At 47.8% G+C, this 57,671-nt stretch carries 51 protein-coding genes (2 of these 51 cut by a window edge); 28 read left to right on the top strand and 23 right to left on the bottom strand.

What is annotated here, in order from left to right; all coding sequences use genetic code 11:
• From KVT36_RS16845 to KVT36_RS16870, 6 genes are all read left to right on the top strand, one after another.
• Window positions 1-126 carry the 3' end of an amidohydrolase gene (locus KVT36_RS16845; protein WP_217604643.1) on the top strand. The gene continues 705 nt to the left of window position 1, outside the view, so the window shows 126 of its 831 coding nt (coding positions 706-831); its start codon lies beyond the left edge, outside the window; its stop codon occupies window positions 124-126.
• 51 nt (window positions 127-177) lie between these two features.
• The gene (locus KVT36_RS16850) at window positions 178-963 is read left to right on the top strand and encodes an SDR family oxidoreductase (RefSeq protein ID WP_217604644.1); all 786 of its coding nucleotides are present in this window, start codon (window positions 178-180) and stop codon (window positions 961-963) included.
• Between the two features lie 91 nt (window positions 964-1,054).
• On the top strand, window positions 1,055-2,296 hold the full coding sequence (gene fucP, locus KVT36_RS16855; RefSeq protein WP_217604645.1) for an L-fucose:H+ symporter permease: 1,242 nt from the start codon (window positions 1,055-1,057) through the stop codon (window positions 2,294-2,296).
• A gap of 57 nt (window positions 2,297-2,353) precedes the next feature.
• Window positions 2,354-3,100, top strand: coding sequence for an MbnP family protein (locus KVT36_RS16860; RefSeq protein WP_217604646.1), 747 nt, complete (start codon window positions 2,354-2,356; stop codon window positions 3,098-3,100).
• Window positions 3,100-4,158: a cytochrome c peroxidase gene (locus KVT36_RS16865; protein WP_217604647.1), complete on the top strand. Its 1,059-nt coding sequence runs from the start codon at window positions 3,100-3,102 to the stop codon at window positions 4,156-4,158. The genes KVT36_RS16860 and KVT36_RS16865 overlap by 1 nt, the downstream gene beginning before the upstream one ends.
• 91 nt (window positions 4,159-4,249) lie before the next feature.
• Window positions 4,250-4,645: a septal ring lytic transglycosylase RlpA family protein gene (locus KVT36_RS16870; protein WP_254640056.1), complete on the top strand. Its 396-nt coding sequence runs from the start codon at window positions 4,250-4,252 to the stop codon at window positions 4,643-4,645.
• A 51-nt stretch (window positions 4,646-4,696) separates the two neighbouring features.
• On the opposite strand, the gene KVT36_RS16875 is transcribed toward KVT36_RS16870, so the two are convergent.
• Entirely contained in the window at window positions 4,697-5,266 is a 570-nt protein-coding gene (locus tag KVT36_RS16875; protein WP_217604648.1) for a DNA-3-methyladenine glycosylase I, read from the bottom strand.
• A gap of 207 nt (window positions 5,267-5,473) precedes the next feature.
• Here KVT36_RS16875 and KVT36_RS16880 point away from each other — a divergent pair, with 207 nt between their 5' ends.
• Complete coding sequence (locus tag KVT36_RS16880) at window positions 5,474-6,979, top strand: serine hydrolase domain-containing protein (protein ID WP_217604649.1); 1,506 nt, start codon at window positions 5,474-5,476, stop codon at window positions 6,977-6,979.
• Between the two features lie 103 nt (window positions 6,980-7,082).
• Here the strand turns inward: KVT36_RS16880 and KVT36_RS16885 are convergent, their stop codons facing one another.
• The 3 genes from KVT36_RS16885 to KVT36_RS16895 all read right to left on the bottom strand — a co-directional run bounded on the left by KVT36_RS16885 (window position 7,083) and on the right by KVT36_RS16895 (window position 13,808).
• Window positions 7,083-9,284, bottom strand: a complete 2,202-nt coding sequence (locus KVT36_RS16885) for a DUF4954 family protein (protein WP_217604650.1) — start codon at window positions 9,282-9,284, stop codon at window positions 7,083-7,085.
• A gap of 40 nt (window positions 9,285-9,324) precedes the next feature.
• Window positions 9,325-11,163 carry a glutamine--fructose-6-phosphate transaminase (isomerizing) gene (gene glmS, locus KVT36_RS16890; RefSeq protein ID WP_217604651.1) on the bottom strand — a complete coding sequence of 613 codons (1,839 nt, stop codon included), beginning with the start codon at window positions 11,161-11,163 and terminating at the stop codon, window positions 9,325-9,327.
• Between the two features lie 272 nt (window positions 11,164-11,435).
• A complete protein-coding gene (locus KVT36_RS16895) occupies window positions 11,436-13,808 on the bottom strand; it encodes a prolyl oligopeptidase family serine peptidase (protein ID WP_217604652.1) in 2,373 nt (790 codons plus the stop codon).
• Window positions 13,809-13,914: 106 nt separating this feature from the next.
• Between KVT36_RS16895 and KVT36_RS16900 the strand changes: the two genes are divergently transcribed.
• Window positions 13,915-14,442, top strand: coding sequence for a histidine phosphatase family protein (locus KVT36_RS16900; RefSeq protein ID WP_217604653.1), 528 nt, complete (start codon window positions 13,915-13,917; stop codon window positions 14,440-14,442).
• A gap of 70 nt (window positions 14,443-14,512) precedes the next feature.
• Here the strand turns inward: KVT36_RS16900 and mgtE are convergent, their stop codons facing one another.
• Window positions 14,513-15,889 carry a magnesium transporter gene (gene mgtE / locus KVT36_RS16905; protein WP_217604654.1) on the bottom strand — a complete coding sequence of 459 codons (1,377 nt, stop codon included), beginning with the start codon at window positions 15,887-15,889 and terminating at the stop codon, window positions 14,513-14,515.
• 60 nt (window positions 15,890-15,949) lie between these two features.
• Window positions 15,950-16,819 (bottom strand): bestrophin family protein, encoded by an 870-nt coding sequence (locus tag KVT36_RS16910; RefSeq protein ID WP_217604655.1) that lies wholly within the window; start codon window positions 16,817-16,819, stop codon window positions 15,950-15,952.
• 134 nt (window positions 16,820-16,953) lie between these two features.
• Here KVT36_RS16910 and KVT36_RS16915 point away from each other — a divergent pair, with 134 nt between their 5' ends.
• The 7 genes from KVT36_RS16915 (at window position 16,954) to KVT36_RS16945 (ending at window position 26,082) form a co-directional block, all read left to right on the top strand.
• Window positions 16,954-17,343, top strand: a complete 390-nt coding sequence (locus tag KVT36_RS16915; protein WP_217604656.1) for an SET domain-containing protein — start codon at window positions 16,954-16,956, stop codon at window positions 17,341-17,343.
• Window positions 17,344-17,560: 217 nt separating this feature from the next.
• Window positions 17,561-18,064: a MarR family winged helix-turn-helix transcriptional regulator gene (locus KVT36_RS16920; protein WP_217604657.1), complete on the top strand. Its 504-nt coding sequence runs from the start codon at window positions 17,561-17,563 to the stop codon at window positions 18,062-18,064.
• A gap of 13 nt (window positions 18,065-18,077) precedes the next feature.
• Window positions 18,078-19,646 (top strand): histidine ammonia-lyase, encoded by a 1,569-nt coding sequence (gene hutH, locus KVT36_RS16925; RefSeq protein WP_217604658.1) that lies wholly within the window; start codon window positions 18,078-18,080, stop codon window positions 19,644-19,646.
• A complete protein-coding gene (hutU, locus tag KVT36_RS16930; RefSeq protein ID WP_217604659.1) occupies window positions 19,624-21,297 on the top strand; it encodes a urocanate hydratase in 1,674 nt (557 codons plus the stop codon). Before hutH ends, hutU begins: the two co-directional genes overlap by 23 nt.
• 29 nt (window positions 21,298-21,326) lie before the next feature.
• Complete coding sequence (gene hutI / locus KVT36_RS16935; RefSeq protein ID WP_217604660.1) at window positions 21,327-22,553, top strand: imidazolonepropionase; 1,227 nt, start codon at window positions 21,327-21,329, stop codon at window positions 22,551-22,553.
• An 11-nt stretch (window positions 22,554-22,564) separates the two neighbouring features.
• Complete coding sequence (gene hutG / locus KVT36_RS16940; RefSeq protein WP_217604661.1) at window positions 22,565-23,542, top strand: formimidoylglutamase; 978 nt, start codon at window positions 22,565-22,567, stop codon at window positions 23,540-23,542.
• Window positions 23,543-23,658: 116 nt separating this feature from the next.
• Window positions 23,659-26,082, top strand: a complete 2,424-nt coding sequence (locus tag KVT36_RS16945) for an ABC transporter permease (protein WP_217604662.1) — start codon at window positions 23,659-23,661, stop codon at window positions 26,080-26,082.
• Between the two features lie 4 nt (window positions 26,083-26,086).
• Here KVT36_RS16945 and KVT36_RS16950 read toward each other — a convergent pair whose 3' ends face one another.
• On the bottom strand, window positions 26,087-26,908 hold the full coding sequence (locus KVT36_RS16950) for a CHAD domain-containing protein (RefSeq protein WP_217604663.1): 822 nt from the start codon (window positions 26,906-26,908) through the stop codon (window positions 26,087-26,089).
• Window positions 26,909-26,964: 56 nt separating this feature from the next.
• Between KVT36_RS16950 and KVT36_RS16955 the strand changes: the two genes are divergently transcribed.
• Window positions 26,965-27,567 (top strand): hypothetical protein, encoded by a 603-nt coding sequence (locus KVT36_RS16955; protein WP_217604664.1) that lies wholly within the window; start codon window positions 26,965-26,967, stop codon window positions 27,565-27,567.
• 84 nt (window positions 27,568-27,651) lie between these two features.
• Here the strand turns inward: KVT36_RS16955 and purU are convergent, their stop codons facing one another.
• Window positions 27,652-28,521 (bottom strand): formyltetrahydrofolate deformylase, encoded by an 870-nt coding sequence (purU, locus tag KVT36_RS16960; protein WP_217604665.1) that lies wholly within the window; start codon window positions 28,519-28,521, stop codon window positions 27,652-27,654.
• Window positions 28,522-28,669: 148 nt separating this feature from the next.
• Between purU and KVT36_RS16965 the strand changes: the two genes are divergently transcribed.
• On the top strand, window positions 28,670-29,158 hold the full coding sequence (locus tag KVT36_RS16965; protein WP_089913497.1) for a metallophosphoesterase: 489 nt from the start codon (window positions 28,670-28,672) through the stop codon (window positions 29,156-29,158).
• Window positions 29,159-29,334: 176 nt separating this feature from the next.
• Here KVT36_RS16965 and KVT36_RS16970 read toward each other — a convergent pair whose 3' ends face one another.
• Window positions 29,335-31,605, bottom strand: a complete 2,271-nt coding sequence (locus KVT36_RS16970; protein ID WP_217604666.1) for an aconitate hydratase — start codon at window positions 31,603-31,605, stop codon at window positions 29,335-29,337.
• 340 nt (window positions 31,606-31,945) lie between these two features.
• On the opposite strand from KVT36_RS16970, the gene KVT36_RS16975 reads away from it, so the two are divergent.
• The 3 genes from KVT36_RS16975 to KVT36_RS16985 all read left to right on the top strand — a co-directional run bounded on the left by KVT36_RS16975 (window position 31,946) and on the right by KVT36_RS16985 (window position 33,782).
• Window positions 31,946-32,167, top strand: a complete 222-nt coding sequence (locus tag KVT36_RS16975) for a PspC domain-containing protein (RefSeq protein ID WP_089914236.1) — start codon at window positions 31,946-31,948, stop codon at window positions 32,165-32,167.
• Between the two features lie 53 nt (window positions 32,168-32,220).
• Entirely contained in the window at window positions 32,221-32,790 is a 570-nt protein-coding gene (locus KVT36_RS16980) for a thioredoxin family protein (RefSeq protein WP_217604667.1), read from the top strand.
• A gap of 236 nt (window positions 32,791-33,026) precedes the next feature.
• Complete coding sequence (locus KVT36_RS16985; RefSeq protein ID WP_254640057.1) at window positions 33,027-33,782, top strand: DUF4382 domain-containing protein; 756 nt, start codon at window positions 33,027-33,029, stop codon at window positions 33,780-33,782.
• An 89-nt stretch (window positions 33,783-33,871) separates the two neighbouring features.
• Here the strand turns inward: KVT36_RS16985 and KVT36_RS16990 are convergent, their stop codons facing one another.
• Both KVT36_RS16990 and kdsA read right to left on the bottom strand, forming a co-directional pair.
• Entirely contained in the window at window positions 33,872-34,279 is a 408-nt protein-coding gene (locus tag KVT36_RS16990) for a hypothetical protein (protein WP_217604669.1), read from the bottom strand.
• Window positions 34,280-34,327: 48 nt separating this feature from the next.
• Window positions 34,328-35,167 (bottom strand): 3-deoxy-8-phosphooctulonate synthase, encoded by an 840-nt coding sequence (gene kdsA / locus KVT36_RS16995; protein ID WP_217604670.1) that lies wholly within the window; start codon window positions 35,165-35,167, stop codon window positions 34,328-34,330.
• Between the two features lie 213 nt (window positions 35,168-35,380).
• Here kdsA and KVT36_RS17000 point away from each other — a divergent pair, with 213 nt between their 5' ends.
• The gene (locus KVT36_RS17000; RefSeq protein ID WP_217604671.1) at window positions 35,381-36,319 is read left to right on the top strand and encodes an NAD-dependent epimerase/dehydratase family protein; all 939 of its coding nucleotides are present in this window, start codon (window positions 35,381-35,383) and stop codon (window positions 36,317-36,319) included.
• Between the two features lie 6 nt (window positions 36,320-36,325).
• On the opposite strand, the gene KVT36_RS17005 is transcribed toward KVT36_RS17000, so the two are convergent.
• Complete coding sequence (locus KVT36_RS17005; RefSeq protein ID WP_217604672.1) at window positions 36,326-36,934, bottom strand: serine hydrolase; 609 nt, start codon at window positions 36,932-36,934, stop codon at window positions 36,326-36,328.
• Window positions 36,935-37,159: 225 nt separating this feature from the next.
• Here KVT36_RS17005 and KVT36_RS17010 point away from each other — a divergent pair, with 225 nt between their 5' ends.
• Window positions 37,160-37,975 carry a glycerophosphodiester phosphodiesterase family protein gene (locus tag KVT36_RS17010; RefSeq protein ID WP_217604673.1) on the top strand — a complete coding sequence of 272 codons (816 nt, stop codon included), beginning with the start codon at window positions 37,160-37,162 and terminating at the stop codon, window positions 37,973-37,975.
• A gap of 148 nt (window positions 37,976-38,123) precedes the next feature.
• Here the strand turns inward: KVT36_RS17010 and KVT36_RS17015 are convergent, their stop codons facing one another.
• The 9 genes from KVT36_RS17015 to KVT36_RS17055 form a co-directional block, all read right to left on the bottom strand.
• Window positions 38,124-39,371: a sulfate adenylyltransferase subunit 1 gene (locus tag KVT36_RS17015; RefSeq protein WP_217604674.1), complete on the bottom strand. Its 1,248-nt coding sequence runs from the start codon at window positions 39,369-39,371 to the stop codon at window positions 38,124-38,126.
• Between the two features lie 107 nt (window positions 39,372-39,478).
• On the bottom strand, window positions 39,479-40,387 hold the full coding sequence (cysD, locus tag KVT36_RS17020) for a sulfate adenylyltransferase subunit CysD (RefSeq protein WP_089913463.1): 909 nt from the start codon (window positions 40,385-40,387) through the stop codon (window positions 39,479-39,481).
• Window positions 40,388-40,642: 255 nt separating this feature from the next.
• Window positions 40,643-41,326 (bottom strand): phosphoadenylyl-sulfate reductase, encoded by a 684-nt coding sequence (locus KVT36_RS17025; RefSeq protein WP_217604675.1) that lies wholly within the window; start codon window positions 41,324-41,326, stop codon window positions 40,643-40,645.
• A gap of 244 nt (window positions 41,327-41,570) precedes the next feature.
• Entirely contained in the window at window positions 41,571-41,987 is a 417-nt protein-coding gene (locus tag KVT36_RS17030) for an Rrf2 family transcriptional regulator (RefSeq protein ID WP_217604676.1), read from the bottom strand.
• Window positions 41,988-42,056: 69 nt separating this feature from the next.
• Window positions 42,057-42,773: a 4-hydroxy-tetrahydrodipicolinate reductase gene (dapB, locus tag KVT36_RS17035; protein ID WP_217604677.1), complete on the bottom strand. Its 717-nt coding sequence runs from the start codon at window positions 42,771-42,773 to the stop codon at window positions 42,057-42,059.
• 20 nt (window positions 42,774-42,793) lie between these two features.
• Window positions 42,794-43,480: a DUF5683 domain-containing protein gene (locus KVT36_RS32755; RefSeq protein WP_217604703.1), complete on the bottom strand. Its 687-nt coding sequence runs from the start codon at window positions 43,478-43,480 to the stop codon at window positions 42,794-42,796.
• Complete coding sequence (locus KVT36_RS17045) at window positions 43,467-44,387, bottom strand: ParB/RepB/Spo0J family partition protein (protein ID WP_217604678.1); 921 nt, start codon at window positions 44,385-44,387, stop codon at window positions 43,467-43,469. The genes KVT36_RS32755 and KVT36_RS17045 overlap by 14 nt, the downstream gene beginning before the upstream one ends.
• Window positions 44,371-45,192, bottom strand: coding sequence for a ParA family protein (locus KVT36_RS17050; protein ID WP_217604679.1), 822 nt, complete (start codon window positions 45,190-45,192; stop codon window positions 44,371-44,373). The genes KVT36_RS17045 and KVT36_RS17050 overlap by 17 nt, the downstream gene beginning before the upstream one ends.
• 123 nt (window positions 45,193-45,315) lie before the next feature.
• Complete coding sequence (locus KVT36_RS17055) at window positions 45,316-45,996, bottom strand: metal-dependent hydrolase (RefSeq protein WP_217604680.1); 681 nt, start codon at window positions 45,994-45,996, stop codon at window positions 45,316-45,318.
• A gap of 270 nt (window positions 45,997-46,266) precedes the next feature.
• Here KVT36_RS17055 and KVT36_RS17060 point away from each other — a divergent pair, with 270 nt between their 5' ends.
• From KVT36_RS17060 to porQ, 5 genes are all read left to right on the top strand, one after another.
• Window positions 46,267-47,532: a metallophosphoesterase gene (locus tag KVT36_RS17060; RefSeq protein WP_217604681.1), complete on the top strand. Its 1,266-nt coding sequence runs from the start codon at window positions 46,267-46,269 to the stop codon at window positions 47,530-47,532.
• A 78-nt stretch (window positions 47,533-47,610) separates the two neighbouring features.
• A complete protein-coding gene (locus KVT36_RS17065) occupies window positions 47,611-48,534 on the top strand; it encodes a hypothetical protein (RefSeq protein ID WP_217604682.1) in 924 nt (307 codons plus the stop codon).
• Between the two features lie 176 nt (window positions 48,535-48,710).
• Window positions 48,711-49,334, top strand: coding sequence for a porin family protein (locus KVT36_RS17070; RefSeq protein ID WP_217604683.1), 624 nt, complete (start codon window positions 48,711-48,713; stop codon window positions 49,332-49,334).
• A 290-nt stretch (window positions 49,335-49,624) separates the two neighbouring features.
• A complete protein-coding gene (gene lon / locus KVT36_RS17075; protein ID WP_217604684.1) occupies window positions 49,625-52,027 on the top strand; it encodes an endopeptidase La in 2,403 nt (800 codons plus the stop codon).
• A 198-nt stretch (window positions 52,028-52,225) separates the two neighbouring features.
• On the top strand, window positions 52,226-53,278 hold the full coding sequence (gene porQ / locus KVT36_RS17080; RefSeq protein ID WP_217604685.1) for a type IX secretion system protein PorQ: 1,053 nt from the start codon (window positions 52,226-52,228) through the stop codon (window positions 53,276-53,278).
• Between the two features lie 102 nt (window positions 53,279-53,380).
• On the opposite strand, the gene KVT36_RS17085 is transcribed toward porQ, so the two are convergent.
• Entirely contained in the window at window positions 53,381-54,112 is a 732-nt protein-coding gene (locus KVT36_RS17085) for a pyridoxine 5'-phosphate synthase (RefSeq protein WP_217604686.1), read from the bottom strand.
• Between the two features lie 125 nt (window positions 54,113-54,237).
• Window positions 54,238-55,566, bottom strand: coding sequence for an adenosylhomocysteinase (ahcY, locus tag KVT36_RS17090; protein WP_217604687.1), 1,329 nt, complete (start codon window positions 55,564-55,566; stop codon window positions 54,238-54,240).
• Window positions 55,567-56,072: 506 nt separating this feature from the next.
• Between ahcY and KVT36_RS17095 the strand changes: the two genes are divergently transcribed.
• On the top strand, window positions 56,073-57,671 hold the 5' portion of the coding sequence (locus tag KVT36_RS17095; RefSeq protein ID WP_217604688.1) for a Calx-beta domain-containing protein. It continues 4,464 nt past the right edge of the window; only the first 1,599 of its 6,063 coding nucleotides appear in the window; the start codon lies at window positions 56,073-56,075; the stop codon falls past the right edge of the window.

Consider the following 57,671-nt stretch of genomic DNA (forward strand, 5'->3'; position numbering starts at 1 on the left):
TGTTTGGTAGCAGGGCAGTATGCTGAAGTAAAAGGTATGGTAACAGACTACATCAGCGGGTTAAGCGGAACAGAGCAGGCCGCCATTATGGGAGGCAATGCCGCTGCGTTCTACAACCTTGTTTAATAGCACATTTATTTATTGATTATTATTGAAAACGTTTTCAAATAACAACTTATGGATCTGGGATTAAAAGATAAAGTGATCATTGTAACAGGCGGCGCCAAAGGTATTGGAGAAGCTATTTCCAAGCTGGTAGCAGCAGAAGGCGCTATTGCCGTAATTGCAGGCCGTAGCGCGGTAGATAATGAAAAAACAATAGCTGCCATCAAAGCGGCCGGTGGTAAGGCTTTTGGTATTGAAGCAGAGCTGGGCGACCCCGCTGCCTGCAAAAAAGTGATTGATATCACTGTTAAAGAATTTGGTACTCTGCACGCCCTGGTGAACAATGCCGGTGTGAATGATGGCGTAGGTCTGGAAAGCGGTAACCCGGAAAAGTTCATGGCATCATTGCAAAAAAATGTGTCGCACTATTATAACCTGGCGCATTATGCATTGCCTTACCTGAAACAGAACAAGGGCAGCATAGTGAACATTGGCTCTAAAGTAGCTACCACCGGGCAGGGTAATACTTCCGGTTATGCTGCTTCCAAAGGCGCTATTAACGCCTTAACAAGGGAGTGGGCGGTAGAGCTGCTGCCATTTTCCATTCGGGTGAATACCGTAATACCCGCAGAAGTGTGGACCCCGCTGTATGAAACCTGGATCAGCTCTTTGCCCAATCCTAAGGAAAAGCTGGCCTCCATTGTTTCTAAAATCCCCCTGGAGCAGCGTATGACCACCTCTGAAGAAATTGCCGGTATGACGGTATTCCTGTTGTCCGCACAATCATCGCACACCACAGGGCAGATCATTTATGTGGATGGCGGGTACACACACCTGGACAGATCGATTAGCCAATAAAACAGCTATTAGCTGTTAGCTTTTAGCCAGCTAATAGCTAAAGGCTAATAACTAAAAGCTTATATTTAACTACCACAAAACTTTTTCCCCTATGGCTGGAGCCACTGTTTCCACGAGCTCTGTAACTGCGGTTACAGACAGTAAGAAAAGCTACTTATTCCCGTTCATACTGGTTACCAGCCTGTTCTTCCTGTGGGGACTGGCTTACGGCCTGCTGGATGTGCTGAACAAACATTTCCAGGAGGTGTTGAATATTACTAAAACCCGCTCCACCTTATTACAGCTGGCCTACTTTGGCGCTTACTTCCTGATGGCTTTACCCGCCAGTATTTTCATGAGTAAGTACGGTTATAAAAAAGGCATCATCTTAGGGTTACTGTTATATGCAATAGGTGCATTCCTGTTTTACCCATCAGCCCATTATGCCAACTTTGAAGCCTTTTTGCTATCGTTGTTTGTGCTGGCCAGCGGGCTTACCTGCCTGGAAACAGCTGCCAATCCATACGTAACGGTGCTGGGCAGCGCAGAAACATCAGAGTTCCGCCTGAATCTTTCCCAATGTTTTAATGGTGTGGGTTCTTTCCTGGGGCCGGTAATTGGCGGTGCATTATTCTTTAGCGGTGATAAAGAAGCTGCAGGCAACCTGAGCTCCGTACAGTCAACATATATTGTGATTGGAGCAGTGGTGCTGCTGATCGCATTTTTCTTTTACAGAACATCCTTACCGGAAATAAAAGAAGTAAGCACGGAAGAAGGTGCAGGCAGCATACAAACAGCCAAACCACTGTTTGCGCACAGCCATTTTGTATGGGGTGTAATTGCACAATTCTTTTATGTAGCTGCACAAGTGGGTGTGGGTGCGCTTTTCATTAATTATGTAACGGAATACTGGCAGGGCGCCACCAGTGAAAAAGGCGCTTACCTGTTAGCCGTTAGCCTGGTATTATTTACTGCCGGCCGTTTTGTGGGCACCGCTATTATGAGAACGGTAGCGCCCAATAAGCTGCTGGCTGCTTATGCGCTCATAAACCTGGTGTTGTGTATGGTGGTAATGGCCGGTAAAGGCGCCATTTCCGTATATGCGCTGATGGCCGTTTTCTTTTTCATGTCTATTATGTTCCCAACCATATTTGCATTAGGCGTAAAAGATCTGGGCGTGCACACCAAAAAGGGCGGCGCATTCATTATCATGTCTATTGTGGGTGGTGCTGTTGTACCGTATGTAATGGGTATTATTGCAGATAGCCAGTCTACCGCCGGCGCTTACGCCGTACCGCTGGTATGTTTTGCCATAGTGTTCTATTACGGCTGGAAAGGATACAAGAGAGCTTAACACATCATTTTTCCCGGTTCCGCAAATTCATTGTAATTTACTGTAGTAAAACATACGATGAATTTGCGGAACTTTCATTTATACCTGCCTGCTGCCTGCCTTTGCCTGCTCCTTTTCACCGGGGCCAATACCTTTCATAGCGCTCCCATGCAATTACAGTTCACCCATGTAGTGAATGGGAAACCCATGGCGTTGCAAACGGGCATTTACACCAATGCGGTAGGCGATTCCTTTAACATTACTATGTTCAAATATTACGTGAGCAACTTTTCGCTCACTACCAGCAGCGGGCAGGAAGTAAGCCTGCCGCCGGCCTATTTCCTGGTAAATGAAAGCGATACCGCTTCCAAGACCATTACGCTGCCACCTATACCGGAAGGCATGTACAGCAGCATTTCCTTTTTGATAGGGGTAGATAGCATCCGCAATATGAGCGGTGCGCAAACCGGCGCTTTAGACCCAATGAACGGTATGTTCTGGACCTGGAACAGCGGTTACATTATGGCCAAGCTGGAAGGGCTGTCGCCGGTATCCAAACAACCCAATAAGCTCATAGAATTTCATATTGGCGGTTTCCAGGGCACGCGTAATACGCTGCGCAGGGTAACGCTTACTTTTGCCAAACCATTTTCATTACCGCAGCCGGAACCGGTGGTAATGCCCATAGTGGCCGATGCCTATACCTGGTTCAGCCAGCCGAATACCGTTAGCTTTCAGCACGTATCATCCTGCACTACGCCGGGGGCGCAGGCTATGCGCATCGCAGATAATTACCAGCACATGTTCAGCATAAAGAGGGATTAGTGAAGGCTGTTTATTTCATAACATTTTTTTGCCTGCTGCTTTTGCTGGCCGCTTCCGAAGCTAATAACCGGAAAGCAGCCGTCATTGCGGTTCCTGAACCTTACCACCTGGAGCTGCCGCCAGGTTTACCGGCCCCTGTGTATGATTTTTCGCAGAACCCGCTTACCAAACAAGGTATTGCGCTGGGCAGGCACCTGTTTTACGATCCAAAGCTTTCCCGCGACAGCAGCATCTCCTGCGGGTTTTGCCATCAGCAGTTTGCAGCCTTCGGGCATTTTGATCATGCCCTGGCGCATGGGGTAGAGGGGCGCATTGGCACCCGCTCCGTACCTACCTTGTTCAACCTGATCTGGCAAAAGAATTTTATGTGGGATGGAGGCGTGAACAACCTGGAAATACAGCCGCTTACACCCCTTACTGATGAAAATGAAATGGGTATGGACCTGGCTGTATTGGTAAAACGCCTGCAGGCCGATGCCGGCTACCGTAAAATGTTCAGGGCCGCTTATGGCACAGAGGAGGTGAACAGCCAGCGCTTATTCAGGGCTATTACGCAGTTCCTGGCCACTATGATCTCTTTTCAATCCAAATATGACAGCATAATGCGTAAGGCCCCTGGCGTGGCTTTTACGCCCGAAGAACAGGAGGGTTATGTGATCTTTAAGCAAAAGTGTGCAGCCTGCCATAAAGAGCCTTTTTTTACGGATTACAGCTATCGCAATAATGGCCTGCCTTACCTGCCTAATTTAAATGATGTGGGCCGTATGCGTATTACCAGCAGCACCGGCGATTACCTGAAGTTTAAGGTGCCTACATTGCGCAACATCCTGAAAAGCTCGCCCTACATGCACGATGGTCGCTTTTTTGACATTTACCAGGTATTTAACCAATATGCCCATGGCATAAAGCCCAATGCCAGCCCCACCATAGACCCCCTGGTGAAAAATGGCATCCCCCTGTCCGACAAAGAGCAGCGGGAGCTGTATATGTTCCTGAATACGCTCACTGACCCCGGTTTTATTGCCAATTCGTCATTCAGCGAAATTCTTATACGATAGGCCACATATTTAACTTACTTGAAACCAATAAACTGTAAATGGCGGTAATTTATACCTGTTTTCCAAGCATGGTTTTTGCCTTTGCAGGGGTATGATGAAACACATTAAAACAGGGTTCAAAATTTTAGTGGTAATTGCCATACTGACCCCGCCTTTATGGCTGGGCCGGGAAAAAAAGCGACCTGTGGTAGTGGCGAAAAAGTCAGACATGGGTACGGCCAGTTATTATGCGGATAAGTTCGAAGGCCGCAAAACGGCCAGCGGAGAAGTTTTCGATAATGACAGCATGACCGCCGCCCATAACACCCTGCCATTAGGTACCTTGGTTAAAGTGACCAACCTGAGTAACGGCCGCTCTGTGATCGTTAAGATCACAGACCGCCTGCATGCCACTAATTCCCGCATCATTGACCTTACACAAACTGCCGCACGTGAATTAGGCTTTTTAACAAGAGGTCTTGCACGTGTAAGAGTAGAAAGGGTGTAGGGAATAGTCTTTTTTATGGTTAAATGCGCAGCAGTTTATGCTGCGCATTTTTTATTTTTTGCTGCGTTTAAAGCAGGTAGTTAAATGATCATTTACCATACCGGTTGCCTGCATATAGGCGTAACAGATAGTAGAGCCTACAAATTTAAATCCCCTCTTCAGCAGGTCTTTGCTCATGGCATCTGATATGGGCGATTTGGGCGGTACTTCACTCAATGTTTTAAAGTGATGAATAACCGGTTTGTGATCTACGAATTGCCAGATATATTTATCAAAGCTGCCGAACTCTTTTTGTACAGCTAAAAAAGCTTTGGCATTGCTGATGGTGGCGGCCACCTTTAATTTGTTGCGGATAATGCCGGGGTCCTGTAATAGCTTTTCTACTTTTTTATCAGTATAACGTGCAATCTTTTGCGCATCCCAGTTATCAAATGCTTTACGGTAATTTTCGCGTTTAGTGAGCACCGTATACCAGCTTAGGCCGGCCTGCGCACCTTCCAGGTTCAACATCTCAAACAGGCGGGTATCATCGTGCAGGGGAATGCCCCATTCGTTGTCGTGGTAGTCTTTATAAAGCTGATCTTTCAAGGACCAGCCGCAGCGTGATTTATTATCCTCCATAGAATTAATTTACAAATTACTAATATAATGTTTGCAAGGCTTAACACCATCCTCTGCTTTTAAAATGATCAAAAACGGACAAGCCTGTACCGGAAGCGGACATGATGCAATACTGTAAATGATTAATAATCAATGAATATTGACAGCGGCATGCCGTTGGTAATCCTGTTGGCATCACATTATTCACCATTCAATGTTCAAATAATCATGAAAAGGTTTAAGCATTTATTATTCATGGCCCTTGTGCTTTTCGTGTACACTGCTCATGCACAGGAGCTTGTTAAACATATAGACAGCAGCTTTAGCGTTCAATACAAAGAGCACGAATTTTCCGGCAATGTGCTGGTAGCGGAAAAAGGGAAAGTGGTCTATGAAAAGTCTTTCGGGTATGCAGACCTGGAGCACAAGACACTGAACTGCTCTGTATCTGCTTTTCAGCTGGCCTCTGTATCAAAAATATTTACATCAGTAGCAGTGCTGCAGCTGAAAGAAAAAGGACAGCTACAGCTGGATGATGCCGTGGTAAAGTATTTGCCCGCTTTCCCGTACGGAAATATTACCATCCGGCATTTGCTGTCACATACCTCCGGCCTGCCAGATTACCAGATCTTTGAACAGCCGAACCGGGAAGATACTACCCGCATTTTTAACAATGAAGATATTATTCCTGCGCTCAAAGCAGCTAAGCGGCTATTACATTCCCAACCCGGTGAAAGCTGGAGTTATTCCAATACCGGCTATGGATTGCTGGCATTGATCGTTGAAAAGGTAAGCGGTGAAAAATTCCAGGACTACCTGAAACAGCATGTTTTTAAGCCCGCGCATATGAAGTATACGTACATAGAAACATCGCTCATGTTCCTGAATAATAAGAACCGCACCAGGAACTATGATTTTCAGGAGTACGCCCCCGGCAAGCTGAAGCAGGTATACAGCTTTCAAAGAAATAAAATACCAACGCTTATACTGGGCAACATTGTAGGCCCCGGCCATGTGGTAAGCACCACCGGCGATCTGTTGCAGTTTGATGAAGCCCTATACAACGGAACGCTGCTGCAGCCGGCTACCCTGGAAGAAGCGTTTACCCCGGTAAAATTAGCCAATGGCACACTGGCCACTACCGGCTGGGCCAATGGCCGGTCTTATTACGGTTTGGGCTGGATGATCCTGTGCGATAGTACTATGGGTAAAGTGGTATGGCATTCCGGCGGCGCACCGGGCATAGTAACTGCTTTTATCAGGAATATTACCCGCCACCAAACAGTGATTGCGCTGGATAATATTACCCACCGCGGTGTACATACAGCTGGCATTAATGCGCTGTGCATGCTGAATGATCAACCGGCGTTTGTTGGCAAAAAATCGCTGGCGCATATCTATGCACGCAAGTTGTTTGAACAGGGGCCGGTAGCTGCCTCCGCACTTTTTAATACGCTGCAGGCAGATACCGTGCATTATTTCCTGGATGAGCAGGCCCTGAACACCTGCGGACTGCAGCTGCTTTTTGATGGCTACCTGGAAGAGGGGCTGGATGCATTACAGCTGAACACCGTGTTATTCCCCAACAGCTGGAATGCGTACGATAGTTTTGCAGAAGCCTTGTTGCTGAATGGTAAAGAGCAGTCGGCCATTGCCATGTATAAAAAGTCAATTGCTATGAACCCTGAGAACCAGGGCGGGAGAGAGGCGTTGCGGAAAATAAGTGGGAAATAGAATGTAAAATCATAAATGCCAAATTTAAAATGTAAAAGGGAAATGCAGCGGATATTGACTCGCTGCATTTCCCTTTTACATTTATCATTTAAAATTTTACATTTTACATTCCCGAATTCTTTGCGAGCGCTTTCACTTGTTTCTTGTACTGCTTTAGCTCTGTAATGGTTTGTTGTATAAAGCTATTGTCTTCCAGCTTGCCTACTACGGCTTCCATGTCTGCTTTGTTTTCGTAGGTCATGCTGCGGTAGGGGTTCTGGTAATCTTTTTCACGGGAGCGGTAAATACCCTCTGTGATCCAGCTCATGGTGGTAACAGATTGTTCCAGGTTTTGCTGAAAGCGTTCAGCGGTAAATGTTCTGGTGCTGAGGCCCTGTACGTATAAGAGGCTGGCTACTGCATGTTCCAGTTTTTCCTGTGCATATTGTTGTCCCTGCTGTTCATAGGTTTCATGCAGCTGTGCCCAGCTGCTGATCTTCCCTTTTTTGATCTTTGTTTTCAGATCGTCTACCGTGGAGGCTTTCATCAGCTGCCCGCCAACATTGATCCAGGGGCCGCGTTTGGCAGTTTTGGCAAGTGATTGCAGGGCGGCAAAAGAATCTATGCCCTGCGCTAATATATTCCTGATGCCGTATAACACTACCAGTGCGCGGAACAGGGGATAGGCCTTATGTACTTTCAGCAGCTGTGCTTTGCGCTGGCTGTTCTCCATACCATGTACCAGTATGGTGAGTTTGGCTACTTCTTCCGGTTGTTGTAACAGCAGCTCCTTACCTTTTTGCAGCAGCTCATTTTCGCTGAGCTGGTCTGTGGTTTGTCCCTGTGCGGCATACCAGGCCCGTGCTGTAGCCATTTCCATAATGGGCAGGGAGGCCAGTATTTCCTCTACACTGTCCGGCGCCAGGTAATCATATTCTATGAGCTGGATTTTGTCGGTACGTTTATCGCGGTCCACATATTTCCAGGAGTTACGGGCCAGGGCATACATATTATGCAGGAACCAGTAACCGGGCATTATCTTCAGTGTATTATCATGTTCGCTGTTCAGGATCAGGCTAAAGGGAATAGGGATGTGCAGCTCCTGCATGTAAGTGCCTTTGGCAATTAATGCAAAGCTGGCAAACTTGGAATTATGTTTCAGGCTTACGCACAGGCCCGGCCAGAAACCGCGCCCGGCAATGATCTCACCATCTGCGCCGCGTGAGTTATGGTTAGAGCCAATGGTGGCGCCGGCGGCCATATTACTCTGCCCCATGATAAGGGCCGCACACAAAAAGGAATTGTTATGGTGCTGCTCATGCGCCGGGAAAATAAGTGAGTTCAATACTTCGCAGCAGGAAATAGTAGCATTGTTGCCCAGGTAAGAGTTGATCAAACGGGCGCCATACTTCAGCTGTGAATGGGAAGCCATTACAAAACGTACGGCCTTTACGCCATAGAACACACGGCAGCCGTAACCAATGATACCGTTCACCAGCTCGCAGCCTTCGCCTATTTGCGAAGCTGCACCGGCCCTGCTGTTAATGGTAAGGTTCTTTAATTTGTTAGCGCCTTTGAGGTAAGCATCGGTGCCAATGGTTACATCTTTAATGATCTTACAATTTTTGATCACACTGCGGTCGCCTACCAAACCGTAGTGCCCCCGTTTTTTATCAAACTGTTTTTCAGTGAATGCTTTGAACTTCGCCTGCAGGGCTTCGTCATCGCGGTTGCGGGTCCACAGGTAGGCATCGCCGGGTAGCATGCCATCAAAGGGCATTACACTGCGGCCGCCGTTCTCATTACACAGCTCCAGCCATATGCGTACATTTTCCGGCTCACCTTCTTTTATAATACCGTTCCCGAACTTAGAATGATCGGTAGTGGCCATTTCATTAACATTGGCAATGATCACTTCATTACCGATGATGTAATGTGAGAGGAAATTCACATTATGCACTACCACGTTATCACCAAAATCGCAGGCGCAAATGGTGCTGTTATATAAACCTACCGGCAAACGCAGGTTATGAAATTCCAGGAAATAAGGCTCCAGCTTACCAATACGTACCATGCCAAAAAAGTGGCAATGTTTTACCAGCCGGGCATCAAATTCGTTGGCTACAAAGATCTGGTTCCAGTCATCAGAGGTATTATCGTTCTGTACAAGGGTTTCTATTTCAAGCGCGTTCAGCTTGCGGTATCCGTTACGTTTGCCCCATTGCTCATTACGCAGGTAGTATTCATCTTTTCCTTTGGGTAGGGAGGTTTCATCTACAAATTGGTACCCCAGCTGGCTTAGTGGTTTTTTCTGAATGTGGTTCATGGAATTTTTTTGGGATGAATAAGTAGGAAGTAAGATCCGTTTACTCAACTGTTACAGACTTGGCTAAGTTCCTTGGCTTATCTACATCATATCCTTTCAGTACACCTATATGATAGGCCAGCAATTGTAAGGGGATCGTGGAAATTACCGGCGCCACCAGCTCATCTGCAGCCGGCACTTCTATCACATCATCGGCCAGGTCGGCAATGGTGGTATCGCCTTCTGTAACAATGGCTATCACCTTGCCTTTGCGGGCTTTGATCTCCTGTATGTTGGAAACTATTTTTTCATAATAACTATCGCGGGTGGCTACAAATACCACGGGCAGGTTTTCGTCTACCAGCGCAATAGGACCGTGTTTCATCTCCGCAGCAGGGTAACCTTCTGCATGTATGTAAGAGATCTCTTTCAGCTTCAGCGCACCTTCCAGCGCTACGGGGAAATTGTATCCACGGCCCAGGTACAGGAAATCGCGGGCATCTTTATATTTGGCGGCTACTGCTTTTACTTTTTCATTGAGCTGTAAAGCAGCGGCTACTTTTTCAGGGAGGTCCTGCAGCTCATCCAGCAAATGCTGAAAACGTTGCTGGGTAATGGTACCTCTTTCTTTGGCTACTTTCAAACCTATTAAACATAATACCACCAGCTGTGCGGTAAAGGCTTTGGTGCTGGCTACCCCTATTTCCGGGCCGGCATGCGTATAGGCGCCGGCGTGGGAAAGGCGTGCAATGGAAGATCCTACCACGTTACATACACCCAAAATAATGGCGCCCTGTTGCTTAGCGCTTTCAATGGCTACCAGCGTATCGGCCGTTTCCCCGGACTGTGATACTGCAATGATCACATCCCCTTTACCTACTACCGGGTTGCGGTAGCGGAACTCCGATGCATATTCTACTTCTACCGGGGTGCGGCACAGCTCTTCAATCATATATTCTGCTATGAGGCCGGCATGCCAGGAGGTGCCGCAGGCCACGATAATGATGCGGTTGGCATTCTTCAGCAGATCGGCATATTCATCGCGGATACCGCCTAAGGTCAGCTGTCCGTTCTTAGCATCCAGGCGGCCGCGCAGGCTGTCGAAAATAGTTTGCGGCTGCTCAAAGATCTCTTTGAGCATAAAGTGATCGTAACCGCCTTTTTCAATAGCGGTAAGCTCAATATCCAGCTTTTGTATGTAAGGCGTTTGCCGTTCGTTGGTAATGTTCTTCAGGATCAGCTCATCGGCTTTTACAATGGCAATCTCATAATCATTTACATACACTACTTCTTTGGTGTACTCCACAATAGGGGAAGCGTCGGAGGCTAAAAAGTGTTCGCCCTTGCCTACGCCTATTACCAGGGGGCTGCCTTTGCGGGCGGCTATCAGGGTATCCGGGTTATCTTCATCCACAATTACAATCACGTAGGCGCCTACCACTCTTTTTAATGCAATGCGCAGGGCTTCTTCTACTGAGCACTGGTTGCTGTTGCGGATCTCTTCTATAAAGTGGATGAGCACTTCAGTATCGGTATCGCTCTGGAAAACGTGCCCTTTTTTTATCAGCTCCTGTTTTAGCTGTGCATAGTTTTCGATAATACCGTTGTGGATCATTGCCAGCTTACCATCGCCGGATACATGGGGATGGGAGTTGCGGTCGCAGGGCTCCCCGTGTGTGGCCCAGCGGGTATGGCCAATGGCAATGGTGCTTTGCATGTTCTTACCGGTCAGGAAATCTTCCAGCCCGGCTACTTTGCCCATTTTCTTATAAACGTGTAATCCGTGGTTGATAATGGCTACACCGGCGCTGTCGTACCCGCGGTACTCCAGTCTTTTGAGACCCTTTAATACAACGGGGTAGGCCTCACGGTTGCCTATATAAGCTACAATTCCACACATTTTTGCTAAATTTTAGCACGCAATATCCGTAATAATTGTGAATTAGCGAATAAATGCTTAATGCTGAACGCTTAACGCTGAACGCTTTGTAATTTTTTTAAAAAGTAGTACGCAAAATGCGATAAAGTGCTGAATGCTTAATGCCGAATGCATAACGCTGAGTACTATGTTTAAGAAGTAGTACATAAAATGTGAAGTGCAAATCCTAACCTGCTTAACACGTTTTACAATTAAGGGTGTAATAATAGCGGTAAGCATTCAGCGTTCGGCTTTCAGCGTAACAAAGTTTCATCAAACAACTTCAAGATCCGCTTATACTCATCTGTCCAGCTGCTGGGGGTAGTAAAGCCATGATCTTCTACCGGGAATACGGCCAGCTCCCAGTTATCTTTACCCAGCTCAATAAGGCGTTGCGACAGCCGTACAATATCCTGGAAATGCACATTCTCATCTACCATACCATGGCACATCAGCAGGCGGCCTTTTAATCCGTTTGCAAAATAAATGGGAGAGGAGCGGCGGTAAGCAATACTATCTGTAAAAGGCTCATTCAAAATGTTGCTGGTATAACCGTGGTTATAATGCGCCCAGTCTGTAACAGAGCGCAGGGCAGCGCCGCCGGCAAATACATCCGGCGTGGTGAACAGGGCCATCAGCGTCATAAAACCACCATAGCTGCCACCGTATATGCCTATACGTTTTTTATCAATGCCCTGCTGGGTAACCAGGTATTGAGCGCCATCTACCTGGTCGTCCAGGTCTTTGCCTCCCATATAACGGTAAATGCCCGTGCGCCAGCTGCGCCCGTAACCGGCGCTGCCGCGGTAGTCAATATCCAGCACAGTATAACCTTTATCGGCCAGCAGGTTATGGAACATGTATTCTCTAAAGTACTGGCTCCACCATTTATGTGCATTTTGCAGGTAGCCTGCGCCATGTACAAATATTACAGCAGCGCCATTCTTTTTACCGGCAGCAGGTGTAAAGAGGCGGGCATACACGGTAGCGCCATCGCGGGCAGTGAAGGTTACTACTTCCGCATCGCGCCAGGGGTAAGCACGGAATTCGGCAGATTGCGCCTGGTTGGTTACCTGCACGGGCTGCGCGCCGGTTTTGTTAGCTACTACATATAGTTCCCAGGGTTTGGTAGTATAGGAATAGCGGTAAGCGATCCACTGTTCATCCGGCGACAGGAACATTTCATGCGCCCCTTTATTATGGGTAAGCTGCTCTTTATTGCTGCCATTGATGTTAATGCGGTACAGCTGTTTTTCGCCGGGATGTACTTCATTGGTTACAATGTAAAAGTGCTGCTTATCCTGCGACAGCTGCACATCCTGCACTTCATACTTACCGCTGGTAATGGCTTTGGTTTGCAGGGTGTTTACATTGGTAGTGTATAAATGGGCGTAACCGCTGGCCTCTGACTGGTACCAGCAGGTGTTCTCATCTATCCAGCCCAGGTTGGCGCGGCCTGCCCAGCCTATGCCGGGGCCGGCTATCCAGGCTTCATCGCGCTGGCGGTTCAGCAGTTTTAGCTGCCCGGTAAGGGCATCCAGCAGCATGATCCAGCGGTCTTTATTGTCTTCTGAACGGATGTCAACTATAGCATGTGTACCATTATCAGACCAGTAAGGGCCATGGATCACTACGGGCCTGGGTTTGGGCGTTTTAACGGTATCCTTCTTTTTCGTATAATCTTTCAGGTAATCCGGCTGGTCGGTAATGCCGGGTATATGATTTGTGCGGATGGCAATAATGGTATCCCGCTGCCGGTCGTACACAAAACTTTCAAAGGTACCCTGTGCTGCGCCTACTTTGGTGCGGCCGGAGATATCTTCTGTAAACCCGCTTTCTGTTACATAACTGGGCACAATGGTAGTATGCACACCGGTAGGCCCGCGGTACAGGCGGTAGGTAATAAAACGTCCGTCCGGGCTAATGATGGTGTTTTCATGGTTCTTGTCGGCTGTATAAATGGTGCGCAGCTTTTCCGGCTCCTGTGCCTTACGGAATAGTTTGGCGCTGTCTTTTTTTACTTTGGCATCTTTCAGCACCTGCATCAGCTCCAGCTGCTGGTTATGCAGGTATTCTTCCTGGTCGTTGAGGCTGGAGGGGCTTTCAGAAGGGGCGCTGCCTTTCTGGAAGCTGGTGAGCTGCTCTGTTACGCCGCTGCTGAGATCCCAGGCAAACAGGTTTTGCTCCTGCTGGTACACGATCTTCTTTTCTGCAAAGCTGAACAGGGGGTTGCTTTCATATACATTGGTGCTGGTAATACGGCGTATATTGCCGGTTCTTACTTCCAGCAGGTAAATGTCGCCGTTATAGCTATACACCATTAAAGACTTGTCCCGGTTATAGCTGCCGCCGGATTGTGCCAGCAGCAAAGCCCTGTTGCGGGCAGGGGTTTTAAGCGGGGTAGTATTATCTACCGTAGCCATGTACAGGGAATCTGACAGCGTTTTTTCCGGGTTCCAGGTAAAATAGATGGTTTTATTATCAGTGCCCCAGAACACATTATCAGGGGAGGTACCTATCCATTTCGGGTCGCGCATGATCATATTCACGGTTAGGGCGGGCGCCTGTTGTGCATAGGTATTTTCAAAGCTCAATAAAATAATGGCCGGGATCATCCATTTTCTCATAGCAGAGTTTTATTTTGCTAAAAGTATAAAAAGGGGAAACATAATCCTATGAGACCGGTACCTGACCTGCGGTTATGTGCCGGGTAATTTATAAACCAATAGCCAGATGAAATACCATTTATATTTACTGTTCCTGCTGGCAGTGGCCTGCCAAACCGCTCCTGTAAAGCAGCCTGAGCCTGTTACAGAGGATAACACCTTTTTAACCGGTACTTTTTTCCTGGTACGGCATGCTGAAAAGAATCCGGGGGTAGATTCTACTCTTACGCTGGAAGGGGAGGAGCGGGCCCGGAAACTCCTGGAGCTGTTAAAAGATTCCGGTTTACAGAAGATCTACTTTACGCCCTATAAAAGAACGGTACAAACTGCCGACCCGCTGGTAGCGCAGCTGCACCTGGATACGGTGTTCTACAAAGCGGATAGCTCCGGTGAATCACTCATTTATGAAATTACCCGCCACCAGGACTGGGGTAAACGTGTACTGATCGTAGGCCACAGCAATACCCTCATACCGATGCTGCATGCCCTGAAAGCTAAGCCGCTGCCGGATTCCATTGGAGACAGTCAGTTCGGTAATCTCTTTATTGTTTATAAGCGCCGTGATTCGGTACGTTTGCTGCATCAGCAGTATTAATCGTCATTGCTTCGTTCCTCGCAATGATGTGCGCGCAGCCTCGCAATGACGGTGACGGCAGTTTTATTAATTAAAGCAGAATACCCTGCATCAGCGCGTACGCTACACTGAAATAGATGAGCAGTCCCGTTACATCAACCAGGGTGGCTACAAAGGGTGCGGAAGAAGTAGCCGGGTCAGCGCCCAGCCTTTTCAATAATAAGGGTAACATGGAGCCGGAAAGGGTGCCCCATAATACTACGCCTACCAGGGAAAAACCTACGGTAGTGCCAATGAGAAAAGTATGCTCCCCATAGGTATGGAACAGGGAGTTCCATAACAGGATGCGCATAAAACCGATCAGGCCCAGGATGCCGCCCAGCATCAGGCCGGAGAGGATCTCGCGGCGCATTACACGCCACCAGTCGGCAATAGAGATCTCGCCCAGGGCCATGGCCTGTATAATAAGGGTAGAGGCCTGTGAGCCGCTGTTGCCCCCACTGGAAATAATAAGCGGTACAAACAGGGCCAGCACTACGGCTTTGGCAATTTCATCCTCAAAAAATCCCATAGCTGTAGCCGTAAGCATTTCACCAATGAACAGCACTACCAGCCAGCCTACCCGTTTTTTTACCAGCTTTAGCAGCGGCATATCCAGGTAGGGCTCGTCCAGGGCTTCGGTACCACCTATCTTTTGAATATCTTCAGTATGTTCTTCATTGGCTATCCACAGCATATCGTCAATGGTCACAATGCCTAATAGTATGCCCTGGTCGTCAATAACCGGCAGGGCCACACGGTTTTCCACCCGGAAGGTCTGGATGGCTTCTTCCTGGTCATCATTGGCATGCAGGGCTACAAAGCGGTCATCCATCAGCGTATGCACCTGTGTATCCGGCGATACCAGCAGGAACTCCCGGATCCGGAAGTCGTCCATCAGCTTGCCTTTATCATCCACCACATAGATCACGTCAATGGTTTCGCTATCCTTGCCATGCTCGCGGATGTAGTCCAGCACCTGTTTTACGCTCCACTCTTCCAGCACGGCAATGTAGTCCGGCGTCATGATACGGCCTACACTGGTTTCGGGGTAACCTAACAGGGATAAGGTGATCTTTCGTTCTTCGGGTGTGAGCAGCTTGATCAGCTCTTTCACGGCCTCACTGGGCAGCTCACCTAAGAATGCGGCGCGGTCATCGGCCGGCAGCTCGTTCAGCAGCTCCGCTACTTTAGCGGCGGGCTGGTTGCGGATCACTTCTTCCTGCAGGGGAAAGTCCAGGATCCTGAAAGCTGCGGCAGCACGGGTTAAAGACAGATTATTGAAGATCAGATCAGCCTGTTCAGGAAGCTCATAAATGAGCTCTGCTATATCTGTAATAAGCTGATCATCCAGGTACACACGAAGTTCCGGGTGATTATGCTCATCTGCCAGCATGCTGAATTTTTCCAGTAAGGCTTCATTTTCCATAGACCATCAACTATCTGAACGAAAATAAATAAAAAAAAGTGGTTAGTGGTTAGCGGGCCTTTATATAAGTTCTGCCACGTGCTTACGGATGTTTTCACAGATAGTATCCGTAGGCAGGTCATTGGCATCTTTACCAAACGGATCTTCGATCTCTTCCGCTATCAGCTCCATACTGGCCAGCACATAAAAAATGAACACCACCATGGGTATGATCAGGTACCCTACACTGAACACATAACCAATGGGCAGGGTCATTACATAAAAGAAGATGAACTTTTTCAGGAACACGCTGTAAGAAAACGGGATAGGCGTATTCTTTATACGTTCGCAGGCGCCGCAAATGTCTGTGAAAGATTGCAGCTCCTGGTTAATGGTGATCAGCTGATCGCCACTGATCTGCTGCTGCCGGTATAGCTCATGTATGCGGCTTAAGATATGAGCGGCTGCCTGGTTGGGCACATGCTGCCCGGGCTGCGGCGTAAAGCCTGGCACTGCTTCCAGCTCCTGCGGTTCAAAACTATTCCTTAAATGATTTTTAACGCAAAAGGCATAGTTAGGGATCATGCTGCGGAAATAGGCCCGGGCAGCATCATTGCCCACCGGTAAAATGGCCTGCAGCTTTAAAGCCAGGTTACGGCTGTTATTCACCAAAGCGCCCCATTGCTTACGGCCCTCCCACCAACGGTCATACGCCGTATTGGTGCGGAACACCAGCAACAGGGAGATCACAAAACCCAGCAGGCTGTGTACAATGGAGAGCTGTTGCAGCTCTGTGTACCTGCGCAGGTTAAATACCTCCAGCTCCAGCGCGCCTATTATACCGGCATAAACGCTAAGGCCCAGGAACATAGGCGCCAGCTTACGCACGGTATCGGCCCGGTGTATGCGGAAGATAAAAGTGAACCACTCCTTTGGATTATAATTGATCATTATACTAACTATTTACACGGTAAAATATCCTTTTCCGGCCGCAAACCTAAAATTTTTACGCCTGATTTTGATAACTTGTTCCTTTACCTTTACTTTACGCTTCTTAACATATACAAGAATACAGAGCGAGCGCTATGATCAAGCCGTATTTATACATTGAAAAAACAAAGAAAAAGGGCCGGGGTGTTTTTACGAAAGAAAGGATACCCGCCGGCACCAGGATTGAAACATCGCCCGTGATCGTACTATCTTTTGATGATACGGCAAAGGCAGACAAAACCAAACTACACAACTATCTTTTTTTATGGGGCGTTCGGGAAACCCGCTCCTGTGTGGCTTTAGGCTTTTGCTCTATCTACAATCACTCTTATGATCCCAATTGTGAGTACGAGATGGACTTTGATGCGGAAACCATGAGCATCATTACCCGCCGGGAGATCAAGAAAGGCGAGGAGCTAAGCATTAACTATAATGGAGAAGTAGACAATACTTCACCGGTATGGTTTGATGTGAAGCGCCAGTAATATAAAGGGCTTCGTAAAATTATAAGGGGAGTTATCTGCCTGCCGGAATTAAAATTTGCCGGAAAGATAATTTCCCTAAATTTGTAGCTAAATATATAAGTGCTTATATAATTTGGAGCCGAAAGCGCAAAGCAGAAAGCAAAAAGCTTAATGCAGAATGCTTGACGCCGAACGCTAAAAGCTAACTGCCAACCGCTAACCGCTAAAAGCTAAAAGCATGTCCTTCTATCCATCTCTTGGTTTCCTGGTATTTGGCAGCCGTTTACGGAGGCTTAGCGAGTACTTCCTGATGGAAGTGAACAAGGTATACGAGCAGGCCGGTATACCCTTTGATGCCAGCTGGTTCCCGGTGTTCTATGTACTCTCAAAGCAACAACCCGTTCCCCTGATAGACATCGCAGATACACTGGAAATATCCCACTCCGCCGTAAGCCAGATGGTCACCAGCCTGCGAAAAAAAGGACTGGTAAAAACGGCTCCCTGCCCGGATGACGGGCGGCGGCAGCTGGTAATGCTTACTAAAAAAGGAGAGGACCTGCTGCAACAGGTACAGCCTATATGGACCGCCATTTCCGGCGCCATGACACAGCTAACGGCTTCGCATAAACAAAGCCGGCAGATCCTGGACGCCATTGCGCAGGTGGAACAGGCGGTGCAGCAGGTGCCTTTGTCGGCCCGTATTACAACTGAACTGGTGCAAACCCATCCCATACAACAATAACATACACCAAACTATGAGCGAAGCTTTCAGATACGGTATAGACCAGCTAACGGCAGGCCGTGCGCTGGACATAGCAGCCGGCCGCATACCCGCCATACTTACCCCGCAGGTAATGGCCAAAGTAAAAGCCAGCTATGAACATGTACAAACCATTGTAGCGCAGCATTCCATTGTATACGGCATTAACACCGGCTTTGGCCCTTTGTGCGATACCAAGATCTCCGAAGAGGATACCCGCGCTTTGCAATACAACATCCTGCAAAGCCATAGTGTAGGCGTAGGGGATAGTATCCCGGATGAAATAGCCCGCCTGATGCTGATCACCAAAGTGCACGCGCTGGCACAGGGCTACTCCGGTATTGCACTGGCCACGCTGGAACGTATTATATGGTTTATTGAACAGGGCATTACCCCCCTGGTGCCGGAAAAAGGCTCTGTAGGCGCTTCCGGCGATCTGGCACCGCTTGCACACCTGTTCCTTCCATTAATAGGATTGGGACATGTAAAGTATAAAGGCCAAACTATTACCGGTGCTGAAGCTTTGCAACGGGAAGGGCTGGAACCGGTTATATTAGGCCCTAAAGAAGGCCTGGCCCTGATCAATGGCACGCAGTTTATTTTAGCCTTTGCAGTAAAGGCTTTGGAGCGATTGTATTATGCGCTGGAAGCAGCGGATATTATTGGCGCTATGTCGCTGGAAGGGTTAATGGGCACCGCCAAGCCGTTTGATCCGCGCCTGCACGTTCTCCGTCCTTTCCCCGGTAACCAGCTGGTGGCGCACCGTTTAAAGGTAATGCTGGAAAATTCGGAGATCATGGCATCGCATGTGGATTGCGGCCGTGTGCAGGACCCTTACTCCCTGCGTTGTATGCCGCAGGTGCACGGCGCATCGCGCACTGCCTGGAAGCACCTGCTGGAGCTTACCTCCATTGAGCTGAATGCGGTAACGGACAACCCGATTATTTTTAGTGCAGATGATACCATCAGTGGCGGCAACTTTCACGGGCAGCCCATGGCCTTACCGCTGGATTATGCCACCATAGCGGCTGCGGAGCTGGGCAATATTTCAGACCGGCGCAGCTATATGATGATAGAAGGACGTTATGGCCTGCCTAAGCTGCTGATTGAAAATGCCGGCCTGAACTCCGGTTTTATGATCCCGCAATACACTACAGCTGCATTGGTCACAGAAAATAAAACGCTGTGTTTCCCTGCCAGCGCAGATAGCGTGCCTACCTCCCTGGGGCAGGAAGATCATGTATCCATGGGCTCCATCAGCGGTCGTAAGCTGCACCAGGTAATAGGCAACCTGGAATACATACTGGCTATAGAGCTGCTGTATGCCGCGCAGGCCGTGGATTTCCGCCGCCCCTTACAATCCGGTCCCATACTGGAAGCCTGCCACCGTTTTACGCGGGAGCAGGTAAGCTTTGCCAAAAAGGACCGTGTATTTGCTTATGATATACAAGCCTTACATACCATCGTCACCAATCAATCATTGGTGCGTGTAGCCAATGAAGCGGCTTTACAGCATCAATTAACTTTAAACGGTATTCATCATGACCAGTTCGGACTTTATTAACACCTACGCGGCACACCCGCATTATAAAGCGCCCCGCGGCACACAGCTGCATGCTAAAAGCTGGCAAACAGAAGCGCCTCTGCGCATGCTGCTCAATAACCTGGATCACGAAGTAGCAGAGAACCCCGATGAGCTGGTGGTGTATGGCGGCATAGGCCAGGCGGCCCGTAACCGCGAAGCCCTGCAAAAGATCATACAGCTGCTGCTGGAGCTTGATGAAGAACATTCGCTGCTTATACAATCCGGTAAGCCGGTAGGTATTGTACGTACGCATGCACAGGCGCCGCGGGTATTGCTGGCCAATAGTAACCTGGTGCCTAAATGGGCTACCTGGGAACATTTTAACGAGCTGCGTGCAAAAGGTTTAATGATGTTTGGGCAAATGACAGCCGGCAGCTGGATCTATATAGGTACGCAGGGCATTTTACAGGGCACCTATGAAACCTTTGTGGAATGCGGGCGCCGGCATTTTGATGGCAGCCTGAAAGGTAAGCTGTTAGTAACAGCCGGTTTAGGTGGTATGGGGGGCGCTCAGCCACTGGCCGCTACCATGGCCGGTGCAGTGTTACTGGGTGCAGATGTGGACCCGGCACGTATTCAGAAACGCCTGGATACCCGCTACATTGACCGCATGACGCACTCTTACGAAGAAGCCATACAATGGGCGCAGGAAGCTAAAGCCAAAGGGCAGGCGCTTTCTATAGGGCTGGTAAGCGATGCAGGTGATCTGCTGGAAAAGCTGCTGCGCGATAACATTATCCCTGATATACTTACTGATCAAACTTCTGCACACGACCCGCTGAATGGTTACATACCCAACGGCCTTTCTTTAACGGAAGCTGCTGCGCTGCGTAAAAAAGATGCCGCGGCCTATGAGCAGCGCTCATTAAAAAGCATGGCCCGCCATGTTGGTTATATGCTGGCCTTGCAGGATAAGGGTGCGGTAACATTTGATTACGGCAACAACCTGCGCGAGTTTGCCAAAGCAGGCGGAGAAGCCAGGGCCTTTAATTTCCCGGGGTTCACGCCGGCGTATATACGTCCTTTGTTCTGCGAAGGTAAAGGACCTTTCCGCTGGGTAGCATTAACGGGTGATCCGGAAGATATTTATACTACCGACCGTGCGCTGATGGAAGCCTTCCCGGAGAACACCGCGCTCATTAGCTGGTTACAACAGGCGCAGCAAAAAATTGCCTTCCAGGGCTTACCCTCCCGCATATGCTGGCTGGGTTTGGGTGAGCGTGAAAAAGCAGGGCTGATCTTTAATGAGCTGGTACGTACCGGCAAAGTAAAAGCGCCCATTGTAATAGGACGCGATCATTTGGATTGTGGTTCCGTAGCCTCTCCCAACCGGGAAACAGAAGCTATGAAAGACGGCTCTGATGCGGTATCCGACTGGCCTTTGCTGAACCTGATGTCTAATACAGCAGGTGGCGCTACCTGGGTATCGTTCCACCATGGTGGCGGCGTAGGCATGGGATACTCCCAGCATGCAGGTATGGTGGTATTAGCAGATGGTACAGACCGTGCAGCTGCCTGCCTGCAGCGCGTACTGTTCAATGATCCTGCTATGGGCATTTTCCGCCATGCAGATGCAGGTTATGAAAAAGCGCAGGAGTGGGGAGATAAATTCGGGATCAGTATTTATTAGTACCTGAGTCTTTACCTAAACTTTTTTACATGTTACTGATAGGCCCTTTTTCCCAGATATTGCCCATGAGCGGGCTGCCGTTAAAAGGCCCTTTGCAGGATGAGCGATTGCCGCTGATAGAAAAGGGCGGTATACTCATAACCGGTGATACTATTACTGCCGTTGGCCGCTTTGCCATCTTGCAGCAGCAATATCCGCAATGTGAAGTACATTTTATTGACAAGCCTATGGTGCTGCTGCCGGGTTTTATTGATTGCCATACACATATTTGTTTTGATGGTAACCGCAACCGCGACTATGCTATGCGCATTGCCGGGAAAAGCTACCTGGAAATAGCCCGTGCCGGCGGCGGTATATGGGATTCAGTAATGAAAACCCGTATAGCCGATGATGTTACTTTGGCAGAGAACACCGTAGCCCGCGCCAACCGTCATTTACAGGAGGGGGTTACTACCATTGAAGTGAAAAGCGGTTACGGGCTGGATCTCGTGAATGAGGTCAAAATGCTGCAGGCCATACAAAGCGCTTCCCTGCATACCGCTGCTACGCTGGTACCTACCTGCCTGGCAGCACATATGCTGCCCAAAGATTATAAGGGTGCCCCGGCTGAATATTTAAGCTGGATCCTGGCAGAGCTATTACCCGTAATACAGGCAGAACAGCTGGCTAAGCGGGTGGATATTTTCATTGAAGAAACGGCCTTTACGCCAACGGATGCACGTACTTTTTTACTGGCTGCCAAACAGCTGGGATTTGCCGCTACGGTGCATGCAGACCAGTTCAGCGCCGGTGGCAGCGCTGTAGCTGTGGAAGCCGGCGCCCTGTCTGCCGACCACCTGGAAGCCAGTACTGAAAAAGAAATTGCACTATTGGCTGCTTCCAACACCACTGCCGTAGTATTACCCGGCGCTTCCCTGGGTTTAGGCATGCACTACGCACCGGCGCGCAAGCTGCTGGATGCAGGCGCCAGCCTGGCCATCGCCAGCGACTGGAACCCCGGCTCTGCCCCTATGGGCGACCTGCTGATACAGGCAGCTGTACTAAGCGCCGCCCAGCATTTATCCATGGCAGAAACACTGGCCGCATTAACTGTACGGGCTGCACCCGCTTTACAGCTTACGCAGGTTGGGCAGCTGGAAGCGCAATATGCAGCAGATATACAGGCTTATGCCACTGCCGATTACCGTGATATACTATATTACCAGGGTAAGCTAAAACCGGAGCTGGTATGGAAGGCCGGTATCCTGATCCAATAAACAACACATAAATGACAGCAGGCAACTATTACCAACCCACCGCTGCAAATGTATGGACCGGCCGCATTGACGGCACGGACCCGGATGTATTAAGATGGCATCAGCGTGTACAACCGGTGCATCTTTTACAGCTGCCTTCCTTAAAACCCGGCCAGCAAGGCATAGCGCTGTTAGGGTTTGCCTGTGATGAAGGAGTGCGCCGTAACAAAGGCAGGGTAGGGGCTGCCCAGGGGCCAATGGCCTTGCGTAAGGCCTGCGCTAACCTGCCGGTACATTTTAATGAGCAGCTTGTATTACTGGATGCAGGAGATATTGTTTGCCCTGATCAAAACCTGGAAGCAGCACAGGGCGCACTAAGCGATGCCGTACAACAGCTGCACGCTGCAGGTTATACTCCCATTTTACTGGGCGGCGGGCATGAAATTACGTATGGGCATGCCCGTGGTATCTATCACTCCTTTCCGGGGCAAAAGACCGGGTTAATTAATTTTGACGCCCACTTTGACCTGCGCATTCCCGCTGAGGAAGGCCCCAGCTCCGGCACCGGTTTCTGGCAGCTGGCGCAGGATTGCAGGTTGCAGGAAAAGCCTTTTCATTACCTGGCCTTAGGCATTCAAATGCATAGCAACACGCAGCAGCTATTTCGCACAGCGCGGGAGCTGGGTGTGCAAATTATTCCGGCATCGGTATTTCAGATGCAGGATCTAACCACCCTCCAAACAGCCATCACACAGTTCTTGCAACAGGTAGATAAGATCTACCTCACCATTGACCTGGATGTATTTGCCGCGCCTTTTGCGCCTGGTGTAAGCGCTACCGCTTATAACGGCATTTTACCCGGCGGCGTTTTTATGGAATGTTACCGGCTGTTATTACAAAGCGGTAAGCTGGCCGGCCTGGATATTGCAGAACTAAACCCCGCATTTGATATTGATAACCGCACGGCAAAGCTGGGAGCAGCGCTGGTGTTTGAGGCAATTACGAATTGAATGATCCCTGGTCCACCGTTGTTCGTTTCCGGACATTTTGTATTGAAACCGGACAGTGAGCGCATTATTTAGCAGTTGTACTCCATTGATTTTCATATAAATATCAAAGTGGCACTGTGTTCGTTGCGCAGGCTGTTATGCTCAACAACTATTTCAAAACCGGCTTCCGCAACCTGTTGCGTAACAGGACCCACTTCTTTGTGAATATTACAGGACTGGTGGTAGGGTTTAGCGCCTTTCTGCTGATCTTCCTGGTATTGGCATATGAGAAAAGCTTTGATACTTTTCATGCCAACAAAGAGCATATTTACCGGGTGGTAAGAATGAATAAACAGGGTGGCTATTCCGCTACGGCCTCTTTTCCCTTGGCAGCAGCATTAAGAGCAGAGCTTCCGCAGGTAGAAAGGTCGGCGGCTATTTATGGCGACCGGGATGTGCAGGTAATTGTTACCGGCGCTGCAGGTGAAACCGTGAAAAAGTTTAAAGAGCCTATTGGTGTTTTCTTTGCAGAGCCGCAGTTCTTCAGCATGTTTGATTTCAACATTATTGCAGGTAATCCCGCTAATGTCCTTAGCGAAACAAATACGGCAGTGCTTACAAAAGCAATCGCCACAAAATATTTTGGTAGCTGGCAACAGGCCATGGGCAGGGTTTTTAAAGTGTACAACCTGCCTATAAGGGTTACAGGTATTATTAATGATCCGCCATCCAATACGGATTTTCCTTTAGGTGTAGTTATATCCCATGCCACCATCAAAGCGATAGCAGGAAAAAATATAGAGAGCTGGGTGGAGCTGTGGGATGATCATTATTGTTTTGTGCAGCTGCGTGCCAACATTACTGAAGCGCGTGTGAATGCGCTGCTGCCGGCTTTCTTAAGCAAATACGTACCGGTTGATGCCGGTTATGAGCTAATGCTGCAACCGCTGAAAGAGATCCATTTTGATAAACGTTTTGATAATTTCAATCACCGCGTTTTCAGCACAGCGCTCATCACTGCATTAAGCCTTATTGGTATTTTCCTGCTTATTATTGCCTGTGTTAATTTTATAAATCTTTCAACTGCGAATGCTGTTAACCGTTCCCGGGAAGTAGGGGTGCGCAAGGCATTGGGCAGCAACCGGCAGCAATTGATAGCACAGTTCTTTGGTGAAACGGGTATTACCTGTTTTATTGCTATTGCAGTCGCTGTTATAGTGGCTGTTATTTGCATGCCTTTTATAAACCGGCTGCTGGAAATTAAAATGCCGCTGAATTTATTATTTAGTCCTGCTATTATTGGGTTTATACTATGCACCTGGCTGGTGGTAACCCTGTTGTCCGGCTTTTACCCGGCGCTGGTGCTCTCTGGTTTTAATCCCATTAGTGTGCTTAAGAACAGGGTCAGCGTGGAAAAAACAAAAGGTATCACACTCCGCAGGGGACTGGTGATCCTGCAGTTCGTAATTGCGCAGGTATTGATCATTGCCACGCTGGTAGTGGTTTCCCAGCTGAATTATTTCAGCAATGCAGATATGGGTTTTAATAAAGAAGCGGTTATAAATGCAGGTTTTCCGCAGGACAGTGTAAGCCAGGCTAAATTAACACTGGTGCACAACCTGTTAATGCAGGAGCCGGGCATACAGGCCGTAAGTTTCAGCGCCTTTGCACCGGTGGGTAGTGCCGGCTGGGCTACAGAACTGCGCCTGGGTACCAATAATACCGGTAAGGCAGATCTCATCGTGAATATGAAGCCGGCAGATACCGGCTATTTTAATATTTACAAACTGCAGCTGCTGGCAGGGCGTACTTATTTTGCTTCAGATACTGTACGGGAGTTTATTGTGAATGAAAGCCTGGCGAAAAAACTGGGTTTCAGCAACCCGCAGGATGCCATCGGCAAGCTCATTGCAGCACCGGCAAGCCGCCACCCCTGGCCTATTGTAGGCGTAGTAAAGGACTATCATATCAGCTCTCTTCGCGATCCTGTGAGTGAGGTGGTAATGACCACTTTAAAAGGATCTTACCGCATGACCAACATTAAAATAGCGCCCGGTAAAACCAGGGTGGCCATAGCTGCCATAGAAAAGGTCTGGAACAAAGTGTTCCCGGATTATGCGTTTGACTACAATTTTGTTGATGACACAGTAGCGGATTATTATAAACAGGAAAACCAGCTTTCACAGCTTTTTAAAATATTTGCAGGTCTGGCCATCTTTATATCCTGCCTGGGTTTGTACGGGCTGGTATCTTTTATGGCAGCGCGGCGCAAAAAGGAAATTGGCATCCGCAAGGTGCTGGGCGCATCTGCCGGTAATATTGTGCTGTTGTTATCCCGCGAGTTTACCATACTTATTACCATTGCATTCCTGGTAGCTGCGCCAATAGCCTGGTACTGCATGCAGGAGTGGCTGCAGCAGTATACTTTCCGGATTAACCTTGGGGTAGGATTCTTTATTATTACGCTGCTGTCTTCTGTATTGATTGCATGGCTTACTGTAGGGCATTCTGCATTAAAAGCAGCCGTAGCCAATCCGGTGAAAAGTTTGCGCACGGAATAGCATATTAATTAGACCATTGTACTCCTGGTTTTTGCTTTATCCATTCCCTGCTATGTTGCAGCTGTTGTTGCGTATCTGCGGCCAGCTGTTTCAATAAACCATCTATACCGCGCGGCGGGGCAATTTGCTCGCTGTGCATTAGCTGCATGCTGTTGCGTATGAATTGCTGCAGCGCCAGAAGGTCGTGCCAGCTGCCTAAGCGGCTGCCTGCTTCGTCTGTGAACTGTAACATAACGGGCAACGCTGCAGATCCTTCAAACAAGGGCTGCGATATTTCCAGCTGGTAATGCAGGCGTTTGATCTCTTTACGCAGATCATGCCATTTCTCCGCTGCTATATGGCCCGCAGGTATGGCAATGGCGGCATATTGCTCCTGTAAATGTTTGCTAAGCTGTTTATGGGAAAGGTGTGGTAATTGTGCCGGCTGTTTACGCAGCTTTTTAATAAAAGCCTGGGGGAAGGCCTGTATAGTAGCCTGGGCCTGCTCTTTGGCCTGCCGGGCATGATCTTTTAACAGTGCTTTAAAAAAACGGTACTGTTGCGGGCTCTTTTTAGTGTATTGCCGTAAGCTTTCCTGCTGCAGCTGCAGATCGCGCAGCGCGCCTGCCGCCTGTTGTAATATTTTCAGGAGCTTAGCATAGCGTTTCCCTTTGAACTGCTTACTGCTGAATTGTTTGATCAGTGTAAGGCAGGCCCGTGCCCTTTTTATAGAGGTGCGCAGCTTGTGCACGTGATCCGGGGCGGCCTTTTTGCCGATGGCCGGCAGCAGATCCGCTATGGTAGCACATTGCGTATCCAGGTAATGATATAAAGTTTCCCACATCATGGTCAGCTTTCTAAAGTTAACATATATTTGCTACCTAATTAAAATCCCCAATTGTCATGAAATTAATCCCCGTATTGGCAGCTACATTACTGGTAGCTGCGTTAGCAGCACCCGCAAGTGCCCAGAAATTAAAAGTAACAGAAGGCAGCCTGTCTGCACTCAAGGGACAAACAGAAATTAACACGGAGTTTACGTACGATGGTTTGAAAGTGGGCAAGTTTGATAATGAAGCCGACTACATCCAGAAGAAAACCACGGAGTATAACTCCAAAGAGGCCGGCCGTGGCGATACCTGGGCCAAAGCCTGGAAAGAGGACCGCGAAGCCCGTTACGAGCCCAAGTTTGCAGAGCTGTTTAATGAGTATGGCGGCATAAAGTCTGTGCATAACAAAAGCGCAAAGTACACGCTGATCTTTAAAACCACTTTTATTGAACCGGGTTTTAACGTAGGCGTATGGCGCAAGAATGCTTCTATGGATGCTGAAGTATGGATTGTGGAAACGGCCAGCCCGGATAAGGCAGTTGCTAAAATATCCGTTGAAAAGGCACAGGGCCGTGTGTTTGGTGGATATGACTTTGATACCGGCGTACGTATTGCAGAAGCTTATGCAGATGCCGGTAAAGCGTTAGGCAAGTTTATTAAAAGTAAAGCAGAGTAATAAGTAAAAAGTAAAAAAGCAAAAATTAAGAGGAGCAGCGGATAATCATCCCCGTTTGTTCTTTTTAATTTTTGCTTTTTTATTTTAAAATACGATGGTTTTGTTGCCGTGCACAATTACCCGGTCTTCAATATGTGCTTTTACTGCACGGGTAAGCACCTGCCTTTCAATATCGCGTCCCAGCAGCACCAGGTCATCTACCGCATGTTTATGGCTTACACGGGCCACATCCTGTTCAATAATGGGCCCTTCATCCAGGTCGTTGGTAACATAATGCGCGGTAGCGCCAATTAGTTTTACACCCCGCGTATAGGCATTCAGGTAAGGGCGTGCGCCTGCAAAGGCAGGTAAAAAAGAGTGATGGATATTAATGATGCGGCCGGGAAATTCTTTCACAAAATCAGGCGATAAGATCTGCATGTAACGCGCCAGCACAATGAAATCCACCTGTTGCTGCTGTAACAGCGTAATGGCCTGCTGTTCCTGCTGCGCTTTGTTTTGCGCGGTTACCGGCAGGTAATGAAAGGGAATATCAAAGTCGGCTGCCAGCTTTTGCAGATCATTGTGGTTAGAGATCACTACAGGAATATCTACTTCCAGCTCCCCGCTGCGCCAGCGCCACAGCAGCTCCATAATGCAGTGGTCATATCTGGATACCATGATGGCCATCCGTTTGCGATGGTCTGTATAGTCAATACGCCATTCCATATGCCGGGGTAAAGCCACCTTTTCCCGGAAATCGGCCTCCAGCTGCTCCCGGCTGATGCTGGTATTTTCCAGGTGAAAGACCATGCGCATAAAGAACAGGCCTTCCCGCGGATCGGTGCTGTGCTGGCTGGCATCCAGGATATTGGCGCCATGGGAGTACAGGAACTGGGATACCCCCGCCACAATGCCGGGACGGTCAGGGCAGCAGATCAATAGGCGGCCGGTGATATCGGTATATGGATGCATGTAAATAGTAGCTTTTATGGATATGTAAAATAATAAGAAAAGTCCACAGGCCATAGTCCAGGGTCCAGGGATCGCAGACTGTGGACTATCGATCATTTATATAAAGGGCCATTGACTTTTGTTAGATTTGCTTTCCAGGACAGCAAGCATGAAAAAAATAGGCCTTCTTTCAGATACCCACAGCTACCTGCATCCGCAGGTGTTCAAACATTTTGAGAATGTAGACGAGATCTGGCATGCCGGTGATATCGGCAATACCGGCCTGGCCGATGAGCTGGAAGCCTTTAAACCTTTCAGGGCTGTGTATGGCAATATTGACGGCGCGGATATCCGTATCCGTTACCCTGAAAACCTGCATTTTGAGGTAGAGGGCGTAAAAGTGTTCATGACCCATATAGGCGGTTACCCGGGCAAATATGCGCCCGGCGTAAAAGCGCAGCTGTTGCAGCAGCAGCCCAAACTATTTATTTGCGGGCATTCCCACATTCTGAAAGTAATTCCTGATCCTGCCCTGCAGCTGCTGCACATTAATCCCGGAGCCTGCGGTTTGCAGGGCTGGCATAAAGTAAAAACGCTGGTGCGGTTTGAGCTGCATGCGGGCAACATCCAACAGCTGGAAGTAATAGAAATTAAATAGCCTGATTATTAACTATTAGCTAATAAGCTGTTATTCACTGCTGAAAGCTCTAAATTGTATTGTTGGCTGGCCTGGGCAGTACGATGGTTAAAAATAAACCCTCCCCTAAATGCAAAGAGCACTGATGCTTGTAACACCAGTGCTCTTTATTATTCATTCTTAATCTTAATTCTTAATTATTTCGCTTTTGCGAATTCGGAGCGGATCACATTCAGTGCGCCACCGGCTTTAAACCACTCGATCTGTTGTTCGTTATAAGTGTGGTTTACGGTAATGCTATCGCTGGTGCCGTTTTTGTGATTAACTACTACGGTCAGGGTTTTGCCGGGCGTAAAATCAGTCAGGCCAATAATATCAAACGTATCATCTTCCTGGATCTTTTCGTAATCATCCTTATCCACAAAGGTCAGTGCCAGCATACCCTGTTTTTTCAGGTTGGTTTCGTGTATGCGTGCAAATGATTTTACCAGGATGGCTCTTACACCCAGGTGGCGGGGCTCCATAGCTGCGTGCTCGCGGCTGGAACCTTCCCCATAGTTTTCATCGCCCACCACCACAGAACCAATGCCTGCAGCTTTGTAAGCGCGCTGGGTAGCCGGTACCGGGCCGTATTCGCCTGTCAGCTCATTCTTAACGGTATCGGTTTTATCGTTAAAGGCATTTACTGCGCCTATCAGCATGTTGTTGGAGATATTATCCAGGTGTCCACGGTATTTTAACCAGGGGCCGGCCATGGAAATTTGGTCCGTAGTACATTTACCTTTTGCTTTGATCAGCAGCTTCAAACCTTTCAGGTCAACACCTTCCCAGGCGCTGAACGGAGCCAGTAGCTCCAAACGGTCGCTTGTGGGGGATACAACTACCTGTACACCGCGGCCATCGGCAGCAGGAGCCTGGTAACCCGCATCTTCTACAGCAAAGCCTTTGGAAGGCATTTCGTAACCGGTAGGTTCATCCAGCATTACTTCTTTACCGTCTTTGGTTTTCAGCTTATCTGTCAGCGGGTTAAAGGTCAGGTTGCCGGCAATGGCCAGCGCCGTTACTATTTCCGGAGAAGCCACAAATGCGTGCGTAGAGGCCAGGCCGTCATTACGTTTTGCAAAGTTGCGGTTAAAGGAGGTAATGATAGAGTTCTTACGGTTAGGATCGTCTATATGACGCGCCCATTGCCCGATACAGGGACCGCAGGCATTGGCCAGCACCACACCGCCTATTTTGTCAAAGGTATCCAGCAGGCCATCTCTTTCAATGGTGAAACGTACCAGCTCAGAACCGGGGGTAATGGTAAATTCGGATCTTACATCCAGGTTCTTGTCAATGGCTTGTTTGGCCAGGGAGGCAGAACGGGAAATATCTTCGTAGGAAGAGTTGGTGCAGGAGCCTATCAGGGCTACTTCCAGTTTTTCCGGCCAGTTGTTTTCTTTAACTGCCTGTGCAAATTTAGAGATAGGCCACGCCAGGTCCGGAGTAAAAGGACCATTCACATAAGGTTCCAGCTCATTCAGGTCTATTTCAATCACCTGGTCATAGAACTTATCAGAACCGGTATATACTTCCGGGTCAGGACGCAGGTGCTCTTTTACAGCATCAGCCAGGGCAGCAACATCTGCACGGCCGGTGCCTTTCAGGTAAGCAGCCATTTTATCATCATAGGCGAATACGGAACAGGTAGCACCTATTTCCGCACCCATGTTACAGATGGTAGCTTTACCGGTAGCGCTCAGGCTATCTGCGCCTTCGCCAAAATATTCAACAATAGCACCGGTACCGCCTTTTACGGTCAGGATGCCGGCTACTTTCAGGATCACGTCTTTGGCAGAGGTCCAGCCGCTCATTTTACCGGTCAGCTTTACACCGATCAGCTTAGGCATTTTCAGTTCCCAGGGCAGGCCGGCCATTACGTCTACAGCGTCTGCACCGCCTACGCCAATGGCTAACATACCTAAACCGCCCGCATTGGGCGTGTGGGAATCCGTACCGATCATCATACCACCGGGAAATGCATAGTTCTCCAGCACTACCTGGTGAATGATGCCTGCACCGGGTTTCCAGAAACCGATACCGTATTTATTAGAGATTGAGGAGAGAAATTCGTAAACTTCCTTATTGGTGTCTTTTGCCGTGGCCAGGTCAGCTACCGCGCCTGTTTTGGCTTGAATGAGGTGATCACAGTGTACAGTGGATGGAACCGCTACTTTATCGCGCCCGCAGGTCATGAACTGTAACAAGGCCATCTGGGCGGTGGCATCCTGCATGGCTACACGGTCCGGGGCAAATTCTACGTAGGATTTGCCTCTTGCAAACGGCGAAGTAGCAGGTGCATACAGGTGAGCATATAAGATCTTTTCTGCCAATGTAAGCGGACGGCCTAACATTTTGCGGGTAGCTTCCACTTTACCCGGTAGTGCCGCGTACACTCCTTTAATCATTTCAATATCAAACACCATGAGAAATAAATATTTAAGTGCGGTTAAAAATTGCACCGCGAAATTAACTAAAATCACGAAGTTTTTAAAATACTAAGCGCTCGATCCTGCACAGTTTATAGCTGCATTTAATGCATATGTTTTTCATAAACTATTATAAATCATTCTATAATACATAGTTAGGATGCAGTGTTTGCTGTTCCGGGGCTTTTGCAGGTGAGGAATTTAACATAAAAGGCGATAAAAAGATCAGAAGATCCCGGTTGATAGTCCGTGCATTACGGCTTTCAGGCGGCCAACAGCGGGCTGCACTCACAGCGTTCTCTTGGTTTTCACACCGGATTTTAATAAATTTGAAGTCATGAAGCGCTTTAAGGATTTTGTGGAATGGCAGGCGTTCGGAGTCTGTGCCGCTATTGGAGATAAGCTAGGGGTGGCTACCTCCCGTATCCGCTTGTTTTTTATCTACACATCTTTCCTTACTATGGGATCACCGGTAATTATTTACATGATCCTGGCTTTTTGGGTAAACATGAAAAATTATATTCTCAACGCCCGTCGCAATCCGTTGAGGTATTTGTAGAACAATTGCAAACGCAGGTATTGCATCCCCTTTGAACTACTAAAAATTTAGCCATGGCCCGCACACCCTCCCACATGGTTCCGTTAGGAACGCCTGCCCCCGACTTTAAATTGCTGGATGTTATATCAGGTAAATGGCTGCAGTTAAAAGAATCACCGGCTGCCATTGGTACCGTGGTGATGTTCATTTGTAATCACTGTCCGTTTGTGCGTTACATACAACCTGAGCTGGTGCGGCTTTCCAAGGAATATATTGCCAAAGGCATCCGCTTCCTGGCCATCAGCGCCAATGATGCGCAGCAATACCCTGAAGACGGGCCTGCGCATATGCGGGAAGTAGCCATTGAGCTGGATTATACTTTTCCTTACTTATACGATGAAAGCCAGGAAACAGCGCATGCCTACCAGGCCGCCTGTACCCCCGACTTTTTTATTTATGATCAGTCACTGCAGCTGGTATACCGCGGGCAGCTGGATGATGCCCGTCCCGGAAATGATCAGCCCCTGAATGGCAAGGATGTGCGCGCGGCACTTAATGCCCTGCTGGATGGGCAGCCCGTAAGCCCATTGCAAAAACCCAGTGTGGGGTGTAATATTAAGTGGAAGATGGAAACAGTGAAGTAAGGCAAAACACTATAATTATTAAGAAATATACAAAATGCTGATTGCTAACACAATCGGCATTTTTATTTTATGTAAGGCTGGATATATGTTGTCACGGATGATTTTTTTTAATGCGTATTTAAACTTTCTTTAACAAACCATATCTAAATCCGAGAAAGCCGCAAAAAAGGCGATACTAAAACCAATACACTTTTATGAGCAATTCATTGAGAAACCTACTTACAGGCACACTTGCTTTGGCTGGCCTATGTTACTTTTCGTCCTGTTCCAAAAATGAGAACAATAGCGGGCAGGCACATTTACAGGTAGCGCTTACTGACGGACCGGGTGATTTTAAAGCCGTTTATATTGATGTACAGGATGTGAATATTAATTATACCGACAGTGATGATAATGGCTGGCAGTCATTATCCGGTTTCAGAAAAGGCCGTTACAACCTGCTTACACTGGTGAATGATAAAGACACTGTGCTGGCTGATGCTTACATTAAATCAGGTACTATCAAAGAGATCCGCCTGGTATTGGGCGATGACAACTGGGTAGTAACTCATGACGGCGATTCCGTTCATCTGCAAACACCCAGCGGGCAATCATCCGGTCTTAAACTGAAATTGAATTCAGATGTAACCGGCGATGTGCTTTACAAACTGGTGCTGGATTTCGACGTAGCAAAGTCTATCCATGAAGCAGGTGCTGCCGGCAAATTTATGCTTAAGCCTGTTATCAGGGGTTTTATGCAGGCGCAGGGTGGTGCTATCAGGGGTGTAACAACACCGGATTCCATTGCCACGGCTGTATTAGCGCTCAATGGTAATGATACGGTAGCCAGCACTTATACTGATCATGGTCATTACCTGATCAAAGGTATTAATGCCGGTACTTATACGCTGCACTTTATTCCCTCAGATACATTACTGAATACAATTGTGAAAGATGGGGTAACCGTAACATTAGGTCAGGTTACCACTGTGGATACCGTAAAATTGAAGTAAGCATAAAGGAAAAAGCATAAAGCAAAAAGCTGATTGCCTCGCAGATATTCGCGACAATCAGCTTTTTGCTTTATGCCTTATGCTTTCAGCTAATCTAAGTGGAAATTAGTCATGATATGATAATGATTCTGGAGCTGGTTCACGGTAAGCGCGCCCTTGATTTCCCGGTGCTCATCACGGTAGGCCAGGCGGGTTATATCGTGGCCGCCTTCCTGGGCCAGCTGTACGCTGAAAGGCCCCCGTACATACACCGCTGTATGGCCATTGCCGGTAGCGGCCGATTCATCTTTCTGGAACTTCAGCTTCAGCAGCTGTGATTCATCCAGGGGAATTTCATACAGGTCATCCAGCGAGTACCAGAATTCCTGCTGTTCATGGGTCAGTACACAAGCCTGTCTGTCCTCAGGGTTCACTTCCAGTACCTTGCCTTCCAGCAGCTCTCCTTCATACGATACTAACACTGTATCACCTGCTTTAACGTCATGTAAACGGATCATGGTGAAATTGTTTTTAGTGTGGTATGAATATAATAAAAATTGTGCACACTAACGGTGGGGAGCGGTTACATTTTTACTCACGGCTTCCCGTATACGAACCAGCTGTTCCAGCAGCTCCTCCAGCAGATCCAGGCGCAGCATGTTAGCCCCGTCTGATAAGGCTTTGGAAGGATCAGGATGCGTTTCTATGAACAGCCCGTCTGCCCCGGTAGCAATCGCTGCCTTGGCTATAGTGCTGATCATTTGCGGATTACCGCCGGTAACGCCGCTGGTTTGATTAGGCTGCTGCAGGGAGTGGGTGCAATCCATTACCACCGGTACGCCATGCCCGCGCATAATGGGAATGTTACGGTAGTCCACTACCAGGTCCTGGTAGCCAAAAGTGGTACCGCGTTCTGTAAGTATCACCTGGTTATTGCCCGCCTGTTTAATTTTTTCCACGGCAAACTTCATAGCGTCGCCACTCACAAACTGTCCCTTTTTTACGTTCACTACCTTGCCGGTTTCTGCGGCTGCCAGCAGAATGTCTGTTTGCCGGCATAAAAAGGCCGGTATCTGCAGCACATCCACATAAGCGGCTGCCATAGCTGCTTCTGCGGCAGAGTGAATATCAGAAGTTACCGGCAGGTTAAAGGTTTGCCCGGTTTTTTGCAGCAGGTCCAGCCCTTCCACATCGCCCATACCGGTAAAGGAATGAATGCTGGTGCGGTTAGCCTTGCGGTACGATGCTTTGAAAATATAAGGGATGTTCAGCCGCTTGCAGATGCCGGAAACCTTCTCTGCCACGGTTGTTAACAGCTCCTCGCTTTCCACTACACAGGGGCCGGCTATCAGGAAAAAATTGTCAGGATTATATTGCTCTTTGAACAAAGATTTCAAATGATTCATCTGCATTTTAATTTGAGGACGTAAAGGTACGGAATCCGCTAAATGTTTAAATTGTCATAATATTGTAACCGGCCAATCATCACCACCGGTTATGCTAATGATGTAAAGAGAAGATTGTTGAATCATTGTCATGTACCCGTGTGCAATGTTCTTAATATTCCCTGAAGCCATTAATATTACGGATCAAATGTGTGCTGCACTTAAATACGCGAAATGAAAAAGGATAAAATACTGGTAATAGGCGCCTGCGGGCAAATAGGCGTGGAGCTTACCCTGACGCTACGTAAAATATATGGGGATACCAACGTTGTAGCATCTGACCTGCGTGAGGAGCATGAGCTGCTGAAAGGCTCCGGCCCTTATGTATCGCTGGATGTAATGAACAAAGAAATGCTGCACGTGCTGGTTATCCGCCATAACATTACCCAGATCTACCTGCTGGCCGCCATCCTTTCTGCTACCGGTGAAAAAAATCCTTTGCTGGCATGGCATATCAACATGCAAAGCCTTTTAAACGTGCTGGATATTGCCAAGGAAGAAGGCCTGGATAAAGTATACTGGCCCAGCTCCATTGCCGTATTTGGCCCTAATTCCCCTAAAGAAACCACCCCGCAGCATACAGTTATAGAACCTACTACCATTTACGGCATCAGTAAATTTGCCGGTGAGCGCTGGTGCGAGTACTACAACCACCGTTATGGCGTGGATGTAAGAAGCCTGCGCTACCCGGGGCTGATCAGCTATAAATCCGCACCTGGTGGCGGTACTACAGACTATGCCATTGAGATCTTCCACGAAGCGCTGGAAGAGAAAAAGTATACCTGCTTCCTTTCCGAAGATACTTATCTGCCCATGATGTATATGCCGGATGCCATCCGCGCTACCATTGAGCTGATGGAAGCAGCGCAGTCTAAAATATCAGTACGCTCCTCCTACAACCTGGGCGCTATGAGTTTTTCACCCAAAGAGATAGCTGCAGAGATCAAAAAGCATATCCCTGACTTTACTATCAGCTACCAACCCGATTACCGGCAGCAGATCGCAGACGGCTGGCCCAAGAGCATTAATGATGAACTGGCCCGCAAAGACTGGGGCTGGAAGCCGGATTATGACCTGCCTAAAATGGTAACGGATATGTTGAAGAACCTGTAAGGTTCTTTATTGCAACAGCTTTAGCACCATGGGGAGTACGCCGTGTTTACCGCCATACTTACCATCATTTAAAACCAGCTGCCCGATCTTATAAATATCCCGGGTGTGCATTTCCAGGCCCAGTAAACCGCTGCCGTCATAATACCCATCCTTCATTTTAGACCAGTTATAGGTTTGGATGCCTAATGGATCAAACAAATATTTTTGCGCAAAATCGCGGGTACTAAGGCCGCTGGTATTGGTAATGATCACGGATAACAGGTGGGTTACCGCATTGCTGTAATGGAAGCTGTCTGCCGGGTTACTAACCATTTCAGCGGTTAACACCTTTTGGGAAGGGTTGGGCAGGTCCAGGTAAGCTTTTACCCCTCCCAGGCTTTCCAGGTCCTCATGCCATAGGCCGGAAGCCTGGTTCATGACTTCCCGGATGGTAACCCGTTGTTTTCTTTTATCTTTATCCTGCAAAAGCGATGGGAAAAAACGGGACAGGGGTTCATCTGCCGACTGAATGTAACCCTTGTTGATAGTATACCAACCAATAAAGACATTCATCTTTGGTGAGAGATTGACTGTTGAAAAGATCATTTGCATTTTTACCGTTACAATATTTTTCATATTTAACGTTATTATGCTGGGCAACAAGCAGTGCATAAATAGCTGGATTCCTGGTCAGTGATGCAGCAGTATCCAGGGCCGATTGCTGAGCATGAGCGCTACCAACCAAAATCAACAAAAATAAACTTGTAATTAACCTTCCCATTGTATAATATTAATAAAACTTTCATTTTGATGAATATGCCATTCTTGCTAATTTATCATTTGAAATCTGTTACATTTTTTATGAGAAAAAAAACGGGGGACCTTTTTCTGCTGCTAAGCTTTTGTTTGCTAGCCCACACCGCCTTTGGCCAGCAAGGTCCCAGCAAGGGATTTGGCCGCTATTTCCTGATCGCGCACCGGGGCGGGGTAGTGGACACCTCCAATGCAGAGAACAGCATGGCCGCCCTGCAGGATGCTATAGAACGCGGTTACTGGATGGTGGAGATGGACCTGCGCCTTACCAAAGACAGTGTAATGATCATTAACCACGATAATAACTTTAAACGTTATTATGGGGTGGATAAACCCGTGAGCGCTATGTCATGGGAAGAGATCAGTGAGCTGCGTACACCCAGAGGCAGCCAGGTGTTGCGCCTGGAAGATGCGCTGGCAGCGGCCAGCGGCCATATACAGGTAATGCTGGATAATAAGATCGCTAGTGGCGACACCCTGTTAATGGGGCAGGTGGTGAACTTATTACAGCAATACGGCCTGGATAAGCAGGCCCTGATGATCGGGGCCGATGAATCTACCGACTATTTTACCGGTAAGGTAAAGCTTAGCTGCACCCGTCAGCAGCTGGAAATAAATATTCTGAAACCCGGCTATAACCCGGATTACTACTACCTTTTCGGGGATGTGAGCACCATGTCGGAAGATGATGTGAAGTGGGCGCAGGCGCAGAATATTATGGTGGTAGGCGTAATTAACTGGGCTAAATACAAGGGCAGGTCAAGGGTTGCTTATGCAGCGGCTGCACGCGATATAGCCCGGCTGAAAAACTGGGGCGTGCTTTACTTTCAGCTGGATTCAGAGTTTGATAAGTACTTCCGGTAGGTAATTAATAATGAAGAATGAATAATTAATAATCGTAGGAATGGTATTTCAGTGAAATACATTTTCCGCAGCCAGCAAAATAAAGAGGGCGATATTTCAATTGAAGTATCGCCCTCTTTATTATTAATTATTCATTCTTCATTATTAATTACTCAACGAATCCCACTGCTACCGTAGCATTGCTATGCTCATCTACCAGTATAAATGCGCCATTGGCGGGGTTTACATGGTAAGCATCTGCAAAAATAGGATGGGCGGTTTTAAGGGTGATCTTTCCAATATCGTTCAGGCCCAGCTCTTTCTTATCTTCAATAGTACGGTTGGTGGTAACTTCTATTACATGTTGTATACCCTGTACTTTGGCTTTTACGCGGTTAATGCCGTGCTGCAGCAGGTAGGTTTTGCCGGGCACAAGCTTGGTCTGGTCCATCCAGCAAATGTGCGCACTGATCTCTTTCAGCGCAGCAGGCTCCTGGCCGGGTTTGGCCAGCATGTTACCACGGCTGGTATCTATCTCGTTTTCCAGCGTTATCACTACACTTTCGCGGGCATTGGCCGTAGCTAACTGTGTTTCAAACTGCTGTATAGTTTTAATACGGCTGGTTTGCATGGAGGGCAGGGATATTACCTCATCGCCCACATTAAAATGGCCGCTGGCCACTTTACCGGCAAAACCACGGAAGTCGTGGTAGGCGTCGGTTTTAGGCCGTATTACATGCTGTACCGGGAAACGGGCCGGGTGGTTGCTATCGCCATGGTCAAAGGTGATCTGTTCCAGGTATTCCAGTAACGCTTCTCCCTTATACCAGTTTATTTTTTCAGAGCGGGTAGCCAGGTTTTCCCCGTAAATGGAGGAAATGGGAATGAACCGTACCACCTGTTCCTTGAAGGCGGCATTATCCAGCAGCTGCTGAAAATCCGTAACAATTTCGTTAAAGCGGTTCTGGTCATAATCTACCAGGTCCATTTTATTGATGCATACCACCAGGTGAGGAATGCGCAGCAGGTTGGCTATAAAAAAGTGCCGGTAAGTTTGCTCCACAATGCCTTTACGGGCGTCTATCAGTATCAGGGACACCTGCGCATTGGATGCGCCGGTAACCATGTTACGTGTATATTCCACGTGGCCGGGCGTATCTGCAATAATGTATTTACGGGTAGGGGTAGAAAAATAGATATGCGCCACATCAATGGTAATGCCCTGTTCCCGCTCAGCCACCAACCCGTCTGTTAACAGGGAAAGGTCTGTAAAGTCAAGCCCCTTGCGTTTGCTGGCTGCATGCAGGGCTTCCAACTTATCCTGGGGAATAGAGTTGGTATCGTATAATAAACGGCCTATCAGGGTACTTTTACCATCATCCACACTACCGGAAGTGGTTATACGTAATACTTCCATAATTTATTTAGCTTTTGGCTTTTAGCCTTAGGTTTATTATTGTAGTAATAAGTTATATCATCATACGGAGGGCAGCTAAAAGCCAACAGCTAATAGCTAACAGCTCCCTAAAAATACCCCGCCTGTTTTCTTTTCTCCATGGCGGCTTCAGAGCGCTTATCATCCATACGTGCGCCTCTTTCAGATATTTTGGCTTCCAGTATTTCAGAGATAATATCTTCCAGCTTATCAGCTTCAGAGATCACGGCTGCGGTACAGGTCATATCGCCTACGGTACGGAAACGTACTTTCTGTTTAAAAGGTACTTCTTCTTCCGTGGTGTTCAGAAAAGGGGAGTACGGCCAGTACATGCCATCCCGTTCTATGATCTCTCTTTCATGAGAGAAGTAGATGGAAGGAATGTCCAGCTTTTCGCGGCGGATGTAGTTCCATACGTCCAGCTCTGTCCAGTTGGAGATGGGGAACACTCTCACGCCTTCGCCTATATGAATTTTACCATTCAGCATATCAAACAGCTCCGGGCGCTGCATTTTGGCGTTCCACTGCCCAAACTCGTCGCGTACAGAAAAGATCCTTTCCTTGGCGCGGGCTTTTTCCTCATCACGGCGGGCGCCGCCAATACAGGCATCATACTTCATTTCCTCGATGGCATCCAGCAGGGTAACGGTTTGTAAGGCGTTACGGCTGGCATACTTACCGGTTTCTTCCTGCACCTTACCCTGGTTAATGCTATCCTGCACATTACGCACCACCAGGTCTACACCCAGGGAAGCTACCAGCTGATCGCGGAACTCAATGGTTTCCGGGAAGTTATGGCCGGTATCAATATGCAGCAGGGGAAAAGGTATTTTACCGGGGTAAAATGCCTTTTGCGCCAGGCGCACAATGGTAATAGAATCTTTACCGCCTGAAAACAGGATAGCCGGCCGTTCAAACTGGGCGGCGGTTTCACGGAGAATATAGATCGCTTCATCTTCCAATGCCTGCGGAAACTCCCAATTTATTTGATTACTCATAACTACGTTATAATTAATAATGAATAATTAAGAATTAATAATCGTGGATCCACTACTGCGGGATAAGCCTGTTTTCTTAATTATCATCAATTATTTACTTTAACAATTAAATGAATCATTAACGCTTCAAGTTACTACGGCGGCGTAATTATTCATTCATTTTATTTAACTATTTACAAATTAACAATAAACCATTAAGGACTTCTCTCTCACGCTATCCTGCCCCTTAATTATTCATTCTTAATTCTTAATTAATTAGCCGTGGAGCCCGCACTCTTTCTTGGATTGCTCCCACCACCAGCGGCCCGCGCGGGGATGCTCTCCCGGCTCAATGGCGCGGGTACAGGGGGCGCAGCCGATGCTTACAAAGCCCTGGTTGTGCAATTTGTTGAAGGGTACGTTGTGCTTGTCCAGGTAGGCCAGCATTTCCTCATAGGTCCAGTTCACCAGGGGGTTAAATTTGTATAACCCGCGGGCTTCGTCCCATTCCAGGGCTTCCAGTGCCTGCCGGTTCTCGGATTGCTCTGCCCGCAGGCCCGTGATCCATACTTTAACGCCCTGTAACGCACGGTTCAGCGGTACTACTTTACGAATGAAACAACACTCCTTGCGGTTCTCCACCGAATCATAAAAGCTGTTAAAGCCTTTTTCCGCTACCAGTTTTTCCACGGCAGCGGTTTCAGGGAAATAAGTTTCAAAGGGCTGTTTGTAGCGGGCGCGGGTAAGGTCCATCAGCTCATAGGTTTCCTGGAACAGGCGGCCGGTGTCCAGCGTAAACACCCGTACGGGTAATTTATTGCGCCAGATCATATCCGCCAGTACCTGGTCTTCCTGTCCAAAAGAGGTGGAAAAAGCCACAGCACCCGGAAACTGTTCTGTAAGATATTGAATGGCAGCTGTTTCAGACAGTCCTGCCAATGCGGTTTTAATGTCTGTCATGTACTTCCTTAGCTAGAGCAAAAATACATAAATCCTATAAAAACTATAGGATATAGGGGTAAAAATAGTTAAGAATTTATGCACGGCTGACAAAACGGGGGAGGACCTGCAGAGCATAAGCCACCGCAGCAGGCCAAACGCCTGCAACATAAGCAACAGATCATAAAGAAGAAGGAGGGATTTCAGAGGATGGGGTTGCTGTAAAGGCCAATAAAAAGCAGCTACCAAAGTTTGGTAGCTGCAGCTAATTACGTGTAAGAATGTCTTTCAATGTTTTGTTTTCCAGCAATTTAAGCGTTGCATCCCTCACCTTCGACATTACCTCGTTCAACCCGCAAACGGCTTCGTTCTTACAGGTTTCACAGCGCTCATAATAGTTCAGGCTTACGCATGGCAGCAGGGCTATAGGCCCGTCCAGCAAGCGTATAATGCGGGCCAGCGGTATTTCCTTGGGCGTGCGCATCAGGTAATATCCACCACCTTTTCCTTTCTTACTCCCCAAAATTCCGGCATTCTTTAATTCCAGCAGTATATTTTCCAGGAACTTAATGGAAATATTCTTTTCCTGGGCAATCTCCGAAATCAGAACGGGACCCTTATCTGCATTTTCTGCCAGGTGTATCAAGGCATGAAAGGCATATTGTGTTTTTTTTGAAAGCATATAAAAACGATTTGCATCTCCTCACCCAGATGTGCGAATTGCTGGCAAATATATTTAAAAGTTTGAAGTTTACAGGCTAAGCACGTCCTTCATGGTAAAGATGCCCTTTTTGCCATTCAGCCATTCAGCTGCTATTACAGCGCCGGCAGCAAATCCCTCGCGGGAGTGGGCCGTATGGGTAATGGAGATATCGTCAATAGCAGAGGTGTAGGTAATACTATGGGTACCTGGGGCGGGGTCTTCCCGTTTGCTGATGATGGACAGCTCCTGCGGCTGGCTGCTTTCCTGGTTCACCCAGCCGGCCTTACGGTCCAGCTTATCCAGGATATGCTCTGCCAGTGTAATGGCTGTGCCGCTGGGCGCATCCTTCTTCTGGGTATGGTGGATCTCTTCCATCTTCACATCATACTGGGACTGGGTAGACATCAGCTCTGCTAGGCGTTTATTGATCTCGAAAAAAATATTCACCCCAATGCTGAAGTTACTGGCGTACAGGAAGCCCTGGTGTTTTTCCAGGCAGTGTGCCTTTACATCCGGCAGCTTTTCCAGCCAGCCTGTAGTGCCGCATACCACCGGTACATTGGCTTCAAAACATTTCAGTATATTGGAATAGGCGGTTTCCGGGGTGGTAAATTCAATAGCTACATCGGCCTGCTGCAGGTGTTCCTTTTCCAGCAGGTGTTTATTGTCCAGGTCTATACGATGAATCACTGTATGTCCTTTCGCTGTTGCAATGGCTTCTATAGCCTTTCCCATTTTACCGTATCCGATAAGTGCTATTTTCATAAATTGATCTGATTACTTAACTATTTTCCGAAAACCCATCCACCTTTATTCTTTCCCTTTACCTTACCCAGGTTTATTTGCAGGCTTAAACCCAGGGAGCGGTTATCCAGCATTTTGGGAACAACCCGCATACTCAGGTCGTCATTCATATTCCAGTCGCGCAGGTGTGCAAACACCGTGGCATCAATAATATTCAGGCCATAGGCCAGTATAAATACCAGCACGGAATAATCCACGTACTGCCGGTAGGCATCGCGCAGGATCTTCAGGGATTCTGCATTATTATAGATCTCCGCATACTTGTCAACCGTATTGGCATTACCATCCATACGAATGCGGTAAGCATCGCGGTAGTCTTTATAGTAGTTAAAGTTGCCGATAAAAAAACCGGCGGAAATGCCCATAGCGGCATATACCAAAGGTATTTTCCAGTACTCGCGGTTATAGGCCTGGCCCAAACCCGGCACCACGGCAGAGTAGAAGGCAGCCTTACGCGGACTGTGGGGATTCTTAAACAAGCCGGATACAATAACGGAATCCTTTTTAGCAGCAGGTTTGTGCGTAGTATCCGTACCAGGCTTCAATGTGTTGGGAATAATGGTATCCTGCGCGTATAACGGCCTGCAGGTGCAGCCAGCTATAAGCAGGAGAAGGAGGAAACGGCATAGTAGGTAGTGAAATGTATGCCCGGCCTTATTTTTTGCCACCGTATAAATCTATTTTTTCCAGTATGCTGTCCAGCTCTTCGTCTGAGTAAAATTCAATCGTAACACTGCCTTTACCCGTCTTTGATCTATCCAGCAATACTTTAGTTGCAAAATGAGAGGCTAAGTTATCTTCTATTTTCTGATATGCCGGGGGAAGGGAATTTTTTATTGGTTTTTTAACAGTTCCTTTTTCAACATGGTTCACCTTTCTTACCAGCTCTTCTGCCTGGCGTACGGAAAGACCGTTCTTAACCACCTCGTTAAAAATGAACAGCTGTTTTTCTACGTTCTCCACACCGATCAGCGCGCGGGCATGGCCCATGCTGATCTGCGCATTGCGCACTGCTACCTGTATATCAGGGGGCAGCTTCAGTAAGCGGATATAATTGGTAACGGTGCTTCTTTCTTTGCCCATCCGGTCGGCCACCTGCTCCTGTGTAAAGGTGCATTCATCCATCAGGCGTTTGTAGCTCAGGCCAATTTCTATAGCATTCAGGTTTTCCCTTTGCAGGTTTTCCAGCAGGGCCAGCTCCAGCAATTCCTGGTCATTGGCCTGCCGTACATACGCGGGAATATCCTTTATGCCGGCCATTTTGCTGGCGCGTAAACGCCTTTCACCTGCTATCAGCTGGAACTTTTTACCAACTTTGGCTACGGTAATGGGCTGTATAATATCGTGCAGCTTAATGGAATGGCTCAACTCCTGTAACGCCTGCTCATCAAAGTCACGCCGCGGCTGCTTTGGGTTCACCTCGATCTGATCCAGCGGAATACGCTCAATACCGGTAGCGGCAGCCACCACTTTATCTCCCAGGGCACTGGAAGTTTGTTTCAGATCAGTATCAATGTTTTGCAGCAGCGAGCGGATGCCTTTTCCCAACGCCTCTTTCTTACTCGGATTGGTCATCGTTTATGGCTAGTATTTTATCTTCTAAGTTAATTTTTGTAAAGTTATTCTTCTGTAATATTTCTTTGGCCAGGTTCAGATAGTTAATGGCGCCGGTGCTGGCAGCATCATACATGATCACGGATTTACCGAAGCTGGGCGCTTCACCCAGTTTGGTATTACGGTGAATGATCGTATTGAATACGCTTTCTTCAAAGTGTTGTTTTACCTCGTCCACCACCTGGTTGCTCAGGCGCAAACGGCCATCGTACATGGTCATCAGAATGCCTTCTATTTCGAGGGATGTATTCAGCCTGCTTTGAACGATCTTAATGGTATTCAGCAACTTACCCAAACCTTCCAGTGCAAAGAACTCGCACTGTACGGGTATGATCACAGAATCGGAAGCCACCAGGGCATTCACGGTGATCAGGCCCAGGGAAGGGGAGCAGTCTACAATCACAAAATCATAATCCTGCTTCACGGAATCTATCACCTGTTTCATCACCTGCTCACGGCTGGGGTGGTTGATCAGCTCCAGCTCCGCACCTACCAGGTCAATATGGGCGGGCAGCACTTTCAGGTTCGGGGTATCTGATTCCAGTACCACATCTTTGGCCTGCACATCATTCACCATGCAATCATACAGGCTTTGCTGTATGTTACGCAGGTCAAAACCCAACCCGGTGGTGCTGTTCGCCTGCGGGTCTGCGTCTACCAGCAAGGTTTTAAATTCCAGCACGGCCAGGCTGCTGGCCAGGTTTATTGCGCTGGTGGTTTTACCTACGCCCCCTTTTTGATTGGCGATTGCGATTGTTCTTGCCATTTGTTAAATTGAATATTCTTAGGTTATTTATAGGATAATAGGATAATAAATAAACTCTTAGCTGTTGGTTGATTAGTTTTTAGCAATGGCCGTTTGTTAAAGCTAACGGCTAAATGCTAACCGCTAAAGGCTGATCGTGCTATTGATCTCCGGAAGCAACAGCTCCAGTCCGGCATCCGCAAAAGCCTGTTTGGCTTTGTCCGTGTCTATCTTAATAAACCCAAAAGTATCGTAATGAACTCCTATAATACGCTTACATTCTATAAACTCTGCGGCAATAATGGCGTCCTCTACGCCCATGGTAAAATTATCGCCAATAGGCAGCACTGCAAAATCTAATTTAGCAAAGCGGGGCACCAGCTCCATATCAAAGGTGAGGGCTGTATCGCCGCTATAATAAAAGTTACCTGCCGGGGTAGTGAAAATGAACCCTAAGGGATTACCGCCATAGGACCCGTCCGGCAAGCCGCTGGAGTGGTGGGCCACTACGCATTTTACCGTGCCAAAGTCAAACTGCCACTTACCACCCGTGTTCATGGGATGGGTTTTTTCAATACCCTGCTTACCGGCCCAGGTAGCCAGCTCATAGCTGCCTACTACAGTAGCATTTGTACGGCGGGCCAGGTTCACCAGGTCGGCCACATGGTCGTCATGCCCATGGGAAACAAAGATGTAATCTGCACCTATCGTGTTCACATCCACCGCTTTAGCCAGCTCATTATAGGTAATGAAGGGGTCAAAAAGGATCTTTTTGCCCTGGATCTCTACCGAAAAACAAGAATGGCCGTAATAAGTAAATTGCATTGGCTAACTGCTTTATAATGAATGGTTCATTATTGATACAACATCCCGAATGTGACAAAAATACAACGATTAGGCTAATATATGCGGTGCCCACTTATTTATTTATTCACAAAAATTGGTGGAGTTTAATGTTAATAGGATGGAAATGAAGCTTTTGCAGCCAGGGATGTGCTCCCTGCATAATTGTAGCAACATTTTTGATGTGGTCATACAATATGACGGATCGTCAATCGTCTTCATCAATTTGACACATATAACTTTACTAATACCATGCGCTCAGGAGTTAATTCGCTTGTTCTTATATTATTGATCATTTGCCTGGATATTTACGTTTTTATGGGTATACGGGCTATTATGAACGGGGCCGCTCCCCGCACCCGTGGCATTGTGTACGGCATTTACTGGCTGATATCCATTGCCTGTATCCTTACCATTGTATTGCTGCCTTACCTGCATTGGCACGACTGGAAGCCTATTGTACGCTCTTACGTGATGGCGGTGCTTATAGGGCTGGTAATGGCCAAGCTGCTGGTAACCCTGTTCCTGCTGGTAGATGATATACGCCGGGGCATTATGTGGCTCATACAACGGTTTGGTAACCGGCCAGCCCCCACAGCGGGCGAGCTGCCTGCAGGCATTTCCCGATCGCAGTTCCTTACCAAAATGGGCCTGTTAATGGGCGGCAGCTTGTTTGCCACCCTTACTTACGGCTTCTCCAATAAATACAATTACCGCGTTCACAAAATGAAGCTGGCCTTTAAGAACCTGCCGCAGGCATTTAAAGGGCTGCGCATTGTACAGATCTCTGACGTGCACTCCGGCAGCTTTAATAACAAGGAGGCCGTGCTGAAAGGGATAGAGCTGATCAAGGCCCAGCAGGCCGACCTGATCCTGTTTACCGGCGACCTGGTAAATGACCGCGCCACGGAAATGGACGGTTACATGGATGTGTTTAACCAGCTAAAAGCCCCTATGGGCGTATATTCTACCCTGGGTAACCATGATTATGGCGACTATTACCCCTGGCCGGACCGCGATGAAACCGGTTACAGCCACCAGCGCGCCCAGAACCTGGACCGCCTGAAACAGATCCATGGCGAATTAGGCTGGCGCCTGCTGATGAATGAGCACGTAGTACTGGAACGCGATGGACAGCAGATAGCATTGATAGGCATTGAGAACTGGAGCGCCATGAGCCGTTTTCCCAAGTACGGCGATCTGAAAAAGGCATATGAAGGCAGCTCCCACATTCCCTTTAAAATATTATTGTCGCACGATCCCACCCATTGGGATGCCCAGGTACGCCCGGAATACCCGGATATAGATCTGATGCTGGCCGGCCATACCCATGGTATGCAGTTTGGTGTGGAAATACCCGGTGTGCGCTGGAGCCCTGCCCAGTACTTTTATAAGGAATGGGCCGGCCTGTATAAGGAAGGCGCCCAACGCCTGTATGTGAACCGTGGTTACGGCTTTTTAGGTTATCCCGGCCGCGTAGGCATATTGCCGGAAATTACGGTGATAGAGTTGGCGTAGGTTCCCGAAATCTCCTATCTTGCGTCCATGTGGAAACACCGGTGCATTATACTTTTATCCCTATTATGCTGCAGCCGGATGGTTGCAGGACAATCACTGGCAGAGCTGGAACGGCAGCTGGATTCCCTGTTGCAAAAACAGGCTACGAACGATGTGCTGTTAAGTATAGGCTACGGTAATAACCCTGCTTATGGCAGCAAAACAACCAACTTTGAGCGGCCCATCGTAATGAAGACTTTTCTCTCGCCCTCTGTTGCCTACTATCATAAGTCCGGTTTTTTTGGATCGCTGAGCGGTTACTATCTTACAGATTCAGAAAAGAATCCCTGGTTTGAATGGGACCTCTCTGCCGGTTACGACTACACGAAAAGCCGGAAGTTCCTGGCTGGTATTTCGTATACCCATTACTTTTTTTCAGACTCCAGTGATGTACCGCTTACCCCTATAAAAAATGAATTGTTTGCCTACTTCTATTACCGTGGCTGGTGGCTGCAGCCCGGCATTAGCCTGGATTTTGGCTGGGGACAGCAAACAGGTACCACTACCTCTTACCGGCAAATAGGCCGTTTGCCCATCCGGATACGGGATGAGGTGACCACTACAGAATCCGGCAGGGATTTTAATATGATACTGGCCGTACGCCATCCGTTTATTTTTATGGATGTATTAAAGTATGATGATGTATTGCTCATTACACCTTCTCTTGGGTTAACTATGGGCACTGCGCATTATTACAGCAATATGAAGGCCTTCCAGTACATATCCCGCTCTGCAAAGATCAAACAGGATATTAAAAAAAGTAAAAAGAATGTGAATGGCCAGCCCATGGAATCCAGTGACCATACCGGCTTTGAGCCCCGCGCGCTGGATCTGACCCTAAATTGCTCTTACCTCATAGGCCGCTTTACCCTGGCGCCGGCTTACACGGTATTTAAACCCCTGCAGGGAGAAGATACCAGTATTATGAGTTACTTCACCGCTAAAGTTAGTTTTGAATTTTAACAGATTACCGGTTTTTTTATTGTGTTGAGCACAGTTTATGAATGTTTAAGAAACATAGCATAGATTTTGCTACTACAAAAAAATAACAATGCTGTGTAGGGGAAAAGGAAACAGATTCCGTCTATAAGCAGAAGTCATATCAATAGAAAAACACCATCAAATCAAAACAACTGCACATGAAAAAACTGATTCTTGCGGTGGCAGTACTTGTCGTAACTGCTTTTTCATTTTCTACCGCCCATGCTCAGGACAGACTATTACGCTTTGGATTTAAAGGAGGTGCAAACCTTGGTAAACTGGATGGTACCGGTTACAATGACGGATTTAAGCTGGGCTATCACCTGGGCGGTTTTGCGCAGGTAAACCTGGTAAAAGGTTTTGGTGTACAGGGTGAATTGATCTTCTCTTCCACCAAAACAAAAACAACGGATAATTTCAGTGAGATCTATAATACAGATAACCTGAACGATCCATCCAACGACAACAAAAAGATCAGCTTAAATTATTTAAGCATTCCCATCCTGGCTAACTTCAATTTAGGTACGCCCCGTTTGAAGCTGCAGGTAGGTCCCCAGTTCAGCGCATTGCTGGGTGGCAAGAATGCCCTGGAAGGTACTAAAGATGCCTTTAAAGGCAGCGACGTAGCAGGCGCAGCCGGCTTATGGATACAGCTGCCTATTGTGAACATCAGCGCCCGTTACATCATTGGTTTTACCGATGTGAAAAATGCAAGCGATGTAGCTAATACCAGCAACTGGAAAAACCAGTCTATTCAGCTGGGCGTGGGTGTAACGTTGTAATTACGAATTGAGTACTGTATAAATTAAAAGGCCTGCATCTTAAATGCAGGCTTTTTAATTTATAGTATTTTGCTCAATTGCATTTCCATCATTTACTGCATGCTAATTGCTAGTTGATCAATTTAGCTCTCATCCCCACTAATCCATCCACTGCATTCCAGTTCGCAATTCGTAATTCAAAATTTATGTGGCATTATCCTTGAACCATATACTATAATACTAAAAATAGGGGGTAACATAGCCTTTGGGCTGACAAATTGTCTACCTTCACATGGAATTAAACTATTGCGATGAATAGATTTTATTTAGCGAATCCGGAAGAGGAGATGGAGTTTATGCCGATAATCCCTTTGAACGAGGATGTTGATGGTCAGGAAGATGATAAAATACCCGATGAACTTTCCATATTACCATTAAGAAATACAGTTCTGTTTCCCGGTGTGGTATTGCCCATTACCGTAGGCAGGGACAAATCTATAAAGGCGGTGAATGATGCGTACCGGACTGACAAATTGATTGGTGTGGTAGCGCAAAAAGACAGTACGGTAGAAGATCCTATAATTGCCGATCTGGCCAGCGTAGGCACTGTAGCCCGCATTGTAAAGCTCATTAAAATGCCGGACGGCGGCACCACCATCATTATACAGGGGCGCAAACGTTTTAAGATAGATGCCATCACAACGGAAGATCCGTATTTCAAAGCCAACATTACCATATTAAACGATGAAGTAGGAGAGGACGACGCCGAGTTTGACGCCTACATTTCATCTATTAAGGACCTGGCCGGGCAGATCATCCAGCTATCGCCCAACTTACCGTCTGAAGCCAGCGTAATATTAAAGAATATTGAAAATGCAGCCTTCCTGGTGCACTTTGTTTCCTCTAACCTGAACAGTGAATTAAAAGATAAACAGGAACTGCTGGAGATCAACAACCTGCGCACCCGTGCAGAAACCCTGCTGAAGTTATTGCAGGTAGAGCTGCAGCTGGCAGAGCTGAAAAATAAGATCACCAACAAAACCAAAGCCGACCTGGATAAGCAGCAGCGGGAATACTTCCTGCAGCAGCAGCTGAAATCCATTAAGGAAGAACTGGGCGGTGATACCAATGATCGCGAGATCCGCGAAATGCAGCGCAAAGCAGAACAGAAAAAGTGGACAGAATCTGCTGCAGACCTGTTCCGTAAAGGAGTGGAAAAGCTGGAGCGCATGCATCCCAGCACACCGGATTACAGCGTGGTGTACAACCACCTTGACCTTATGCTGGACCTGCCCTGGCAGGAGTATACCCTGGATAGCTACGACCTGAAGAAAGCGCAGAAAGTGCTGGATAATGACCATTACGGGATGGACAAGATCAAAGAACGCATCCTTGAATACCTCGCCGTACTGAAGCTGAAGGGGGATATGAAATCGCCTATCCTGTGTTTTGTGGGCCCTCCGGGTATTGGTAAAACATCCTTAGGCCGTTCTATTGCCAATGCTATTGGCCGTAAATATGTACGTTTAAGCTTAGGCGGTTTGCATGATGAAAGCGAGATCCGCGGCCACCGTAAAACCTATATCGGGGCGATGCCTGGCCGCATTTTGCAATCCATCCGCAAAACAAGATCCTCCAACCCGGTAATGATCCTGGATGAGATAGATAAGATAGGCAATGATTTCCGTGGCGATCCCAGCTCCGCATTACTGGAAGTGCTGGATCCTGAGCAGAACAGCACCTTTTACGATAATTACCTGGAGCTGGAATATGACCTGAGCAAAGTATTGTTCATTGCTACTGCCAATAATATTGCGGCTATAAACCCTGCCCTGCGTGACCGTTTGGAGATCATTGACCTGAGCGGGTATTCAATAGAGGAAAAGGTGGAAATAGCCAAACGCCATCTGGTGCCCAAACAGCGGGAAATGCATGGCCTGAAGGATGTGAAGATCAAATTTCCCGGCCAGGTGCTTACTAAAATGGTACAGGAATATACCCGGGAAAGCGGCGTACGTGAGCTGGACCGTTTACTGGCATCTATAATGCGCTCCCTGGCTAAGAATGTAGCGCTGGATGAGAAGCTGCCTGATACGCTTACCGAAGAAATGCTGGCTAAGATCCTGGGCAAATCCCGCTACTCCAACGAGCTGTATAAAGTAGGGAACCCTCCTGGTGTGGCTGTAGGCCTGGCCTGGACCTATGTAGGCGGCGATATACTGTTTATAGAAACCAGCCTGAGCGAAGGTAAGGGAGAATTAAAGCTGACGGGTAATTTAGGGAACGTGATGAAGGAATCTGTGTCCACGGCGCTGAGCTACCTGCAGGCCAATGCTTCAGATTATAAGATAGATCCAAAAGTATTTGCGCATAAAAATGTGCATGTGCACGTGCCGGAAGGCGCTGTACCTAAAGATGGCCCCAGTGCAGGCGTAACTATGCTAACCGCATTATCTTCTGCCTACACCGGCCGTAAGGTAAAACCTTACCTGGCCATGACGGGTGAAATTACCCTGCGCGGACAAGTATTACCGGTAGGTGGCATCAAGGAAAAAATACTGGCTGCCAAACGCGCCGGTATTAAGGAAATATTGCTTTGCTGGCAGAATGAGAAAGATATTAAAGACATTAACCCGGACTATATCAAAGGCCTGAAGTTCCATTTTGTAAAAGAAATGACGCAGGTGCTGGATATAGCGCTGCTGAAGAAGTAATTAGAGGTTACGCTGAATGCTTAAGGCCTAACGCTGAACGCCTGATGCTGAACGCTGATGTAAGTATACTACATGAAGCGTTCGTAGCATCAGGCGTTATTTTTTTCTGCATGGGGCATTAAGCGTTAAGCCTTCTGCGTTATGCGTTGGGCGCATTTCGTAACTGATAATTCGTAATTATTCCTAATTTGTGTCTTAATGTTACGCCGCGCTTCTTTCCTCATCCTCAGTATCCTATGTATCTCTTCCCTGGGTTTTGCGCAGGTGCTGGGGGGCAAAAGCGTTTTCCCTTTCCTGGACCTGCCGGCTGCTCCGCAGCTTACCGCCTTGGGTAGCATGAATGTAAGCCAGCAGAATAATGATCTTTCCCTGACGCTGGTAAATCCCGCTTTGCTGCGCCCTTCCATGCACGGGCATTTACAGGTGAACTATACCAGCTATTTTGCGGATGTGAATTATGGTCATGCCATGCTGGGATATTATGCGGATAAGCTGCAAACCACTTTCGCCGGCAGCGTGCAATATGTACATTATGGTACGCTTACACAAACAGATGCTGCGGGCAATGTGCAGGGCACTTTTAAACCGCGGGATATTGCATGGCAGCTATCGGCCAGCCGCCAGTATTTGGAGCGCTGGTATTATGGCATCAATTTAAAATATATCCATTCCCGTTATCAGCAATATGGTTCCAGCGGTTTGGCGGCAGACGTGGGTATTACTTACCAGGATACCGCCCGGCAGCTGCAAATAGGGCTGGTGGCCCGTAATATGGGCGCCCAGCTAAGCAGTTATGTGAATGATAATAAAGAGCCTTTACCCTTTGATCTGCAGATAGGTATTTCCAAACGCCTGCAGCATTTACCGTTGCAGCTTTCCGCTACCTTGCATCACTTATACCAGTTTGATATCCGTTATGCGGATCCTGCGCTGGAAGATGAAGGGTTGGTTTCAAACGGGGATACGACCGGTACCGGCAGCAAAACATTTGATAAGCTGTTCCGCCATGTAGTGCTGGCCGCCCAGTGGGAGATAGGGCGGTATGTTGAGCTGACCGTATCTTACAACCATTTACGCCGGCAGGAGCTGGCTGTATCCGGGCAGCAGGGCCTGGGCGGGTTTGGCGCAGGCATCGGTATTGTTACAAAAAAGATCCAGCTACGGTATGCCCGCTCCTGGTACCAGCGCGCAGCCGCTTTTAACCAGTTAGGTATTAACTTTCCTTTACAGCAGTGGGGATTGCTAAACTAATGTGCAGATGTGCAAATATGCATATGTGCAGATGAATGTGCTGATGTGTTATATGCTAATGTGCTGGTAATACATCTGCACATCTGCATATTTGCACATTTTTTAATCTGCCAGCTGCCTCTTATATAACTGGATAGTATTTTCCAGCCCCAGGTACAGCGCATCACACACCAGGGCATGCCCGATAGACACTTCTTTTAACTGGGGAATATGCAGCTTAAAAAAGCGCAGGTTATCCAGGTTCAGGTCATGGCCGGCATTGAGCTCCAGGCCAAGGGTTACTGCTTCCCGGGCGGTATTCTTATAATCATTGAACAGCTGCAGGTTCTGCGGCTGGGTATAAGCATTGGCATATTCTTCCGCATAAGGGCCGGTGTATAGCTCAATACGGTCAGCGCCGGCGCTTTTGGCGCCTGCTACTTTATCAACCTGTGCATTCAGGAAAATAGATACGCGGATGCCGGCTTTTTTTAACTGGCCTATCACATCTTTCAGGAAAGCCTGGTGTTTGACTGTATCCCAGCCCGTGTTGGAGGTAATGGCATCCGGCGGGTCGGGTACCAGTGTGCATTGGTGCGGTTTTACAGCCAGCACCAGCTCCATAAATTCCCGGGAAGGGTAGCCTTCTATATTAAACTCAGTGGTAACCAGTGGTTTCAGGTCCCATACATCCTGGTAGCGGATGTGCCGCTGGTCGGGGCGGGGGTGTACGGTTATACCTTCTGCACCAAAACGCTCACAGTCCTGGGCTACTTTTAATAGATCGGGCATATTGCCGCCGCGCGCATTACGCAGAGTGGCAAACTTGTTAATGTTAACGCTTAATTTGGTCATGGCGCAAAGGTAAATAACAATGGATAATTAAACAGCTATAAAGCAGAATAGTGAAGGCTGCGTTCCGGACGGAACATGACCTCCACTATTGCTGTTAAATTATTCCCTTTTCCTTATATAAAAACTTAGTACCTGTAGTAATCAGGTTTGTAAGGACCTGCTGCAGGAATACCCAGGTATTCAGACTGGGCGCTGGTCAGCACATCCAGCTCAACACCCACTTTTTTCAGGTGCAGGCGGGCAACTTTCTCATCCAGGTGTTTGGGCAGCACGTATACTTTATTTTCGTACTGATCATTGTTCAGCCACAGCTCCAGCTGTGCCAGTACCTGGTTGGTAAAGGAGTTGCTCATTACAAAAGAAGGGTGGCCTGTAGCGCAACCCAGGTTCACCAGGCGGCCTTCTGCCAGCAGGATGATGTCTTTACCATCAATGGTATATTTATCTACCTGCGGTTTGATCTCAACTTTGGTTTTACCGTAGTTCTTGTTCAGCCAGGCAACATCTATTTCAATATCAAAGTGGCCGATATTGGAAACGATGCATTTGTCTTTCATGGCTTTAAAGTGCTCGCCGGTAATGATATCGCGGCAACCGGTAGTGGTTACAATAATATCAGCTTCTTTAACGGCATCAGCCATTTTCTTTACTTCATAACCTTCCATAGCAGCCTGCAGGGCGCAGATGGGGTCAATTTCAGTAACGATCACACGGGCGCCGGCGCCTCTCAGGGATTCGGCAGAGCCTTTGCCCACATCGCCAAAACCTGCAACTACCGCTACTTTACCGGCAATCATGACATCGGTAGCACGGCGGATAGCATCCACACAGGATTCGCGGCAACCGTATTTGTTATCAAATTTGGATTTGGTAACAGAATCATTGATGTTGATAGCAGGTAAGGGCAGGGTACCGTTCTTCATGCGGTCGTATAAGCGGTGAACACCGGTAGTGGTTTCTTCGCTTAATCCTTTTATATGCTGTATCAGTTCAGTGTAAGTATCCAGCACCATGTTGGTCAGGTCACCACCGTCGTCCAGGATCATGTTCAAAGGGCGGTCGGCGCTGCCAAAGAACAGGGTTTGTTCTATACACCAGTCAAATTCTTCAGCGTTCATACCTTTCCAGGCAAAAACCGGGATACCGGCAGCGGCAATGGCAGCAGCGGCATGGTCCTGTGTGGAAAAGATGTTGCAGGAGCTCCAGCGAACTTCTGCACCCAGGTGTACCAGGGTTTCAATGAGCACGGCCGTTTGTATGGTCATGTGCAGGCAGCCTGCTACGCGGGCGCCTTTCAGGGGTTTGGAAGCGCCATATTCTTCTCTCAAAGACATGAGGCCCGGCATTTCGGCTTCTGCCAGCTCAATTTCCTTCCGACCCCATTCGGCCAAAGACATATCTTTTACCTTATACTGAAGGCTAAAGTCAATGTTGGATTTAGCGATTGTTGACATGCTTTTACGATTTTGGGCAAATCTACCGTTAATTTATTTTATAGCGTAATGCTCAGTAGAAAAATCCAGAATACTGTCTGCCAGTAGTAATTTGTTCCATTTACCCGAGGTTTTCCACATTTTACCCGTAAAAAATTCTAGCACAAACAAAGTCTGGGGCTGCATTCCGGGCTGTACGGTTATCCCCGTAGTTGTTAACATAGTGTGGAAAAATTAAATTTAATTGTTTTGATATATTTATTTTATATAAATTTGATATGGATTTAATATGACAGAAGCCCTATCTATCGGCACATCCAACCTACAACTGTAAGCTAAGATGTTGATATATAAGGCTTGTACGCCAATAATGGCGGGACAAGGGCCAACCCATACAGCAAATATGACATGTACGCTAACAGGGGTTATATGAAAGATCGGTTTCATTGCGCCGCTATATCTGTTGGATTTAAAATAAGATGGATGATTAGAAATTTACATGCCTTATGTTAGTGCTGTCCTATACAATGAAAAGCAATACCCGGGTGGTTTGCGCTAAAGCCGTGCAATGGCTGCTGCGAAAACTGCTGGTAGGTGCCCTTCTGCTATTAGCCGGCAGTCCAGTAAGCGCCCAGGTAATTGAAACTATTAATGAAACGGGAGGCACTATTGCCGATCCGGGTTTAAAGATCGAAATTCTTGCAGATGGCTCGTTCCGGGTGTACCGCCTGGGTATGAGCCAAACCTATGAAGGCACGGATGATCCCCGGGGTATTGCTACGTTCATAGGTATGAACGAATTTATTTCGGGCGATCCGCGCCAGGTAAAACAAGTGAACTGGGGTTTTGTCTCTCCCCAATCCGGTTTAGGTACCCCGGCCTCTCCGTGGAAAGTGCAAATGGTTGGTAATGTGGTAAATTTCAGAGCTGATGGGCAGAACACTATCATCTGTGACCTGAGTTATGTAAAAGACCAGCCTTATTATATATTAAACTACACGATCGCTGCTATTACAGACAAGCTGACCGTTCATGCACACCTGTTCCTGGCAGAACATGCTGTACTGGATGCCATCACCGGTGACTGGGGTGGCAACAGCGCCTGTACCAAAGGTTTAGGTCCGGATTACCCGGGCCCTTATAATACTATAGGTGTGTATCGCGATGATCCCTGCGGCAGCTATCCTACAGGCCGTTCGCACGTGCTGCGTATGAAGAACGGCTTTACCTCCTTCATGGCTACTGATGCTGCCGGTATGGTTTCCAACATACCGGAAAGCTGTACGTTACCTAATATTTATAATAACACCTATGATGGTACAGAGAATGGTATCATTGTGCATAAAGATATGGGCGATGTATTTGGGGGTAATGTGAATGCAGAAAGAGTGTATACAGCCCGTATCCTGTCCGGTTACGGAAGCACCATGACAGATCTTGATGGTGTTACCGGTATAGACAGTGTGCCCCCTGCCGTAACCCGCCAGCTAACTATTGCATTTGAAAAAGATACCGCTTCCGGCATGGAAGGGGATATCCGTCATAGTGCAGATAACCTGAAAATAAAAGTATACAACGGCAGTAATACACAAACCATTGTAGTTACGGCTCCGTTATATGTACCGGTAATTGCTGCACCTACAGGCGCCAATCCCGGCATAGCGGGCGTAGATTATGAATGCAAGCGTGGTATTATGATACCGCCCGGCAGCTATAATAACACCGGGAAGCTGATCAGTGTGGATACCAGTGTTATGATACTGGGTAATACCAATTTGCAGAACAACCGCACCATGACCTTAACGCTGGATAATAGTGTTAATAATAACCTGGTGAAGGTGAACACTTCTAACAATGTACTAACCTATACCATTAAGGATGATGAATCAAAGAGCATCACCTTAAATATGCCGGTAGAAGTGGATGAAGGCCAAAACGCCAGTGCAACAGTAAGCCTGCCTTCCGGCGTACTGGCTGCTGCCGATATAACTGTTACGCTTACACGCAAAGCGACCTCCACCACTTCGGCTTCAGATGTGGTATTACCTGCCAGCGTAGTAATTAAGCAAAACACCAACTCTGCCACCTTTACCTTCCAGGCGCAGAGTGATAAGATCCTGGAATAC

The organism is Chitinophaga sp. GbtcB8, assembly GCF_019091455.1.
Lineage (GTDB): Bacteria > Bacteroidota > Bacteroidia > Chitinophagales > Chitinophagaceae > Chitinophaga.

Bases quoted from the DNA above. Each gene is read 5' to 3' on its own strand.
- KVT36_RS16850 (WP_217604644.1), top strand. From the start codon at position 178: ATGGATCTGGGATTAAAAGATAAAGTGATCATTGTAACAGGCGGCGCC.
- fucP (WP_217604645.1), top strand. From the start codon at position 1,055: ATGGCTGGAGCCACTGTTTCCACGAGCTCTGTAACTGCGGTTACAGAC.
- KVT36_RS16860 (WP_217604646.1), top strand. From the start codon at position 2,354: ATGAATTTGCGGAACTTTCATTTATACCTGCCTGCTGCCTGCCTTTGC.
- KVT36_RS16870 (WP_254640056.1), top strand. From the start codon at position 4,250: ATGATGAAACACATTAAAACAGGGTTCAAAATTTTAGTGGTAATTGCC.
- KVT36_RS16875 (WP_217604648.1), bottom strand. From the start codon at position 5,266: ATGGAGGATAATAAATCACGCTGCGGCTGGTCCTTGAAAGATCAGCTT.
- KVT36_RS16880 (WP_217604649.1), top strand. From the start codon at position 5,474: ATGAAAAGGTTTAAGCATTTATTATTCATGGCCCTTGTGCTTTTCGTG.
- KVT36_RS16885 (WP_217604650.1), bottom strand. From the start codon at position 9,284: ATGAACCACATTCAGAAAAAACCACTAAGCCAGCTGGGGTACCAATTT.
- glmS (WP_217604651.1), bottom strand. From the start codon at position 11,163: ATGTGTGGAATTGTAGCTTATATAGGCAACCGTGAGGCCTACCCCGTT.
- KVT36_RS16895 (WP_217604652.1), bottom strand. From the start codon at position 13,808: ATGAGAAAATGGATGATCCCGGCCATTATTTTATTGAGCTTTGAAAAT.
- KVT36_RS16900 (WP_217604653.1), top strand. From the start codon at position 13,915: ATGAAATACCATTTATATTTACTGTTCCTGCTGGCAGTGGCCTGCCAA.
- mgtE (WP_217604654.1), bottom strand. From the start codon at position 15,889: ATGGAAAATGAAGCCTTACTGGAAAAATTCAGCATGCTGGCAGATGAG.
- KVT36_RS16910 (WP_217604655.1), bottom strand. From the start codon at position 16,819: ATGATCAATTATAATCCAAAGGAGTGGTTCACTTTTATCTTCCGCATA.
- KVT36_RS16915 (WP_217604656.1), top strand. From the start codon at position 16,954: ATGATCAAGCCGTATTTATACATTGAAAAAACAAAGAAAAAGGGCCGG.
- KVT36_RS16920 (WP_217604657.1), top strand. From the start codon at position 17,561: ATGTCCTTCTATCCATCTCTTGGTTTCCTGGTATTTGGCAGCCGTTTA.
- hutH (WP_217604658.1), top strand. From the start codon at position 18,078: ATGAGCGAAGCTTTCAGATACGGTATAGACCAGCTAACGGCAGGCCGT.
- hutU (WP_217604659.1), top strand. From the start codon at position 19,624: ATGACCAGTTCGGACTTTATTAACACCTACGCGGCACACCCGCATTAT.
- hutI (WP_217604660.1), top strand. From the start codon at position 21,327: ATGTTACTGATAGGCCCTTTTTCCCAGATATTGCCCATGAGCGGGCTG.
- hutG (WP_217604661.1), top strand. From the start codon at position 22,565: ATGACAGCAGGCAACTATTACCAACCCACCGCTGCAAATGTATGGACC.
- KVT36_RS16950 (WP_217604663.1), bottom strand. From the start codon at position 26,908: ATGATGTGGGAAACTTTATATCATTACCTGGATACGCAATGTGCTACC.
- KVT36_RS16955 (WP_217604664.1), top strand. From the start codon at position 26,965: ATGAAATTAATCCCCGTATTGGCAGCTACATTACTGGTAGCTGCGTTA.
- purU (WP_217604665.1), bottom strand. From the start codon at position 28,521: ATGCATCCATATACCGATATCACCGGCCGCCTATTGATCTGCTGCCCT.
- KVT36_RS16965 (WP_089913497.1), top strand. From the start codon at position 28,670: ATGAAAAAAATAGGCCTTCTTTCAGATACCCACAGCTACCTGCATCCG.
- KVT36_RS16970 (WP_217604666.1), bottom strand. From the start codon at position 31,605: ATGGTGTTTGATATTGAAATGATTAAAGGAGTGTACGCGGCACTACCG.
- KVT36_RS16975 (WP_089914236.1), top strand. From the start codon at position 31,946: ATGAAGCGCTTTAAGGATTTTGTGGAATGGCAGGCGTTCGGAGTCTGT.
- KVT36_RS16980 (WP_217604667.1), top strand. From the start codon at position 32,221: ATGGCCCGCACACCCTCCCACATGGTTCCGTTAGGAACGCCTGCCCCC.
- KVT36_RS16990 (WP_217604669.1), bottom strand. From the start codon at position 34,279: ATGATCCGTTTACATGACGTTAAAGCAGGTGATACAGTGTTAGTATCG.
- kdsA (WP_217604670.1), bottom strand. From the start codon at position 35,167: ATGAATCATTTGAAATCTTTGTTCAAAGAGCAATATAATCCTGACAAT.
- KVT36_RS17000 (WP_217604671.1), top strand. From the start codon at position 35,381: ATGAAAAAGGATAAAATACTGGTAATAGGCGCCTGCGGGCAAATAGGC.
- KVT36_RS17005 (WP_217604672.1), bottom strand. From the start codon at position 36,934: ATGAAAAATATTGTAACGGTAAAAATGCAAATGATCTTTTCAACAGTC.
- KVT36_RS17010 (WP_217604673.1), top strand. From the start codon at position 37,160: ATGAGAAAAAAAACGGGGGACCTTTTTCTGCTGCTAAGCTTTTGTTTG.
- KVT36_RS17015 (WP_217604674.1), bottom strand. From the start codon at position 39,371: ATGGAAGTATTACGTATAACCACTTCCGGTAGTGTGGATGATGGTAAA.
- cysD (WP_089913463.1), bottom strand. From the start codon at position 40,387: ATGAGTAATCAAATAAATTGGGAGTTTCCGCAGGCATTGGAAGATGAA.
- KVT36_RS17025 (WP_217604675.1), bottom strand. From the start codon at position 41,326: ATGACAGACATTAAAACCGCATTGGCAGGACTGTCTGAAACAGCTGCC.
- KVT36_RS17030 (WP_217604676.1), bottom strand. From the start codon at position 41,987: ATGCTTTCAAAAAAAACACAATATGCCTTTCATGCCTTGATACACCTG.
- dapB (WP_217604677.1), bottom strand. From the start codon at position 42,773: ATGAAAATAGCACTTATCGGATACGGTAAAATGGGAAAGGCTATAGAA.
- KVT36_RS17045 (WP_217604678.1), bottom strand. From the start codon at position 44,387: ATGACCAATCCGAGTAAGAAAGAGGCGTTGGGAAAAGGCATCCGCTCG.
- KVT36_RS17050 (WP_217604679.1), bottom strand. From the start codon at position 45,192: ATGGCAAGAACAATCGCAATCGCCAATCAAAAAGGGGGCGTAGGTAAA.
- KVT36_RS17055 (WP_217604680.1), bottom strand. From the start codon at position 45,996: ATGCAATTTACTTATTACGGCCATTCTTGTTTTTCGGTAGAGATCCAG.
- KVT36_RS17060 (WP_217604681.1), top strand. From the start codon at position 46,267: ATGCGCTCAGGAGTTAATTCGCTTGTTCTTATATTATTGATCATTTGC.
- KVT36_RS17065 (WP_217604682.1), top strand. From the start codon at position 47,611: ATGGTTGCAGGACAATCACTGGCAGAGCTGGAACGGCAGCTGGATTCC.
- KVT36_RS17070 (WP_217604683.1), top strand. From the start codon at position 48,711: ATGAAAAAACTGATTCTTGCGGTGGCAGTACTTGTCGTAACTGCTTTT.
- lon (WP_217604684.1), top strand. From the start codon at position 49,625: ATGAATAGATTTTATTTAGCGAATCCGGAAGAGGAGATGGAGTTTATG.
- porQ (WP_217604685.1), top strand. From the start codon at position 52,226: ATGTTACGCCGCGCTTCTTTCCTCATCCTCAGTATCCTATGTATCTCT.
- KVT36_RS17085 (WP_217604686.1), bottom strand. From the start codon at position 54,112: ATGACCAAATTAAGCGTTAACATTAACAAGTTTGCCACTCTGCGTAAT.
- ahcY (WP_217604687.1), bottom strand. From the start codon at position 55,566: ATGTCAACAATCGCTAAATCCAACATTGACTTTAGCCTTCAGTATAAG.